Below are 57,671 nucleotides of genomic sequence, written 5' to 3'. Positions count from 1 at the left end.
ATAAATAACGATCTGGCCATCATTTTCCAGAACATCATCGTAACTAACTCTTACGCGGTGCTGTAATTTGAGAACGACAGGGCATGATGCATCAATTAATTCGATATTATTTTCAAGTGCAGTCTGATAAGTTTCCGGTGGTTCGCCATGTGCACGGATCAAAACTTTACAATCATGCAGAGTTTTAAGATCATCATGATTGATCACTTTAAGACCTTTTTTTCCAAGGCGCTCCACCTCCATATTGTTGTGAACAATATCGCCCAGGCAATACAAAGAACCTGATTTTGCTAACTCTTCTTCAGCTTTTTGGATAGCATAAACAACTCCAAAACAAAAACCTGAGAATGCATCGATGGTGACTTTCATTATTGCAGCAAAGGTATGAAATTAAGTGAAAAGTGAAAAACGAAAAGTGATGCCCCCATTATAGGTCGTCGCCACTTTTCACTTTTCACTTTTCACTTTTCACTTAATTTCACTTATTACATATTTCGTTAACAAGCTTCATCGCAAACTCAAACTGTTCCTGTTCTGAAAGATCGGAGTTGTCGAGGATGATTGCATCTTCTGCTCTTCTCAAAGGACTTTCGGCTCTGTGAGTATCGGTGTGATCACGGTCTTCGATGTTTTTCAGGACTTCATCCATAGTGACCATAAATCCTTTCTGATTTAGTTCATCGAAGCGGCGTTTTGCACGGACTTCTTTTTTTGCTGTCATAAAAATTTTCAACTCAGCATCGGGAAAAACTTTTGTCCCTATATCGCGGCCATCCATTACAATAGCCTTTTGTTTACCATATCCTTGTTGTAAAGCCACCATTCGATGCCGGATCGTTGGAATTGCACTCACCGGGCTCACCCAATCCGATACTTTCATATCACGGATCTTTTTCTCAACATTGATCTCATTCAAATACACTTCAGACAATCCGTTTTCAGGATTGATATGAAAAGTAACATGAATATGATCGAGCATTGCTTCCAACTGGGCTTCACTCATCCCCTGCAGATCTTCCAGACTTAATCCATGTTGTTGCACAAACAAAGTCACAGCCCGATACATAGCTCCGGAATCAATATATCGATAACCCATCTTCTTAGCAATAGCTTTTGCCATCGTACTTTTTCCACAAGAAGAATAACCATCAATTGCGATAATAATTTTTCCCGCAATCGGTCCCGGCGAAAGGTTCATAGTTTTAGAAGAATGGAGAATTGTTGCCACTTGGCAAAGAAAGAAAAAAAATGCGACTTTTTCCGTGATTCAAAGTGTTTTAATCAAAAAGTGAGGGCAATTATTGGCAACCTTAACAAATCAAGTAGAGATTTTAAAATAGGTTAAAGGTCAGAGGGACTGCTATCTGATATAAATATTTTCATTTGAAAGTAATTTCCAAAATTCAAACCGTTACTTTCAATTTTTCTTTTTTTGTTTGGCCAAAAAAAGAAACAAAAAAAGGCCACCACGCGCACCAAATCATTTGAAATCTTCGATTATTGGTTACATCCCTGATTCAACTTTTCAAATGATTTCGCGCAGCGCGTGGACTCCTCGCACAAGAACTGCTTTATCTTTGATTAAAGTAGATGTATGTCAACAGAAAGTGGGGGCTTGCTATAAATTTAATCTGCGAACAGTTGATTTAAGATATAATTTTCAACTTAAAAGAAAATTTTATCATTTCACAAATTCCGCAAGGTTTGTTGTGATCGAGAAATGATCGGCACCACCGGCAAGATGGTAACTTGCGCGGCCATAGCTGATGATGAATTTACTGATTTTCATACTCACTCCGAATGAAAATCCTGTAAGTCCGGGACGACTTGAAACTTGCAGTTCTTTTCTTCTCTGGAAATTATAGCCACCGTTTATATGGAAATTTTTTGTTATAAGAATTTCGGCACCAAAAATAAAGTGTCTGGAAAATTTATTCCAGAAGTCAATCGTTTTTATCTGTGCTTCACCTGTTACAGGATCAACATCACCAAGATCAAGAGGATCTTCGTATGACAGATCGAAAGTTTCAAGATGTCTGTATGTAAGACTGAAACGCAGAGGAGTATGAGAAAGTCTTTTGGAAATTCCAATCAATGCTTCTGCAGGCAAAGGTTCATTCGCGCCATCAACGTAATTTTTCAACTGGCTTCCGATATTTTTAAATTGAACGGTTGCAGTAATTTTCCTTGTTGTATCGCAAAAAGTTGCTGAAAGATCAGCAGCAATTCCAAAAGAATTAGCGATGTAGTAATCAGAGTATAGAAATTTTATCGCTCCACCATAACTGAAATATTTATTCAGCTCTTTACCATATCCAAAAGTCAATGCATAATCAGATGCTTTAAATGTTCCAATCACAGTTCCGAATTCATCGGTCTCGATAAACTGACCATATCCAGCATAATTCATAGAAGCAAGAAAGGTTCCGATTTTATCGTAATGCTTAGCAAAGGCTACATTTCCGAATTTAATTCCATCGGCATAAGAAACTCCACCAAACGTAAGCGCTTTGTTCATTTCTGAATTTAGCAAAGAAGCTGCCTGCATTCCGGTATTTATGTCATCATCCTTTACAGTAATGTATGTGCCTCCAAAAGAAGCAACACGTGCCGAAGCCGGAATATTCAGATATTGATAAACATAGTTACCGCCTATTACGCCACCGGATTGAGAAAAACATAAGTGATTGGCAGCCAAAACGAGAACTGCGGTTAGTAGTTTTGTAAATTTCATATACATGCAAAGAAAGGAATATTTGTGGTAACGGGAAAACGTATCTTTTATTTTAAATTGGGGGTAAATACAACACACTTTTTTTATTCTAGACCCTTTTTGTTTAATGTTTAAAGTCTAATCTCAGCGATTCCCCGGCATTAAACATTAAACAATCCTATGGGATCTTTTCTTAACAAATTCCTTACCTTCGCATGTTCAAATTTCAGATCAAAAAATATGCAGGAAGAAACAGAGGTGTTGGAGATTTATGGAGCGCGTGTACACAATTTAAAAAATATAGATCTTACTTTTCCAAGAAACCAACTTGTTGTAATTACAGGTTTGAGTGGAAGTGGAAAATCTTCGCTGGCTTTTGATACAATTTATGCAGAAGGTCAGCGGAGATACCTGGAAAGTTTTTCTGCTTATGCGCGACAATTTCTTGGAAACATGGAACGGCCTGAAGTAGATAAGATCAACGGCTTAAGTCCGGTCATTTCGATTGAACAAAAAACAACAAATTTAAATCCGCGGTCGACAGTAGGAACAATAACTGAGATCTACGATTTCATGCGACTACTTTTTGCGCGGGCATCGGATGCTTATTCTTATGTTACCGGTGAAAAGATGATCAAGTTGAGTGATGAACAGATCATTGAATTGATCATTCAGAAGTTCAACGGAAAAAAAATAATGTTACTTGCACCTTTAGTGAAAGCAAGAAAAGGTCATTACCGTGAATTGTTTGAGCAACTCTCGCAACAAGGATATTTACGTGTCCGCAACGATGGCAATCTGGTTGAGTTAAAAAAAGGATTACAACTTGACAGATATAAAACTCATGATATAGAATTACTGATCGACCGTTTGGAAGTTGGTCCCGGAATTCAGCAACGATTAAATGAATCACTGACACTTGCCATGAAACTAGGCAAAGGCTCGATCATGATCATTGAGAATGGAAAAGATAAAGAAAATTATTACAGTCGTCATCTGATGTGCCCTACTTCGGGAATTTCATATGATGAACCACAACCGAATACATTTTCTTTCAACTCGCCTTATGGTGCGTGCAAGCGTTGTAATGGTCTTGGCACAATTACAGAAGTTGATATTAAAAGTATCATTCCTGATTTTAAAAAAACTATTAAGGCAGGAGGAATAATTCCTTTAGGTCCTCAGAAAGATAACTGGATCTTCAAACAACTTATAGCATTAGGAAGAAAATATCAGTTCAATATGTCAACTCCTCTGGATGAAATTTCGGAGGAATCGCTGAACATAATTTTATATGGAAGTGATGATGTACTGAATGTTGCATCCGATCAATCCGGAAGTGCATATCATCAGCCATCGACTTACGAAGGCATCGTTAACTTCATTGTTAATCAGGAAAATGAATCTGCTTCACCTTCCATGAAAAGATGGATCCAGGGTTTCATGCAACATGTTAGTTGTCCTGAATGCAAAGGCGACCGTTTAAAAAAAGAAGCTCTTTATTTTAAGATCAACAATAAGAATATTTCAGAATTAGCGAATACTGATATTCAGATTCTGAGTGATTGGTTTTCGAAACTGGAAGACAAACTTTCTGTCAAGCAAAAAAAGATCGGTACAGAAGTGATCAAAGAAATCAAAAAGCGGATTAAGTTTTTGCTGGATGTCGGACTTGATTATCTCACGCTAAACAGAAGTTCAAAAACACTGAGTGGCGGCGAAACACAGCGGATCCGTTTAGCTACTCAGATCGGTTCACAACTGGTTGGAGTACTCTATATTCTTGATGAACCAAGCATTGGTTTACATCAGCGGGATAATGTAAGGCTTATAAAATCCTTACAGGAATTACGCGATGCAGGGAATACTGTTATAGTAGTAGAACATGATAAAGAAACAATTCTTGCTGCTGATTATGTGATCGATCTTGGTCCGGGAGCCGGTGTACATGGCGGTCAGATTGTTGCACAAGGCACACCGGAAGAGATCATGAAGCAACCGGGACTTACAACAGATTATCTTAGTGAGCGAAAATCAATTTTTGCACCTCTGAAATACAGAGAAGGAAATGGCAAGTACATTGAATTAAAAGATGCTACAGGACATAACCTTAAAAACGTAAGTATAAAAATTCCATTAAGAAAACTGATATGTGTAACGGGTGTTTCCGGAAGTGGAAAATCTTCTTTGATCAATGAAACCCTCTACCCTATTTTGAATCAGCATTTTTATAATTCTGTTCAGAAGCCATTACCGTATAAAACAATTAAAGGATTACAACACGTCGACAAAGTGATTGAGATAGATCAGTCACCAATTGGAAGAACGCCCCGTTCAAATCCTGCAACTTATACTGGAGTATTTACAGACATCAGAAATTTATTTGCTCAACTTCCCGAAGCAGCGATCAGAGGGTATCAGCCCGGTCGTTTTTCTTTCAATGTAAAAGGCGGTCGATGCGAAACTTGTCAGGGCGGCGGAATGCGTGTTATAGAAATGAATTTTCTTCCTGATGTGTATGTAGAATGTGAAACATGTCGTGGTAAAAGATACAACCGTGAGACGCTCGAAATAAGATACAGAGGAAAATCGATCAGCGACATTCTGGACATGAGTATTGAAGAAGCAGTAAATTTCTTTACGAACATGCCGCATATTTTACAGAAAATTAAAACGCTTGCAGAAGTTGGATTAGGCTACGTTACACTTGGACAGCAGAGCACAACCTTAAGTGGTGGTGAAGCACAACGTGTAAAACTGGCATCAGAATTATCGAAGCGGGATACCGGCAATACGTTTTATATTTTAGATGAACCTACAACAGGATTGCATTTTGAAGATGTAAGTATTTTACTTGATGTCCTTAATCGATTAGTAGACAAAGGAAATACTGTTATGGTCATAGAACATAACATGGATATGATAAAAGCATCAGATTACATTTTTGATCTTGGTCCGGAAGGTGGCGTTCGTGGTGGTACAATTATTTGTGAAGGAACTCCAAGAGAGATCATTAAAAATAAAGACAGCATTACAGCAGAATTTCTCAAAACAGAACTTTCTATTACACAAAAAACAGGCAACCTTAGGAAGAAGGCTGCGTTAAACTAGGGCTTATCCGATGTTGGGGTGTAGTCTGCAGACTACACCTCAACATCGTGACCCTTGACCTTTGACCCTTGACCTATTTACAGATTATAAATAGGTCAAGGGTCAAAGGTCAAAGGTGATTGCCGATTAAAAAACATAAAAACACCTCAATGAATTACGATGAATTAAAAATCCGACGTGCGTTTTCGGATAAAGACTGGCAGGAAATTAAAGCTCACGATACATGGCAGATCTTCAAGATCATGTCTGAATTTGTAGATGGTTTTGAAAAGCTTAGTAAGATCGGACCTTGTGTTTCTATATTCGGTTCAGCGAGAACAAGTCCGGATCATCACTTCTATCATCTCGCGGAAGAAATTGCTTTCAAGTTGACAAAAGAAGGCTACGGTATCATCACCGGAGGTGGACCCGGAATTATGGAAGCCGCAAATAAGGGAGCGAAAACGGCCGGTGGGAAATCGGTTGGATTAAACATAGAATTACCTTTTGAGCAAAGTTCAAATCCTTATATCGATCCTGATAAGTTGATCACTTTCGACTATTTTTTCGTGCGTAAATTGATGTTCATTAAGTATGCTCAAGGCTTTGTTGTTTTGCCCGGAGGATTTGGAACAATGGATGAATTGTTTGAGGCATTGACGTTGATTCAGACTAAAAAGATTGGAAAATTTCCGATCGTTCTGGCCGGAAAAGAATATTGGGCCGGACTTTTCGACTGGATCAAGACAGTTTTGGTTGCTGAAAAAATGATCAATCCTGCCGACCTCGACCTCGTCTTCCTTGCTGATGACGCGGACCACGCGGTAAAACACATCAATGATTTTTACAGCAGATACTTACTGAAACCGAACTTCTGATAAGCGAGTGGTTATCAACATTTGACATTGGATAACTGCATCATTTTCATTCGGAGAAGTTTCATTTGTTAAGCTAATTTGAGGCCTGAATAATATTCAAGCCCAATGATTAAAATCGTACTCCTGTTTGCCTCGGCATTATCGATCTTTATTGCATCGATCTTCGTTACTCCTGAATCAAGTATTTTTGTTGAACAGTCTTTTCCCACAGAAGTAAAACCGGGAACTGAATTTACCGTTACCCTCACAGTTCATAAGGGAAAACAAACCGGCTTCGCCCGTTTGCAACAATTTCTTCCGAAAGGATTTACTGCAGAGGCAATTGACACTAAGAAGGCACAATTCATCAATGACGAAGAGAGTGCAAAATTTATCTGGATCTCCCTCCCTGCTGATGAAGTATTTTCTGTTTCATACAAAGTAAAAGTTTCGGACAACATTGATGGCAAACAAGTTGTGAATGGACTTTTCTATTATATCCAGGATGAAAAAACTCAGAAGCTTGCATTAGACCCGATTGAAATTACTGTAAGCAATTCAGCAATTGAGGCTCAAAACAGACCAAACGTAGAAAGGAAATTAATCAGTGTTAATCCTGACAAAGGGGAATACAGAGTTGAGTTGACCATTCATCCTAATCAGGAAACAAGCGGTGCTCAGTTTATTGATGATATTCCGGTCAATTTTAATGCATCTGCTATTGAAACATTTGGTTCGACTTTCACTTTTGAAGGACAGAAAGCAGTGTTTTCCTGGACAACCTTTCCAACTGAATCGTCGTTTACCATTTCTTATCTGGTACATTCATCTTCATCCAAAACTGCTCCGGAGATAAATGGAATGCTTGTATATGGTACAGATGAAAACAAATCTGAATCAGAAAGAAGTGCAGAAGTAATTGCTGATGACGCAACTCCCGATTCAATTATTGATGCATTGATCAGCAGTGAAAATGAAAGACAACTTATGGCTGCTAAAGCATTAGAAAGTAATAATACAACGGCAAGTGCAACAACTGCAAATGTTGACCTGAATCTGCCGGCGCCACAAACAGGAATCTTTTACAAAGTCCAGATCTGTGCAACGAGAAAGAGTCCGGCGCGAAATGGTCAGTTCTTCGAAAAGAAATACAAGGTTACAGACAATGTCGAATTGACAAATCATGAAGGCTGGAAGAAATATATTATCGGAAGTTTTTCTTCTTATGAAGAGGCAAAAGCATTCGGCATAAAGACAAAGGAACTGGTAAAAGATGCATTCATCGTTGCATATGATAATGGTGAAAGAATACCGGTCAATCAGGCTCAGGCAAATAAAAAAATCAATCAATAGAATCAGAGATTACTAATAACCACACAATGCGAATACTCCTCACCTGCTCTTTAGCATTAACTTTTTTCATTACAAATAATTCTTCTGCACAAGAAGCACCAAAAAAAAGTTCCTTTAAATTACCTGTGCTCAGCATTTCTCAGGGCGTAATGAATTTCAATGGAGACATTGGTTATAACAGACTCAATCAACCATTGACAGCAAATTCAGGTCTGGAATTCAGCATCCAGAATCATACTGATGGTCCATTATCGTTTGGACTGTTTTTCCTCTCAGGAAGAATGACAGGAGAAGAAAACACTGTCGACAAACATTCTAATTTCAGAGCTTCAGTTTTTTCACAAAGTTTGCGTGTCCGATACGAACTGGTCAGCAAGAAAAGAAGTGATCAGGTCTTGTTTCCCTATGTAACTGCCGGAGTTGAATACATTTCATTCCGATCTAAAACAGATTTGTTTGATGCGAATGGTAATTTCTATTATTACTGGAATGATGGTTCAGTAAGAAACGCTCCTGAATCCGGAAATAATTCAGGTTCACCTGCTACACGCAGAGATTATTCATACGAAACAAGTCTTCGTGATGCAAATATCGATGGCTTTGGAAAGTATAAAGAATCAGCAATTGGTTTTCCGGTTGGTGCCGGGGTTCGGTTTAAGATAGGAAACAAATGTTCACTTGACTTCAGTTCAATTCTTCACACAACGAATACAGATTATATCGATGGGATTACTCCTGAAGGAATTGAAGGACGTCAGGGCAACGATAAAAAAGATAAATTCTTCTTTACATCTATTGCATTCAGATTTGATTTTGGTGCTGAAAGAGACAGAAAGAACAGCCGTTACAACTATGTTCCTGATGTACGTGGAGTCAACTTCGAAGAGCTGACAAGTGACGATGCCGATGGAGATGGAATTCCGGATGTGCGTGATGATTCCTCTGCAACTCCGGCTTCTAATCAAGTCGACGTGAATGGAAAACCATTGGATAAAGATGATGATGGAATTCCTGACTACCGCGATCTTGAATTGAACAGTGCTGCATACGCAGTTGTCAATGAAGAAGGCGTAACCATTACAGAAGAAATGATCGAAGAAGCTTTCAGAAAGGATTCCCTTGGCAGCATTACCTGCCGTGATCGAATACCTGAGAGCATTCGACAAACTTGCAGAACGTAAACCGGATGTTGAACAAAAATGGTCGTCTGACAGAGCTGCTGCAAATCCTGAAGAACACACAGTGATCCCTGGAATTTATCGCCGATTAGATGTTGATCTAAACGGATACATTACACCAAAAGAGATCTCCGCTGCTATTGATGAATATATGTCACAAAAATCGCCGTATAGTGTACAGCAGTTTTTTGATTTGATTGATTTCTTTTTTGTGCAGAAGTAGTTTGTAGTAATTGGTGAGTGGTAAGTAGCACCAGTTACTAGTATGTTAGAAATTTCTTTTTATGGTGAGTGTTCAATGATGAGTGGCAATTCGCACTAGTTTCAAATTGTGAATCCAATCAATACAGATGCTAAAAGAAAGTATTGACATTTAGGTACCTATTGCTCCTTACCACTCACCAATTGCTACTTACCAAAAAAACGCAAGAAACTATCTGATTTTCCCTAATTCCTGCTTAAAAACGTAAGGTTTCTAAACTTTTGTCCTCAACGTAAAACAGCCATCAGAGTAAAATATTATGCTTACAAAACATGGGCATAAACATATTTACAAATGGCAGATAGAAAATTTCAGATACTTGTTGTCGAGGACGACGAGTTGGATCGGTTGATCATTAAGAAGGCATTAAAAAGTGCAAGCATTAATCACGATTTATATTTTGCAGAAGACCATGAAAGTGGAAAAGCTGCGACACAAAATCAGGAGTACGATTGTATTTTCCTTGACTACAATTTACCGGGCGGAACAGGTATTGACCTTTTAAAAGAAATCCGTAAAGCAGGTAATCAATCCCCTATCATTATCGTTACCAGTCAGGGTGATGAGAAAATTGCCGTTGAAGCAATGAAGACCGGAGCGAACGATTACATTCCGAAAGATCTTCTGACAGGCGACGGAATTGCACAAAGTGTGCGATACATGGTTAACTTAAAAGAACAGGCATCTCGTCAGCGTGAACTTGAATTACAATTAAGCACAACTCAAAACCAGTTAAAGGCTGTTGTTGCCAATGCTCCTATTATATTATTTGCTTTAAATAAAAACAGTGAGTTCACACTTTTTGAAGGAAAAGGTCTGGAGGAATTAAAAATTGATAAAGAAAAATTTATCAATCAACCCTTAGCGAATTTTTCAAAAGATATTCCGATTCAGCTTGAGTATTTTCATAAGGCATTGGAAGGACAAGAAGTAAAGATCGTTGCGGAGTGGGAAAATAAATACTTCGAGATCTTTTATACTTCTATCAGAGATAATGAAAATACAATCATCGGAGTTATAGGTATTGCAGCGGATGTTACGGCTCACAAAAAGATTCTGGAGCAGCTGGAAAATGCCAAACAATTAGCAGAAGAAACAGCAAAGATCAAAGAAAATTTTCTTGCCAATATGAGTCATGAGATCCGTACACCTATGAACGATATCATTGAACTTACCCGCATTTTGCTGAATACAAATCTTAATGAAGAACAATCAGGTTACCTGAGTTCAATTAAAATGTGTTCAGACAATCTTATGGTGATCATCGACGACATTCTTGATTTTTCAAAGATAGAAACCGGTAAAATGACATTCGAAGAAGTACCGTTCAATATTAATCAATCAGTGAAGCATGCCATAGAATTATTTCAGGCCAAGGCCGATGAAAAAGGAATTCAACTAGTATCAGAAGTAGATCCTAAACTTCCGGCTACTATCAGTGGCGACCCTACCCGACTTTCACAGATCATAAATAATCTGATCAGCAATGCGATCAAGTTCACTGAAAAGGGTGAAGTGAGGATCATTGCCAGAGTCGGTCAGAAAGTGAATAACAAAGTCACTGTCCAATTTGAAATAAAAGATTCCGGAATTGGAATTCCTGAAAAAAGCATAGCCACTATTTTTGATAGTTTTACTCAGGCTAGTTCAGATACGACCAGAAAATTTGGTGGAACAGGTTTAGGGCTGACGATCGTAAAAAAACTCATTGAGCTTCAGGAAGGGGAGATTTCGGTCAAGAGTAAATCAGGAATAGGCACAACTTTTTCATTTCATATCGTCTATCCGATAATTGAATCCATTAAAAAAGTAGAAATTCAAAAAGACAGTGAGTATAGTATCTCTCACCTCAGAATTTTAATTGCAGAGGATAATAAGATTAATCAATTGATAGTGAGGAAGATATTCTCTGACTGGCAAACAACGATCGATTTTGCCGATAATGGGGAAGAAGCGATCAGGTTTGCGAAAAATGAGCGTTATGACTTGATTCTGATGGACATACAAATGCCCATTATGGATGGATTAACTGCTTCAAAAACCATCAGGACAACGTTACCGGAGCCATTTTGCTCGGTACCAATAATGGCAATGACAGCACATGCAACGGCATCAGAAAAGCAGAAATGCAAAGATCACGGAATGAATGATCATATCAACAAACCATTCGATCCACTTGATTTAAAGAAAAAGATAATTGCGCTAACCCAAAGTCACAATCCTTCGTTGAAACAAGTTCAAAATACTCATTTTGAGCAAAAAACAGCGGAAGTGAAATTAAATAATCAATCAAATCAGGGAGGCCAGACGGGTGCTACAATCGGGCAATCAAAACCGGCTGTACCTCATAAAGAAGCGATCAATCACTTCCTGAATGCACCAAAAATAAATCTTAATTATCTCAAGCAAATTGCAGAAGGTAATGAAGCATTTGTAATTGAGATGATAGAAATGTTTCTGAATAAAACTCCGGAAGCAATAACTGAAATGTATGAACATTTCAAAAATAAAAACTGGGATGAGTTCAGAAAAGTTGCACACAGAATCAAACCTTCATTTGGCTACATGGGCATGTCAGAAATACAGAATGCACTTTCGAAAGTTGAGTTGATGAATGAGAAAGAATTGAAGGAACCTGCGGTTGATGAATTACTCATTGAAATCGAATCAAGAACCAGTCAGGCGTACGCTCAATTAAGATCAGAGTTAACCACTCTAAAATAGAGTGAAATAAACTAATTCTCAAGAGTGTATTTTCACCCAAATAGTAGGATAAAATACTATCTTGCAGCCGCTTTAAAACAAACACAAAATAAATGAAGGTCTTAGTTTGCGAAGACGATGAAATGGTCCTTAAAATGGTAGAGTTCAAGCTTGAAAAAGAGGGCTATGAAGTTATACTTGCAAAAGACGGTAAGGAAGCGATTGATAAGATCGACAAATTAAGACCAGACATTATTATTACCGATATCATGATGCCCTATTTAACCGGGCTCGAGATCGTGCATCAAGTAAGAAAACAATTGAATATAAAAGTTCCTATCATTATTGTTTCATCAATTGGTTTGGAAAAAACCGTATTGGAAGCATTTCAATTAGGAGCAGACGATTTCATTACAAAGCCTTTTAGCCCTAACGAACTTTCTGTCAGGGTAAAACGGCTTTTGATGAAATCGTATTGATTTAACGAATAAGAAATTCAAAAGTGATGGCCGGTTTTTTTGTTTCAGTAAGATCAAAAACAATTTCCCCCATCAAAAAAGAAAATGCAACCGAGAGTCAACTATTTTTTGATTTTTTTAATTTTTACCCTGTCCGGATTAAGCCTTAGAAGCTCAGCCCAGACAAAGGCATCAGACACCTTGGTTATTGTTACTGATACAACAGATCTGGATGCACTCTTCAAGAAAGCCCGCGAATTAAGTTTCAATGATAATTATTCACAGGCACGAAGAATTTGTCAGAAGATTCTCGAAAAAAAACCAAATTATTATGATGTACGTACGTTTTTAGCCAGGACTTATACATGGCAGAAAAACTACGATATGGCGCGAACAGAATTAAGCCGTGTGTTGATCGAGAGAGAAAATGATCAGGAAGCACTGAGTGCACTTTTTGATGTTGAATTCTGGAGTGAAAACTACCAAGTAGCAAACGATTACCTGAAAATTGCTTTGAGTTACTATCCCAATTCAGAAGAATTACTTCTGAAAAAGGCTAAACTTCAGATGAAACTCGAGGATAAAGGAAATGCCGCTTTGACCTTACGAAGGATCCTCGATTTTAATCCCGGAAATAAAGAAGCATTGCAATTGATGAATAGTCTTGGAAGAAAACGATTGAATAGTAATTTTCAGACCAGCTATTCAGTCGACGAATTTTCATTTGGGAAAAAACCTCAGGAATTTCTTTCAGCGCAAGTTGGAAGGAACTTTACATTTGGATCTCTTACTATGAGGATCAATACAGCGAATAAATTCGGTAAGCGGGGATTTCAATATGAAGTCGAAAGTTATGCTCATTTTACAAAAAATATCTACGCAAATCTTTTTGTAGGGTATGCATATGATGCAATCTTTCCAAAAGAAAAGTATGGCGCTGAATTATACTTTAAACTTCCTGCAGGTTTTGAATATTCTGCCGGAATAAGATATCAGACATTCACAGAAAGCTCTTCTTTCTACACAACAAGTCTGGGAAATTATTACAAAGATTATTGGTTTAATTTCAGGGCATACATCAATCCTAAAACTGATTCAACTTTTCAGTCTACTTCACTAAAAAACACATCACTTACCATGATCGTTGCTGCAAGAAAATACTTCGGCGATGGCGACAATTATCTTGGTATAAAACTAAGCAGAGGTAAATCACCGGATGAATCGGCCAGACTTGAACAAGGTATTCAAACCCGCTCCTACTCTGCCGGAATTGAAGCACAGAAAAGTGCTTTTGGAAGATGGGTGATTAAAGTAGATGCCTCATATTCCAGAGAACCGCTTCGTACCAGTGGACTTAGTGGAGATGCTTCAGATGCATTTACAATTTACACAAGAAGAGTTTCAACAGGCATAACGCTTAAAACAGTATTCTGATCCACACAAAAAATGCTTAGAAAATATATACTATTCACACTTCTGGTAACTTTCATCACTCAGGCAGATCTTTTTGCTCAAACGAAGGATGCAGTTAAAAAAGTATCGAAGAAAGATTACGGAAAGAGTTTTTTCGAAAAAGATTCTATCCATGTGATTCGTATCAATTTCACTCAATGTAGTTTCTGGGATTCACTTACCTTGAATAAAAAATGATGGATTCGCTGGAGTTGAATAACTATTTACAGGCGAATGTGATCATCGACCCTAAAAAATTCTACTCTACCGGAGTCCGGTTCAAAGGAGAATCTTCTTATGAATTTTATCCGGGAAAGAAAAAACCATTCCGCATAAAATTCAACAAGTTCATCAAAGGACAGGATTTTCACGGCATCGAAGAGTTGAACCTCACAAACAACTTCAAGGATCCGTCGATGATGCGCGAAAAGATCTATCTCGACATGATGAACAGTGAAGGTTTACCGGCGCCACGTGCAACTTATGCTAAAGTTTACCTGAATGATAAGTACTGGGGATTGTATCTGGTGAACGAAAGTATCGATAAGGTATTTCTGGAAACACGTTTTAAAAGTTCAGCAGGAAATTTATTTCAGGGCGAACCTCAGGCTAATTTCGTTTACATTGGAAATGAACCAATGAAATACTGGAACCGGTATGTATTAAAAAACAACACAAAGAAAAACGACTGGACCGATCTTGTCAAATTTATCCGGGTAATCAACGATACAATTTCTACTCCTGAGGAGTATACAAAAAAACTAGAATCTGCTTTTAATCTCGACAAATGTCTGAGAGCCTGGGCAATCAATAATATTATCGGTAACATCGACGCCTATAATATGTTTTATCCTCACAACTTCTTTATCTATCATGATACAGTAACTACTAAATGGCAATGGATCTCATTGGACGGGAATTATAGTTTTGCTGCCTGGAATCCTGTGATGCCCTTGCATCAACTTGAAAACCTGGACATATTGGTACCTGATTCTGTACCTTACAAGCAAGCCCGGCCACTGTTGGAAAAAACATTGGGCGAAAATAAAATCATTCAGAGACGATACCTTTCAATTATGAATGAACTGCTTCGTAAACATTTCAGCGAAGAAATAATTAATCAAAAAATTGATAGTTTGAGTCTGCGGATCAGAGTCTCAGTATATGCTGATGTAAATAAAATGTACTCCAATACAGATTTCGATACCAACGTTAACACAACCGTCGGCGATCCTCTTGATCCGGGTAATTTTATTCCGGGACTGAAATCCTTTATCAATGCACGAAGAAACTCTGTAGAAAAGCAGATAGAAGAACTTAATAAACAATTATCAAACTAATAATTTGAATCTCATTTCGTCCATACTTCTACAAATTAATTTTTCTGATCTGCAGTACTCTGTAGATGAGGTAGGGCGATCTATTTATAGCTTTCCTGTACACATCAGAATTCTTATTGGAGTAACTATTCTTTTCATGATCATCATCCTTATACTACTTGGAGTGATAATGGGAAGCAGAATTTACAAGACCAAAAGGTTGAATAAAAAGACTGAACTTTTAAAAAAGTATCAGCCAGTGTTCCGTCAGTTATTATTTGATGAAGGGCTGGATGAGAAAAAAGTTTTATCAATGGTCGACAAGATCGATCTCCAAATTCATTTCAACCGCTCTACCCTGCTTGATGAAATAATCCATTTACATGAAAATTTCACAGGTGAGACAGCAGAACGACTAGAAGAAATTTACAAATATCTTGGCTTCGAAAGGGATTCAATAATAAAATTGAAGAGCAAACGCTGGTACATTATTGCAAAAGGAATGAAAGAACTGGCGATCATGAATGTGAAGTCAGGATACAATGAGATCAGCGGATTCTTAAACAGTAAGAATGAAATTCTGAGAATGGAAACGCGTATTGCGCTGATGAAACTCAGCGATACTGATCCACTTGCTTTCCTTGCAAAAGAAACAGAACATTTATCGGATTGGGATTCGGCAAACATTTATAATATGCTGACCAAAATGCCTGAACACATGATTCCGGATTTCAGTCATTGGTTGAATTCTAAAAACAAAGACGTTGTTGTTTTTTGCATACAGATGATCGGAAGATTCAGACAAAGAGAATCCATTAAAACATTATTAGTTCTATTAAAGAGTCCGGATGTTCGTTTAAAGCTTGCAGTTATCCGGGCATTAAGAGAATTAAGTGCAACAGACGGAGAAGAATCTCTTCTGGAAATTTATCCGCTGGAAAATCTTGTTCTGAAAACAGAGATCTTAAAAACACTTGAAATAATCGGAAGTTCAAAATCTGTTCCTGTTCTGGAAAAGATCATTCGTCAGCCGATCGAAGATTATCCCGTATCGATTCAGGCGGTTCGCTCCCTGTTATCAATACATACTAACGGTGAACAGTTGATTGAATCAATTTTCAATCAATCAGGACCACAACTACAATTAATGATTCGTCACGCACGTGACAGGAGGCTATAAACTATGGGTTTGTTTTTCTATTATTTTACAAAGTTCGCAGATCATTTTATTTTGGTCTACAGCTGTATTTTATTTGGCACCTACTTCCTTTTGTCGACTGTATCTGCATTTGACATCATCAATTACATGCGTCGGAACAGTTTCATAGATTATCGGGACATTCTTGCTGCTCCTTCTGCCCCATCCATTTCTATAATTGCTCCGGCTTATAATGAGTCCAAGACCATTGTAGAAAATGTGCGGTCGCTTCTGAATATTCACTACGTAAATTTCGAAGTGATCATTGTCAATGACGGATCCAAGGACAATACCCTTGAATTAATGATTGAAGCATATAATCTGGAAGCGGTACCATATGCATTTGAAGAAAAGATCGGATCAAAGCCTATCCGGGCAGTATATAAATCCACTATTCCATCATTAAGTAAATTGACAGTTGTCGATAAGGTCAATGGTGGTAAAGCCGATGCATTGAACTCAGGGATCAATATTTCACGGTACGGTATCTTTGCAGCAATTGATGTGGATTGTATCCTTGAATATGAATCGTTGCTAAAAATGGTTAAGCCATTTATGGAGCAAACAGAAACTGACAGAGTCATAGCAGTTGGTGGCGTTGTTCGAATTGCCAATTCATGTGAAGTAAACGAAGGTAAGATCACGAAAGTAAATTTACCGACTGAAATAATTCCCCGTATACAAGTTTTAGAATATATCCGTGCATTCTTATTAGGGCGTATGGCCTGGAGCAGATTAAATGGACTGATCCTTATCTCAGGTGCCTTTGGAATGTTTGATAAAAAGATTGCAATTGATGCCGGTGGCTACAACCATAATACGGTTGGCGAAGACATGGAATTGGTTATCCGTATGCGAAGGTATATGGAAGAAAGGAAGAAAGAAAAATACCGGGTAGTCTATCTGCCTGATCCACTTTGCTGGACAGAAGCACCGAGTAGTTTTAAGATCTTAAGTAAACAAAGAAATCGTTGGACAAGAGGTACGGCAGAGACGCTTTGGATACACAAAAAACTGATCTTTAATCCGAAGTATAAATTTCTGGGAATGGTAAGTATGCCATTCTGGTTATTATTCGAGTACATGGCACCTATCGTAGAAACGACAGCATTTCTCTATCTTATTATGATGGCCTTTTTAGGAATTTTAAACGTTGAATTGTTTGTTGTACTATTCGTACTTATCTATGCTTTTGCGATCATGTACTCCACTGCTGCTATCTTATTTGAAGAATTAAGTTTCCATCAGTACAAAAAGAAGCGCGACATTTTGCGTTTACTTGGTACAGCTCTGATCGAGCCATTATTTATTCACCCACTGACCGTTTACTACGCCATCAGAGGGAATCTCGATCTAATGACAGGAGTTAAAAACTGGGGTGAGATGAAACGCCGTGGCTTTACCAGAGCTAAGAAATAATTAATTATTAATTTTTATCGAATCATATAGAGGTGTAGCTTTTCTTCAGGATCTTCTTCATCATCGGTAAATAAAATTCCCAGAAGAATCTGTTTCTGTCTGTAACATCTACTGCATTGTACATCAAAAATTTCAGAGTAGTAATGCCGGTCAATTTTGCGAATCGGAATTTAGTGGGATTGTCAGCAAAGTCACCACAGAAGTAATAAAACTGAAAATCTTTATTTCTGTGAATGATAGCAGGGAAAATTTTCGGGATACCATTTGCGGAAAGCAATGCTTCTCCGGCAGGATTTGTTCCTAAAACGTATTTGGAAATAATATTATTGGTGTCATTTTTATTTACCATGATATCTATCCAATAAGGATAGATCATGACTGCAGGAACATCAAAAGCTTCCTGATTTACTTTATCGGTGTAGATTTTAGGAATTGCATCATTAAGTTCTTTTCCCGTTTCAAGAACAAGAACTCTTCCTGTTTCATGTATGAATAGCATTCCATCTTTTTTAAAATTCCAGATGCCGTTGTGTTCCTTTTTATAGGCCCTGACGATCCATTTAGGAAGGTCCGGATTGTTCACTGTGTCAAGAGATGCGATGTGACGCGCCATCCAGCCTGTCCACTCGATTCCCCATAATTTTTCAAACTGATGTCGCATATCAACCGGGGTCGGATATCCGATAGTATTGAATTCTGCGATCACCGGTTTATTCTTGCTCTTCATTTTTTTCATGAGGAGCAGATCTTTCTCGGTTAATCCGCCATAGATACTTTCAGAATTGTCATTAATATCTCTGTGAGAATACCACTCATTTCCCAGGACGCCATAGGTGTCGGCGAAATAAGCAAGATTGTAAACCTTAGATAAGCTATCTACTTCCGGCTCATCGAGTTTTTCAAAGTCATTGATCTGATACTTTTCGTCTTCTTTTGGGAAGAATCCGAAGTAATCATTATTGATATCGTAGAAAGAACCGTCAGGTTTGATGTATTTTTCATAGTCCAGAATCCAGTTTATTGACCGATGCTTAAAACTATTGGAGTTTAAAACCGTTTTATCGACAATAAGCAAATTAAGCTTGCGCTTTGGCGAAAATTCCCACCCTATCCTCATCCAGAGAGGAGTCGCAAGAAAAATCACGATAATGGTCAATATCAGCCTGCTTTTCATAGGGAAATAAAAGTGTAAGATTAAGGCAGTAAATGTACCGTTTTAATAAGGCTTTAACGCAACAAAATGACCTTAGAAAGCATAAAAAGATTCACATAAAAGTGTTTAAAACAATGGGACTGATAAAAGTATTTATAGTAGAGGATGATCACTTCTTAGGGAGTCTGATCAAAAAAACTTTGGAAAAACTCGACAACTGTGAAGTTACACATTTCATGTCGCCGCAGGATTGTTTAAGCAACTTACACTTGAATCCCGATATCGTTTCAATTGACTACATGCTTCCGGGTATGAATGGAATTGAACTGATGGAAAAAATAAAAAATTACAACGACAATATTCAATGTGTCATGGTATCAGGTCAGGAGAAGATCGATGTCGTAATTGATACGTATAGAAAAGGTGCATCTGATTACATCATAAAAAATGATAACGCTTTAGTGAATCTGGAAAATTCTGTAAAGACACTTTGTAAGAATGTGTATTTGAAACAGGAGAATGATGCTTTGAAAGAAATCGTAATCGACCGGAATAAATACAATAATATTTTAGGAAATAGCAGCCCTGTATTGAAAGTTTTGCGTTTAATTCAAAAGGTTGAAAAGAGCAATATCATGGTTTTAGTAACCGGTCAAAGTGGAACGGGAAAAGAACTGGTGTCGCGTGCAATTCATTATAATTCACAACGGGCAAGAAAACCTTTCGTAACAGTAAATATGGGTGCAATCCCGGAAGACCTTATCGAAAGTGAATTGTTTGGTCATGAGAAAGGTGCATTTACAGATGCCCGCGATCGCAGAATAGGAAAATTTGAAGAAGCGAATGAAGGAACTATCTTCCTTGATGAGATCGGCGAAATGGATATGATGATGCAGACAAAACTATTGCGTGTACTGCAGGAAAAAGAAGTAACGCGTATAGGAAGTAATAAATCAATTAAACTTGACGTCCGCGTGATTGCGGCAACCAATAAAAATCTTGTTCAGGAAGTTAAAGAAGGCCGGTTCAGAGAAGATCTTTTTTACAGGCTTCAAGGATTTCTGATTCACCTGCCTACTCTATTGGAAAGAGGTGATGATGTTGTTTTACTATCAAAAAACTTCCTTGCCGATTTCTGCAAAGAGAATAGAATGCCAAACATTCAATTAAGCAAAGAAGCAACAAAATTTCTACTTGAATACAAATGGCCCGGTAACATCCGCGAATTGAAAGCAGTTATCGAAAGAGCAGCCATCATGTCTGAAAACAATACAATTCTTCCCGAAGATCTTGTCTTCGTGAATTCATAAAAATAAACGATTAAGGAAACTACCCACGGAACTGAGCCTACTCAGTTCCGTTTTTTTTTGCCCTAAATCTTCCAAGCTCTCCCACTCCACTTTTCACTTTTCACTTTTCACTTTTCACTTTTCACTTTTCCCCCCTTCACTTTTCAATTATTCAAACAATTTCTTACAGTTGTAATAACCCCTTCCCTTACCAACTGACTTTTGTCGCATGAAATCGTAAATCGATACAACCAAAAAACACATCAAAAGTGAAACCAGCAAAGAACAAGCAAAAACCGGAATTGAAGCCGCGATTAGCGCTACGGATATCGATGAAAACAGTACTGATGATCAGTACAGGAATTCTAACAATGACGGCGCTGGGGCTTGTTATAGTAAATCTATCGAACCCTTCCAGTTCTCAGGCAAAAGCGAATGAGACCATCGAAGTAGTAAAGGTCTCAGACCAGGATTTTACGAATGAAACAAGTCTGGAAAATCCGGTAATAATTCAGGAAAAGATCAACGGCGAACACACAATTCTCATTCGTGAGAAGAAAGTTGTTAATGCACAATAAACAGAAACCATGGAGAAAGCATTAAAACTAACGCACAAAGGACTAAAACAAATCAATTTGTCTAAAACCTTACAGTCTATAATTGCCGGGATATTTATTCTTGCTTTTATTCTTCCTGCATCTGTGTTTGCAGGATCAAAAATATCAATCGGTTCAGGAAACTGGAACAATCCGGCGATATGGAACCCTTCAGGGATTCCGGGTGCAGGCGATAATGTCACAATTGCCAATGCTTCCATAATTACAATTCCGGCAGATGCAGCATGTCAGAACCTGACGGTATTTTCTACCGGGCAATTGACACTAGGACAAAACATCAGAATAGCAATTGGCGGAAACATAGTTATTGACGGAAGGATGAACATGAATAAAGGAATGATAACAGTTGGTTCTATCGGCCGGTCATTCAAGATAAGCTCAGGCGGAACATTCATCTGGGATCCCGCTATCAATACATCTGCTGAAGCAACTCTGTTTACAAGTTGCGTTGAGAATTTTGCAACAGGTAGTAATCTGATAATAAAGAACTGGTTCAACTATACAACTCCTCTTGGTGATAAGATCACAGGAAATTTTGGAAATCTTGAAATAAATTCTCCGGGCGGAAATAATTCTATAGTTGAATGGAATCAGAATAATCAATTTGAAAATCACAGAGTGACCGGCACATTAACAATTGACCAAGGCTGGGTCACACTTGACAAATCGGGTTCAATCACAAATACTTCAATTGGAAATATAGTATTGAAAAATGCAAATTCAATTTTCTATGGACACAATGGAACGCATGCATCTTCATTCAATCTGACAACAGGCAACATCACAAACAATGGCGGTGTATTTTATGGTCTCAATGACGGAAATGGAAATATAACTGTTCAGGTAACAGGAAATTTTTTCAATACAGGAAATGTAAAGATCATTAACAACTCCGGAATTCCTAATGTCAGTAATGGAAATGCGACTTTAAACATTACAGGAAGTTTTACACAAAATACAGGCGATACACGAATAGTATACAATATTGCTACACTCAACTCAGGAACATTCACATCAACAATTGGTGACCTGAATCTGAATGGAGGAATATTCATGGGACAGACTGCTTGTCACACAGCTGGTGCTACAGGAAACTTTAGCGTGACCCGTAATTTCAAGATCAATTTTCAAAATGCAAATGATAAATTCAGAGGAACTTCTCTTTCGAGTATTTCCGGAATACAGAATAATCTAAGGTTAAAATTAAATGTTGGCGGCGATTTTGTCGTAACTGGAATTCAAAGTGCTGAAGTGACCAGTTCTGCATCATCAGGAAATGAAGAATTATCTATCAATGGAAACTTTGAAATAAACGGATGCACAAATAGTTTTAATTATGGTGCATTGGTTGCATCACATAACACTCAACTAAATGTGCAGGGCATTTTAAAAATGAATGGTGGATCATTATCACTTTCAAAAAATAACGGCTCTGTTTCAGCATCGATTGACAGCGTAAGAATCAACGGCGGAATTTTATCCGTTAAAAACAATCAGGGAACCGGTATAATAGAAGTTATAAGAGAATTTAACCAAAGCGGTGGTGAGTTTTTATTTCATAATAATCAGACATCTGTCAATACAGAAAATATTTCAGTAGCTGTACGAGGTGCTTTCATTCAATCAGGCGGAATAATTAACCTGGAAAATAACAGTCAGAATACTTCATCGGTCAATAGTTTAAAATTTGCAGGATCATTGGTTAGTTTTTCCGGTTCAGGAAAAATTACCCGAAGCGGAAACGGTAATACAAATTCATTTGGTGAGATCAGTTATGAATCTCCGAGATTTCAGGCATATTCAAGAACAGGAACAACAAGTTCAATTGAAAACATAATTCAAAAAATTCAGCCGGGAAGTAAGGTCATGGTAAATAACTGCAATTTCCTGTTGGCTTCAAATAATCAATCAGGTATAAACATGTTGCAGGTCAAAAGTAATGCAACATTAGCTCTGAATAAAGGACAAATAATCTCGAATCAACAATATGGATTTTCCAAACTGAATGTCGATTCCGGTGGAACAATATCAACAACTAATCCTACTGGTTTCTGTGATCAATCAAACAGAGCTGCTATTGATGTTACAGGAAATTTAAGTTACGAATTACATCCATATAGCATTATTGAATACACAGGATCTGAAAATATTTCTGTTACAGGATTAGCAATTGTAAGCAGCAATGAAAGTTCGAAATATGGAATTTTGAAAATCAATTTGCAAGGAACAAATACAAAAGCAAGTCTTTCAGGAGATAATGTAATAGTCAGAACTAAACTGGATCTTCAGTCAGGAGCATTAAAATTAAATGCAAAAACGATTACGATTGAAAATGGTCTGCCTACGGCAATCAGGAGAACAAAAGGTTATATCATCAGTGAAGGCACGACTCCAATTAATAACAGCCAGGTTTGCTGGCAAAATCTGACATCGGGAAGTCATGAAATTCCATTTGGGGTTTCAGAAAATAAATATATTCCGGTGCAATTCACTGTCACTACCGGATTAGGAAAAACGATCACGGTTAGTACCCGGTCGACAAATTCGCCCAACACTCCCTACCCTGCTCTGGATATGACATTTCCGGGAGGACCTCCGTTCGCTTCTGAACATGTTGTTGATCGCTGGTGGTCATTTACCGGTACCGGAATCAAGGCTAACATCACACTTACATATCTGGGTACAGAAAATACTCTGGAATCAGGAATGGCAGTGGGCCCATTGAATATTATACAATGGACAGGTAGTGGCTGGAATATTACAACTGCCACTGCAACGGGTTCAAAACAATCCACAGGAACAATTGCTATAGAAAATTCCGTACTCTATCAAGACTGGACGATTGCATCAGTAGAAGTAGCGTCAATTCAATTAAATGCAAAATTAGTTGACGATATGGTTTCGGTTGACTGGCATATTCAATCAGAACAAGGAATTGATAAATTCATTGTAGAAAGAAGTGCTGATGGAATAAACTTTAATCAGATTGATGAAATCAGGGCTTCATTTGATAATAAAATCAGAGATTATACTTACGATGACATTTCCTACACAGGAACAGAATCATATTATCGTTTAAAACAAATTGCTCCTGACGGGTCTTTTATCTATTCAAAGGTTGCTAAAGTAACTCCGAAAAGTAATTCAAAGAATCTTTCTATCAACTCCGTTTCTCCAAATCCATTTAGCAATGAAATGAGAATTAATTTAAGTTCAGGAGTGAGCCAGAAAACAACAATTCAACTGATCAGCAGCGATGGAAAAACAAAATTCCAGAAAGACTATCAATCTGATTCCGGTGAAAATAAAATTGAGATAACAAATCTTGATGCACTTGAGCCGGGAACATACATCTTAATAATTGAGAGTGCCAATGACCGTATCACGAAAAAGGTGATTAAAAATTAACATCCAAGATCCGATAAAATGAAAAACAGACAGCGCCAAAAACAAAAGAACAAGCTCAGAGCAAGATTACTTCTTGTAGCAGGGAGTGTTTCATTTGTTCTTACAATTACAGCAGGAATAATGGTATACTTGAATGTTAACAATGTCAGTAAAACACGCGCTACTGCAACCGGAGGTGAAGGAAGCGGAGCAAGTCTTGGCAATGGAGATATACTGACGGAGTTTACCTGGGAGAAAGATCCGGTTACAGCAGCAACATTAGGACCTGATGCGATCAATGTAAGTAAAGATGCGCATTCAATGTCAGGCGGTCGTTCATCAACAGGTGGTTTATCTGCCGGAGCAAATGGAAAGGACATTGATCTCGAAATTGAAGGAACAGAATTATGGAATCAGGAAGGAATTGACATAAGTATTGACTACAGCAGAAATGAAAAAAGTGGTTCATTTTTTTCAAGAGAAAATGGGTTTAACTTTGGAATGGAAAATGGTTTTATAAGTATTGCATACAGACTGGAAAATAAGCGAGGCGGAATTGAATCCTTCAAGGCGAAAACAGAATACGAAATTCCTGTCGACATGAACTTCCGTACTTACAGGTTCATTTATAATCCCGCTAAAGGAAAAGCCGAGATCTTTGTTAACAGTGTGATCGTATGGTCAAATCAGCATGCACCAAACACACCACTTTCATGGAAGAATGCAGGAAAGGTAACAATTGCAAAAGGCATGAATGGTGATGGAAAAGATATTGCTATCATCGACAATCTCATTGTGAGAACTGCAGGAAATACAGCACCATTAGCTGAATCACTTTTAAATTTTATGCTTGAAGAAAAAGATGGCGGGATAAAGATCCATTGGTCAACTTCTGTCAATGATAAAATAAAGTCATTCACGATCGAACGTTCGATTAATGGAGTTGATTTTATGAATGTTGCAAGCGTCCCTGTTAATCCGGATATGAAAGAAACTGAAGAATATACTTATACAGATAAAACGAAAGCGACAACAGGAATTGTCTACTACAGACTTCGCCAGACGTTTATAAATGGAAAATTTATTTCGCATTCATTAGCTGCTATAAAAATGCAGAACGAAGTGAATCTTGCAATTGAAAAGATCAATCCTTTGCCATTTGACAAATCATTTGATGTTTCCTATTTTCTTCCAAAGTCAGGAAAGGTATGGATACAGATCTGTGACGAATCCGGAAAAATTCTTGATACCCAATCATTCGATGCTCCAAAGGGAAAAAATGTACATGTTTACAAAAATGAAAAGATCAGAGAAAGCGGATCGTATACTATCAACCTGATATTCGACAATAAAAAAGTAACAAGATCAATTATCAAGATCTGATAAAACATTAAAATACAAAAAAGCCCGGTTCAAATGAACCGGGCTTTTTTTTGTCTCCTACTCTATTGTCTTCTCAGATCAATATAAGATGTCATCTGAATAGTTGTATTCCTTATCACCAGAACTATGAAATAAGTTCCTTCCGGAAGGAATTCATTTGAATTATTTTGTCCAACCCATTCGTTAGCATAATTTTCTTTTTGATAAACAAGATTTCCCCAACGGTTATAGATCGTCAGGACATTATCCGGATATCTTTCAATACCATGAATTACCAGCTGATCATTTTTTCCATCATCATTTGGAGTAATTCCTGTTGGGATATCAAGTTCGCATTCTGCATCTGTATTTCTTCTTACTATTAAAGAATCAGTACCGAAACATGAACCATCAGTTATCGTCCATAAAAGAACATTGTTACCTAATGTTAGACCCGAAACTGTTGTTGTTGGTGACGTTACATCAGAGAAATTCGCACTTCCAGTTACAACTGACCATTGACCATTATAAGGTGAATTCAAAGATGCATTTAATATGAATGATTCTTCGCAATCACTTATATTCAATCCCGCATCTGAAACGATCTCATTCGGTTCAACGATTGTAGCTGTTGAATTTGTTGTACACAGATTCTGATCAGTGATAACAACCGAGTATGTACCCGGACTAAGGTTTACAAGAATTGAATCTGATGAAATATTTGGTGTCCACGCATATGAGTAAGTACCAGTACCACCGGCTACCTGAGCATCAGCAATTCCATTATTGTCACCGAAGCAGGTTACATTTGTTGCAGCAAGATTCAGAGTCAATTGTGGTGGTTCATTAATTGTAACAGTCAATGCAAGTGAACAATTTACAGCATCAACTATGTTCATCGTATAAACACCTGCGATAAGATTGTTCGTTGATAAACCGATATCTCCATTTGACCAGGTATAGGTAAGAGGACCAATCCCTCCTGTTGCACTATTCACGGAGGCTGAACCATTATTTCCTCCGAAACAAGTTACATCACTTGAAGCAGCGATTGTAGAATTGATTGAGGTTCCCTGAACAATATTAACAGAATCGATCAGAGTACAACCGACACTATCCGTTACCTGCACACTTACGTAACCACCCGATAAACTATCAGCAAAAATTCCGGTATCACCATTAGACCAGTTGAATTGATAAGAACCTGTTCCGCCGGTTACAGTAACAGTTGCAGAACCATTATTTGCACCATTACAAAATGCATTGTTAACAGCGTATGTAAAGTTGAATGCATTTGGTTCAGAGATCGTAATGTTACCTGTAGAAATACAATTATTGGAATCAGTTACCTGGATAGTATAACTTCCGGCTGCCAGACTATCGGCAGTGAAAGTAGTATCACCATTAGACCACAGATAAACGAATGGCGCAACACCTCCTGTTAAAGTTGCTGTTGCAGTTCCTTCACTGGTACCAAAGCAAGTGTTATTTACGAATGAATTTATAGAGACAACAGCTTGTGAACTTGCAGTTACACTGATAACATCATTGAATGTACATCCTAAACTATCAGTCACAGTTATAAAGTATAATTGTGCCGGCAAATTAGTCGCAGTTGAAGTAGTTTGTGAACCTGTCCATAAATAAGTATAAGGCAACACTCCACCCGTCGGAAGTGCTGTTGCTGTTCCATTATCCAGACCGCAGGTTGTAGGCGTACTTGAAACTGTAGCATCCAATTCTAATGGCTCTGTCAGTGTGAATGCAGCTGAATCAACACAACCATTAGCGTCCATTACATTGACCTGATAATTTCCGGCGCCTATATTATTAAGATCTTCTGTTGTATCGCTGGAAGTCCAGATATAATCATACGGACCTACTCCACCTGTCATCGTAACATCTATAGATCCAGTATTTGTGCCGAAACAATTTATATTATAACTGCCAAATCCTGAAAGGACAGAATTGAAACCAATCGGAGGCGGACCAGAAATTATAAAGAACGTATCCAGTGAACATCCGTTACCGTCGAGTATCATAATGTTCAAAGTATCGGCACCAAGATCGCAACGGGTAGGTACAGTTAAAGTGTCGACACCATCCCAGACAAAAGTGAATGGAGAATTTCCTCCTATCATGTTCAAAGTGATACAAGCGGATGTATCACCGAAACAAGGAATAGCAAATCCATTGAAGTCAGGTAGTACAGCTGCGAGTGCAATCGAATCCGGTTCAAGGATATCTACTGAATCCTGAACGATACAGCCATTGCTATCGGTAACAGTCAGCAAATATGTTCCTGTCGATAATCCGACTGCAGAATCTGCTACATCACCATTAGACCATAAATATTGATAAGGTGAAACACCACCAATTACTGTGGAGTGAACTCCACCATCGTTATAACCAAAACACCGCACATTTGTACCACCAACGAATGTGTCAGGAAGTAAAGTTAAATTGAGCAGAAGCGGTTCAGACAAAACGATAGAAGTATCTTTTCTACAACCACGACCATCAAGAATTGTGAGATCATAATTTCCTGCAGTAAGTCCGGTGATACTGTCTGTAGTTTGTGAACTCGACCAGGTGTAAGTAAAGTTATTATCACCTCCGAATGGAAATACTTCAATACTTCCATTTGAACCACCATTACAACTGATATTATACCCTTGATAATCTGAAACAATTGCAGGAACAATTATAGAATCAGGATTGGCCATTGTAAAATTAAGACTGTCCTGACAATTATTAACATCTTCTACTATCACATAAAAAGAACCTGAAGTAAGACCGCCGATGGAATCAGTTGTTTGCCCTGTATTCCATGCATAAGTATAAGGTGGTGTACTTCCTGAAAGATTAATTTTTATGTAGCCGGAAGAATCGCCAAAACAAAGTGGGTCTTCTATGTCAGATAAATGCAGGAATGGCGGTGGTTGAGTAAGAGTTGTATCTTTTTCAATTGAACAACCATTTGAATCCACAACCCGTACGGTGACTTTATCTGCAACAAGATCAGTAATGCTTAAAGTAGTATCTCCAGTCGACCATACATAAGTGAAAGGTGGTGTCCCACCAAAAACTGTGACAGTTGCTGAACCGCTTGAATCGCCGAAGCAACGAAGGTTAACGGCTCCAATGAAGGTAGATGGCAGGATCAAAGGTACAAGCGTATCAGGTTCAGTAATAGTTACCGTATCGATTCGAGTGCAACCATTAAGATCTGTTATAGTCAATGAATAAAATCCTGCCGGAATTAAGTAAGCACTATCATTCGTACTAATGTTTGGAGTCCATGCATAAGAATAAGCCGGTGATCCACCTGCTACGTTTGCAATTATAAATCCGCTGGACTCGCCCTTACATGCGACATTACGGATGTTTGGTGTGTTTGCCAAAACAGCAGGTTGAGTAATGGTATCCGTCAGGATCTGAACACAGCCATTATCATCGGTTACAGTAACTGTATAAGTTCCGGCTCCGACATTTATGATTGAATCAACTGTTGCTCCATTCGACCATGAATAAGTATAAGGGAAAGTACCACCGGTAACAGTTACTTTGGCTTGTCCGGTAGTTTGTCCGAAGCAAGCTATATCTGTACCGCCCGGTGTTGTTGCATAATTCACGAATGAAGAAGCTAATGCACTTGGAGCAGTAATAATAATTGTCGAATCAAAAGAACAGTTATTTCCATCTACGATTGTCACCTGATAAGTTCCTGCGATCAATGAATCGGCAACAGTTCCGGTATCACCGTTAGACCATGTAATAGCATACGGCAAAGTTCCACCTGTAGGACTAACAGAAGCTGTTCCATCGGCACCACCAAAACAATTTACATTAGAAGTCACAACTGATGATGCAGGAATTCCTAATACGACAGGTGGTTGTGTAATAATCTGGCTAATCAGAAAAACACAATTATTTGCATCACGGATTGTGTCAGTATAATTTCCTGGTCCCAGGTTTGTGATAGCTGCAGTAGTTGCACCGTTTGACCAATGATGTGTATAAGGTCCGGTACCGCCTGAAGGAACGATAGTCATACTCCCGTTTGCGTTGTTACGGCAAGTAACATTATCGAATTGCGAAACTGTTGCACCAACTGCAGTTGGCTGTGAGATCAGAACAGATTGCTGACTTGTACATCCATTCAGATCAGTAGCTGTTACGGTATAATTTACAGGTCCAAGCCCAGTTGCTGTTGCAGTGGTTTGTCCGCTTGGTGACCATGAATAGGTATACGGAGAAACACCACCTGTAGTAGTGGCAGTAGCTGTTCCATTCGATGCACCAAAGCAAGTAACATTTGTTGATCCTGAAATTGAAGCCGAAACAGTTGTAGCTGGTTGAGTAAGTGTAGTCGATGCCGAATTCGTACATCCGCTTACATCAGTTACAGTCACAGAATATGTATTTGCTGCAAGTCCTGTTGCTGTTTGTGTTGTTTGTCCGGAAGGATTCCATAAGTAAGTATATGGTGCAGTGCCTCCGCCACCTGTGGCTGTAATTGCACCGGTTGCAGCACCGTTACAAGCTACATTAAAACCGGAAAAAGTCGGACTGGAGACTGATGCAGTTATCACAGGAACATTTATTACAAATGAATAAGTCTGCGATCCGGCGTAAGGACAAGCATTATCACGAACAATTACGATGAAGGTATAAGGTTGTGCGCGCGCATCCGCTAAGGTTGGAGTCCAGTTGAAAGTACCTACCGGTAATTTTGCTCCGACAGTATTAAAAGTAGCGGTTGTAATAGAATTATTCCATTCCATTACAACTGTATCCGCCGGATTTGGATCTCCTGAATTTACAGTGAAATTAATAGTTGAACCCGGACATACAGTAGCAGTAAAGTTTCCTGTACCATTTATACCGGTAGAAGTTGGAAGAAAATTCGGATTACAGATTCTTGTCAGGAATTGCATATCACGAATTGCACTACCGATTAATACACCATTTCGATATTCTCTGACTATGATTGCGCACACACCGATTTCACCATTAACAGTTGGGAACATAGTAATATCACCATTCGACGAATTCAGGGCGACAGCCGGACTTGAAGTGAGCGGACTGGTGCTGGAGAATCCGGGATTAAAAGTAACAGATCCAATAGTATTTGTTGAAGTATTAAATGTTTTAGGAGTGATGAAAGAATAAACCAAAGAGTCCCCATCCGGATCAAAAACTCCATGGTTATAAGTGAAACTTTGATTGACACAGATCAGTGCAACAGGAATATTAGTAAACTGAGCAGAGTTATTGTGTGGTGCCAATACGTTATTTAAAGTTGCGTCAATGTACATGTTGTCTGCACACGGATTATTCAAAGTTGTGATCGCGCAATTTCTGCAACATACAAAGAAGCTTATTACCCAGTCAGTACATTGCTGAGGGAGTGTTACGTTATTAGAGTAAACGTAGCGTTGATAGCCTGCATTTACTGAGCCTGAACTTGTACATTTTGTAACGACAGTTCGACAAGGGAAAGTAATTTCCTGCCCGGTTCCGGCTTCCAGATTCAAAGTGTAATTTTGATTTCTTGAACACGAAGTTGATTTAGCATTCAATGTAATTGTTGCAGGAGCAGCAACACCTTCACAATCTCTGTAAAAAGAGACTGTAACTTTAAAAGTGTTGCCACTTACCCATGTGTATTGAAGATCGGCTCCGGATGAGTGTGTAGCAGAAGCCTGAAAAGAAGAAAGTGTTGTAAATAAGACGACAACGACAACGACCAACCGGGAAATAAAGCGTCTGTAAAATGTAGTTTTTTGAATCATGAATGTGTGAGTTAAAAGACGGAACTGTCCATTTATAATAAGTCGGAAAGTTCATAAAACTTAAGCCTTATCTGCCTCACATTAGATTAATCATTTAAACACACTTTTCAACATTTTTCTCTCTGATAAAGACCACTTTTTGGGCAAAAAAAAAGACCGGACAGGCCGGTCTTTTTCACATTGAATGCTTTTTTATTTAGCAATTGATACAACTTTAAATTCAGTTCTCCGGTTGGCCTGATGTTCTTCTTCTGAACAAGCAACATTATTTGCGCAACGGTTCACCAATTGAGTTTCTCCATAGCCTTTAGCTGTTATTCTGGACTGTTTGACACCTTTGGAAACAATATAGCTTACAGCTGCCTCTGCACGTTTTTGTGAAAGGGTTGCATTGTATTTATCATCGGCACGTGAATCTGTATGTGAGCCTAGTTCAATACTGATTGCAGGATTTTCTTCCATAATCTGAACAAGGTTATTCAATTCGATTGCAGCATCAGGACGTATATCCCATTTATCAAGGTCATAATAGATGTTTTTCAAAACAATTGGTTTGTCAACTATGATCCGCTCCAATTCGAGTTTCAGTTTAACAAACATGTTTTCACTTCTGATCTTGCCTATCGTAGTTACAGGCTCTGTGTTTGTGAAATAACCGTCTTTTGTTCCCACAACATTATAAGATGTTTCAGGATTTAATTTGAAATAGAATTTACCGTCAGGGCCGGTTATAACACTTTCTTTTTTATTTGTAATGGTATTTGTTAATTCAACCGTTACACCTGCTACAGGCTCCTGTGTAGTTTTGTCTACAGCAATTCCTTCTAATGAGAAACGAAGATCGTTGATCGTAAATGTATACAGGTTATCCTGCATTGTATTTTTAGCATTCCTGTTACTCGAAAGAATTCCGGCAGTACCGCTGTCATTCAATGCAACTCCAAAATCATCGAAACTTGTGTTAAGAGGGTAACCCATATTGCGGGCTTCTTTCCAAGAATTCTGATCTTTTCCACTATAGAAAATATCCAGTCCGCCCATATTGTAATGGCCTTCAGAACTGAAATAGAGAATGGAATCTTTCCAGATCATTGGAAACATTTCGTTATAAGGAGTATTAATATTTGGTCCAAGATTTACAGGTTTGCTCCATGTGTTATTCATTCTTTCAACCATGTAAATATCCGTTCCGCCTAATCCGCCCGGCATGTCACTTACAAAGTACATCTTTGTTCCATCACCATTCAACGTCGGGTGACCGGTACTGTATTCTTTACTGTTATATTCAAATTCAGTGATGCCTGTCCATGAAGTGTCTTTTTTAATTACCCTGTAAATTTTAAGGTCGACAACATCTTCTGATGATTTCTGCACTTTCTTTTTCACATAGTTATTTCTTGTAAAATACATAGTGTCGCCTTTCGAGCTGAAAGTTGCGGGGCCATCATGATAGATCCCATTAATTTCTCCAATAGGAGTTGGATTTGCAAAACCGCTTTCCAGATTTCCTTTTGAGTAATACATTTCAAGAAACGGACGACCTGTCCATGCATAATTTTTAGCTTTTGCATTTCTGTCGCTGGTAAAAGCAATTCCTTCTTTGTACCAAACCGGGCTGAAATTACTTTGTCCGGAATTTAATGATGATGACTGTATTGAATATTTTGCAGAATCTTTTTGCCAGATCTCAATACTGTCACAGCTGGATTTTAATTTTGCAACTGCCTGATCATTTGGATTTGCCTGCAGGTACAATTCAAAATAAGAACGGGCAACAACATATTTTCCGCTTCTCATCAGTAGCTGACCATAACGTAATTTATGGATTGGTTCAGCTTCAGGAAGCAATACAACTTTTGCATACTCCTCCTCTGCTTTCTGCAGATTATTCATCTTCCTGTAGCTTTCAGCAAGTTTGATTCGCGCAGCTGCATTCTCTTTTTTGCTAAGGCCCTTCTGATACTCTTCTATGGCCATGCTATAAGCAAGATCTTTATAAAATCGGTTTCCCTGTCTGAGATGATAACTTGCACAACCGCTTAGTAGAAAAGCAGCAGCAATAATGGCAACAGAAAATATTTTTTTGGTCATTCGTAGTGGTTTTTACAAGCTTTGTTAATGCAATTTGTGGTATACAAATAATTAGAAATAACGAGGAGTTTTAACTTTCATGATATCGTATCCGAAGTCATATCCGATCATTATCTCGTGTGATCCTGCTGAATAATTTTTCACATCAGTAGTTGTAAAGTCATAGCTGTATCCAAGTCTGAACTTTTTTGTCAATTGCAATTCAAGTAAAGCAACAAAGCTGTCACCTGTACGATAGCTACCTCCTACCCAAAGAACCTGAGCGAACAAAACATTTACGTTGAAGTCAGCTTCAACCGGAGCATTCTGAACATACTTTACAAGCACACTTGGCTTTATAACTACATCAGGATTTACTTCCAGTGCCACACCTGCAGTTGCAAAATAATGTCGAACCTGATTCGGAACAACATTTCCATTCATATTTAAGCTAAGCACTTTTGTTGTATCATAAGAGATGACATTTGGAACCGAAACTCCTGCATAAAATTTGTCAGTATATAAATATGCACCTGCACCAATGTTCGGAATAAATTTACTCGTCTTATCACCGGCGAAAAGTGGATCATTAGAATCCCAGTAAATCAGATCACTGTTTTTGTAACTGTAATATCCACCACCTGCTCTCAATCCAAGACTTAATTTCATCTTTGGTCCAACCGGTAAATGATATGCAGCATTCAGATAGGCATCTGTACGATCAGTAACTCCAATCTTATCGTGGCTGATCGAAGCACCCCAACCGAAATTGGTCAAACCTACCGGTCCATGCAGCGTAGCCACTTGTGTTGTTGGTGCACCTTTGAAATCGACCCATTGCTTTCGGTAAAGCAATGTTGCCATCATATAATCCTTACTTCCTGCGTAAGCAGGGTTCAAAAGTAAATGATTAAACATGTACTGGCTAACTAAAATGTCTTGCTGACAATAGCCGGCTACACTAAAAAACATCAGCAACGCTGAAATGTAAATCCTCTTCATATTATAGGTTTTTTGTGGCTTCAATTTTATAAATTAATTTTTACGCAAGTCAACGTATGTACTTATTTTGATCTCAGTATTTTTAATTTCCAGGATCACGAAATACGTAGCCTCAGGCAATTCATTACCGCTGTTATTCTGACCTTTCCAGTCTGTATTCTTGTAATCTTCTTTTGTATAAACTTCATTTCCCCAACGGTTGAAAACTCTGAATACATTTAAAGGATATCCTTCAATTCCTTTGATCTCATATCCGTCATTATATGTATCACCGTTTGGAGTAAATCCTGTAGGCAATTCAAGTTCGCAGGCAATGTCATAAAATAGTGAAGTTGTATCTGAAGCAGAACAAACTCCATTAACAACAGTCCACACAAATACGTTAGCCCCAAGCGACAGGCCATTTACTTGTGCATTCTCTATCGTTGGATCAACAAAGGTTGCACTTGATGGAGCTAAAACTCCCCATTGTCCTGATCCTGTTATAGGAGAAACTGCAATAAGTTCACCGCTATTTGTACAAGCAATATCAAATGGTCCGGCATCGGATGACACAGGTTCATCTACTACAAATAATAATGTATCGGAGTCGACACATTGACTATTTACAATTGTCCAGACTAGTTCATTGTTTCCATATACAGTTGAATTTGCCGTTGCATCATACAATGTTGAATCATTAAAAGTGACAGGAAATCCTGACCAGTAACCTGTGAAGGTTGAAGGTAAATTTCCATTCAACTGAACAGAACCAAAATCACATATCGCCACATCATTTCCTGCTATAGAGAAGATGGAATTATTATAAGAAATAGTAATAGACTGTGAAGCCTGACATGTACCATCAGAAACAGTCCATGTTAAAAATGTTTGGCCCGGATTTAAATTCATTACCATAGCATCTGGATCAGTAGTACTGCTGAACGTTACGCCAACCGTTGTTGTTGACCACACTCCTGTTGTTCCGGGAGCCAAATTAGCATTCAACTGATACGAATCTACATCATTACAAATCGATGTACTAACACCTGCATCAACAGGTATTGCCGGTGGCTGAGAAATACTAACAGTCAACGATGAAGTACAACCGGCCCCATCCGTCACAACAACTGTATATGGACCGGCATCAATGTTTGTAAGATCTTCAGTAAATGCTTCTCCCTGATTCCAGTTAAATGATAACGGACTCGTTCCTATAGTTGTCAGATCGATCGATGCATCATTACTGCCATTACATGTAGCATTTACAGTGGAGGCTATTAAAATATTTATCTGAGTATTCTCTGTTATAATCGTTGATGCTGTTGCAGTACATCCGTTAGCATCTGTAACTGTTACTACAAACGTATCAGGAGGCAGATTAAATGCACTTGAATCTGTTCCTCCGCTTGGCGACCATGAATAAGTATAAGGTCCTGTTCCGCCTGCAGGAGAAACAATTGCACGGCCATTATTTTCACCGAAACAACTTGCTACACTTGAAACAATATTTACTCCCAATATTGATGGTTGCGTAATAACTATTGTTGCAAAAGCAGAACATCCTGCTGCATCTGTGACACCACCTGTGTAAGTACCCGGTCCCAGATTTGTAATAGTATCATTTGAAGCAGAACCATCCCATGTAAAAGTATACGGTGGTGTCCCACCTGCCGGAATAATTACTGCTTCAGCATTTGAAGATCCATTACATGAAATTGCACTGGAAAGAGTAACAGTTGGAGGCGGAATATTCGTATTTGAAACTGAAACATCAAGAGTTGAAATACAATTATTCTGATCTTCTACAGTGACATTATAAATACCGGCCGGAACATTATTTAATGTTGCAGTTGTTACAGATAAAGTATCCCATAAATAAGTATATCTCGGTACACCACCACTCACACTTACAGTTGCACTTCCATCAGCAAGGTTACATCCTGCCTGCGTACTGGATCCGATAAGAATAATTTCAGCAGGAGAAACGACGTTAGCATTTTGAGTAGATGAACACCCAACAGAATCTGTAACAGTAACTGTATATATTCCGGGTGATAAATTCGTTGCTAGTGGACCTGTTTGAACAGGAATGGTATTCCAGACATAAGTATAGCCGGGAGTTCCGCCTGTTGCAGAAACGCTTGCATACCCTGTTGTATCAGTAAAACAATTCAGCGTCGCAACTGAATCAACAGTTACCACAACTGAGCTTGGTCCGGTAGCTACATCTACTGAATCAGTATGTGTACAACCGTTAGCATCAGTAATAGTAACAAAATAGGTTCCTGCCGATAATCCACTTACAGTATCATTTAATGTTGGTGGTACTGTATTCCAGATATAAGAATACGCACCTGTTCCACCGGATGCAAATACAACTGCAAAACCATTTCCTGTACAAGGTGTTCCTGTAGAATAAATACTATCAGTAATTACAGGCGGATCTGTAATTGTAGTTGTTGCAGATGCAGAACATCCGCTTACACTGTCAATAACAGATACCGAATAATTTCCGGCTGCCAGACCTGTAATGGTCTGAGTAGTTTGTCCACCAGGTGACCACAAATATGAATAGTTACCTGTCGGACTGGTTGTTAATGCAGTAGCAGTTCCATCTGCTGCTCCGTTACAAGAAATATCAGTAGTGTTGATACTTTGAATCGGAGTGTTAACATAAATATTGAATGAATAAGTTTGATAGCCGTTACTAGGACAAGCATTGTCAGTAACAGTTACGGTGAAAGTATATGGTAGAGTACTAACATTGACAGTTGGTGCAGTCCAGCAGAACTCTCCTGTAGGAAATGGAAAACCGGTAACAGTAAATGTTGCACCTGGAATTCCCTGATTCCAGATCATCGTAACAACCTGATTGGCATCAACATCATCAGAGAAAACATCGAAACAGAATGAAGTGCCCGGGCATACAGTTGTATCTCTGGAATTACTTCCATCGATACCTGTTGCAGTTGGAATATTATTAGTACACGGACGAATATAAATTTCCATGTCGCGGATCACACTACCGATCAGTACACCATTTCTATATTCCTGTACAAGAACAGAAAGAACACCAACCTCTGTTTGAGTTGGTGTAAAAGTGATATCTCCTGTAACAGGATCGATTGTTACACCTGTTGATGAAGTAATTGGATTAGTTGCAGAAAATCCGGGTAAGTAAGGAATTGGACTATGAGTTGTGTCACTTGTCAAAGGATCCACTAATGAATAAACAAGTGAATCACCGTTAGGATCAATCACACCATGATTATATGTGAAAGGTTGTCCAACACAAACAAAAGCAATTGGAATATTTGAAAATACCGGTGATGAGTTACAGGTTACTGTGAGATTATTTAAAGTTGTTTCAATATATAATCCCGGATTTGATCCCGGAACACAAGGAGTAGGTTGAAACATTGTAGTGATATCACAATTCCGGCAGCAGTACTCCCACCCTATTATCCAGTCATTACACTGAGCAGGGAGATTTACGATCTGCGAATAGATATATTGTTTGATACCGGGATTTGGCGAATTCGGATCAGTACATTTTGTTGTTTGAGAAGGACAAGGATATGCGATCTCCGAACTATCTTCTACCACAAGAGTTTGCTGGAACGATTGTCCGCAACTTGCAGAAGTGAAATCAAGATAGACTTCAGATAATGCATCTGATCCGGCACAATCGCGATAAAATGTCAGATCTATTCTATAAGAATTTCCACCCAGACATGTATAAGAAATGTCTGCTCCGGCCATATGTGTTGCGAAAGCCTTTCGAGGTAATATTCCAAGAGTCGCTGCTATAGAAATGATCAAAATTAGTCTGCGGAGAAAAGGGCGCATACTATTGTGGGTTTCACTTGGTTGAGTAAAAGTCAGCATAGGGTTAAGAGTATTAACTGTAAGAATTATCGATTTTTTACTTGATTCAGGTGAAAAATGTTCCATGAATGGAAAAAAAAGGGCGATAATTAACATAAAAGATAAAAAAACGCATGTAAGAACAAATTAAAGAATAAATAATTTAATGTATGGCTTGAAAAAATCGGATGATTATCAACTCATATAAGCTTACTGAATGATGTATTCAGCATTTTCAATCTTTCAAGATACTGTTTTCTGTACAATTCTTTAACAGGATCAGACAAAAATGATCGGTTTATCAATGCAAGTACTTTTTGATTTTCTAATCTATATTTATCCAGAATGCCGACAAGTCGGTTTTTCCGGACTCCTATTTTTATTCCAAACTCGTAAAAATCATCATAAGCAAAATAGCCTAGTACCTTGAAACTTTCAGTTTCAAAATTATTCGAGAACAAGCCATCCTCAAGTGCAAAAAAAGAATCATCAGGTATATGAATGATTGTATTTGTCAAATCGTAAGCAGGGCTTAAAACATAATCCCCTTCGCTTGTTTGTCTCAATGAAAAATTTTTCAAGTGTGCATCTTCATTACTAAAAAGATAATTAAATATAATTAATTGAAAATATTTTTCTACTTCCGGAATGAATGCGGAAACATATTTTTTCATGACCTGCGCCATATCCTCATAACTCCCTTTCGTCTTGTAAAACTTTCCATCAATTTCTTTTGATCTTCCTGAAAGCGTAGCAAAATCTTCCTGAGCTATTTTACTTCCATCTTCACCGATATCAAATCTCTTTGTAATATAGGCAGGTTCTCCGTTCTTAAAGAACAACAATGCACTTTCAGCAGTCTTAATATTGTAAGCTTGTTTTGCAATTTGCATAGTTAAATGTTCGTTTGCAGGCAACTCTTCAACTTTAGAAAAAGGCTGTCTTGAGGGAATTGGTTTTAAAATGTATTGACCTTTTTCGTTTTCCTTTGAAAGACGAAGTTTATTCTTTTCAAGAATGAATGACTGCTTAAATTGTGCTCCACTTATGGAAGTAATTTTACTATTCATTCGAAATTGCTCAGCAACTTCATCATCCATTTCAGGAGGATTAAATTCAAGAATATGGTTTACTTTTTTTCCATAAAACATATTACGAATTGCCGCCGGGCTATAAGTTGTAAAACCTTCTGCCATTGTGCTGGGACAATATTTCAATTCCGTAAAATTCATTTTTGATCTCTCAGTTTTACGCTTATTGCACCAATACTATCACTCTTGGCAGTTGCTCCAAGTAAACTTAAAATATCTGCCTCATCAATTTTTAAATAACGACTTTGTATGGCAAGGTTCGCTCCTTCTGCAGCCATGTTACTAAAAAAAGGAAATAAGAATTCACTTCGATATTCCTGTTGAATTTTAGAAAGAGTTAAACTTACAGCAGGCTTACTGATATCATTGAAATAAGAATCTTCATATCTGAATATAAAACTTCTTCGATTTTCTTCTGTTAACAATCCAGCCAAAATACCATTGCAATATATTTCTGCTACTTTCATCTATTCCTATTTTTTAATTACTTCAAGCTTCAATTCCATACCAAGTACATCAGCTAATTTTTGAAGAGTATTAATAGTTGGATTTCCTCTGCCACTTTCAATTTGTTTAAGTGTTCGCAAACCAATATTCGCAAGTTCAGCCAATGCCTCTTGGTTAATATTCAAGGTTTCTCGCCTTTTTTTAATCGTTGAAATTAGATGGTCGTGGTGCATTATAATGCTCTTAATTTGTCAAGCTAGTTATTTTAATCAAAAATACGTCAAATAGTGCAATATGTTGCTCTTTTATTGAAAATCATGTTGAAAAAGAGGTAAACATTGAATAAAGTGCGCTTTAATGCACTTTATGTTAATAAACTAGATTAAATCACTTTATTTTCGAATAAATCTGATGAATTGGAAAATATTAATCAATGAAAAAACAAAGCAATCAGTTTCCTGATCGCTTTGCCATTAAAAATTAAATTGTAGAAGGAGATGGAATATCTTCTTTATGAATCGAAAAATTATCTTCCGCTTCTTTGTATTTTAAAATCTGATCCAATGCATCAGGAACAACATCACTACAGATCACAATGAATGCACCTTTTTTCGCATTCTTGATTGCATGATCGATAGCTTCAGATTCTTTCGGAATGATCATCACTTTCTTTTTCGGATCATCGGATTGAATTCCTTTCATCATCAGATCAATGATCTCTGATTCACTTCTTCCACGGAGATTTTTATCCTGACGAATAATGATCTCATCAAACATTTGAGAAGCTACAGTTCCAAGTTGAATAATGTCTTCATCTCTTCTGTCACCTACACCGGCAATGATACCAACTTTTGGCTTCGCCTCTATTCTATCTAAGAAACGAGCGATCGCCTGGAATCCTGCAGGGTTATGTGCATAGTCGACCATCACATTGAAATTACGGAACTGGAACATATTCATCCGTCCAGGTGTTTGTGTTGGTGAAGGAATAAATGTTTCAAGCGCTAACCGAATATCGTCCACTTTGAATCCTCGGATAAATCCTGCTAAGACAGCAGGAAGAATATTCTGAATCATGAACACTGCTTTACCGGAGAACGTCAATGGAATGTTGATCACCTTATCAATTCTGATCTTCCATGTACCTTTACAAATAGTAACATATCCGTTTTCAACTATTGCTGCAAGTCCACCGCCTTCTGTATGTTTTATGATACGAGGATTATTTTCATCAAGACTGAACAGTGCGACATTACCTTTAATATTTCTTCGCATATCATAAACCAGATCGTCATCTGCATTCAGGATACAAGTTCCTTCAGGCAATATACTTTCAGCAACAACACTTTTTACACGTGCCATTTCTTCGAGTGTATTGATATCTTTTAATCCAAGGTGATCTGCTGCAACATTTGTAACAATACTGATATCGCAATTATGAAAACCTAAACCGGCTTTCAGAATTCCGCCACGTGCACATTCAAGTACTGCGAAATCGACAGTTGGATCACGTAATACAAATTCAGCGCTGAGTGGTCCGGTACAATCACCTTTCTCCACCATCTGATTCTGAATGTAAATTCCATCAGTAGTAGTAAATCCAACTCTATGTCCCATTGTCTTTACAATGTGAGCGATCAATCTTGTAGTTGTAGTTTTTCCATTTGTACCGGAAACTGCTATGATAGGAATCCGTGCAGTACTTCCCGGAGGATATAACATATCGATCACCGGCTCAGCAACGTTACGTGGCAAACCTTCAGCCGGAGCGATGTGCATCCGGAAACCCGGACCTGCATTTACTTCAAGTACCGCTGCACCGTTTTCGTGAAGTGGTTCACGGATATCCGGACTCATAATATCGATACCGCAAATATCAAGTCCGATGATACGGGCAATTCGTTCAGCTAGGAATACATTGAACGGATGTACAATTTCAGTTACGTCAGTTGACGTACCACCTGTAGAAAGATTGGCAGTACGTTTAAGATGAAGTTCTTCACCTTTAGGAATTACAGATTCAAGAGTGAAATTTTTCTCCTGCAACATTGCAAGTGTAGTATCATCAATTTTTATTGCAGTAAGAACTTTCTCATGACCATATCCGCGACGAGGATCACTGTTTACAATTTCTATGAGCTGTTGAACTGTGTGAACACCATCACCTGTTACCATTGCAGGAGTACGTTTCGCACCGGCGATGAATTTATAGTTTACGACCAGTAAACGATAATCATAACCCGTAATAAATTTCTCAACGATCACACCACGCGAAACACGTTTAGCAAGAGCAAGAGCTTCCTTTGCTTCTTCCCAGTTTTGCACATTGATAGTTGCGCCGCGACCGTGATTTCCACCTACAGGTTTTAATACGATCGGATATCCGATTCTTTTTACAGCAGTATCAAGATCTTCTTCATCGTACACTACTCTTCCACGCGGAACGGGAATTGATGCTGCTTCGAGGAGATTTTTAGTTTCTTCTTTGTCGCATGCAACTTCAACAGCAATAGAAGAAGTTGTACTTGCAACTGTGGCTTGTATGCGATGCTGATTTTTTCCGTAACCAAGCTGGACAAGTGAATGTTTATTCAATCTTATCCATGGAATTTTTCTTTTGATCGCTTCGTCAACAATAGAACCTGTTGAAGGACCAAGACGATCATCTTCACGGATCTCACGCATTCGTTGAATATCTTCTGAAAGATCGTAATGAATATTTTTTACCAGAGCATCTGCAATTCTCACAGCAGCACGTGCAGCATAGAAGCCGACTTTTTCTTCCATGTAATTAAAAACAACATTGTAAACACCATGTTGTCCTGTACTACGGGTACGACCAAATCCACAATCCATTCCGGCAAGTGTCTGGATTTCCAGAGCAAGATGTTCCACTACGTGACCCATCCATGTACCTTCTTTCACTCTTTTAAAAAATCCGCCTGCATGTCCTTCGGAACATTCATGCGAATACATTGAAGGAAAAACTTTTTCCAGTCTTTCCGAGAAACCTGCAATCTTATTTGTAGGTAGATCTTCAAGCTCTTCAATATCTAATTTCATCACAACTAATTTGTGACGACGTATAGACCAATAATTCGGGCCTTTCATGACCCTTATGTCAAGTATATTCATAAAATGGATTTTTGTGGTGGGATTTCCGTATCAAAGTAGCGAGATTTTATGAATTCCCAAAAAAAAGTTAAAAAAAATCAAAAAATGGGGTTTAAGTGTTGGAAAAAGAGTGAATAACTGTCTTTGAAAGCATCCTGAAGACCTTATGTATTCCTATATTTGCCCACTGTTAAATAAACATTATAATTTATATGATTCCTAAGGGAAAGCTTATCTCCATTGGTGGAGCAGAAGATAAAGGGACTGAACCGGAACCGAATTTCACTCAAAAGAATAACCTCAATTTTTTTGAATTACAGATTCTAAGCAGAATAGTCACTGAGGCCGGCGGTCAGGATGCATACATAGAAGTGATCACGAGTGCTTCTTCAATTCCTGAAGAAATTGGTCAGAATTATCTTGATGCGTTTAAGAAATTAGGTTGTACGAATATTCGTGTTATGGATATCCGTAAGCGTGAAGATGCAATGCAACCTGACATGATTGACAGAATAAAAAAATGTCATAGTGTAATGTTTAGTGGCGGAAATCAACTTCGCCTCTCTTCTATTTTTGGCGGAACAGAATTTCTGGAAATTCTGACACATCGTTTTATGCATGAAGAAACATTTATCATAGCAGGAACGAGTGCCGGAGCAATGGCTATGTCGAATACGATGATCTATCAAGGCAGTAGTTCAGAAGCATTATTTAAAGGCGAAGTAAAGATCACTACCGGACTTGCGTTTATAAAAGATGTGATCATTGATTCGCATTTTGTAACAAGAAACCGATTTGGTCGACTTACACAAGCAGTTGCTGCAAATCCATCCTGCATAGGAATCGGTCTTGGTGAAGATACTGGTGTATTGATAACAGAAGGACGTTACATGGAAGCCATTGGTAGCGGTCTCATTATAGTTATAGATGGTCACAACATTCGTCACAATAACATAGCCGATCTGAAAGAAGGTTCACCTCTATCAATTGAAAACCTGACCGTCCATGTAATGGCAAAAGGCAATCATTATGATTTGAAATCGAGGAAGTTTTATTCGGAGGTTTTTGTTAAGTCGTAATTCGTAATTCGTAATTAGAGATTAGAAATCTAAATTGGAAATTCAGTAAAAAGAAAATGGGTTTAAAGTGTAATGAACACTTTAAACCCATTTTCCTTTTTACTGAAACTAATTTTTCTTCTTTTATTGTTTAATGAATTGTTTTGAAGAAGTTTTATCATCGATCACTACTCGTACAATATATAAGCCGGTTGCAAGATCAGAAGTGTTAAGATCAATTTTGTTTTTTGAAAGAGCTTCTGATTTAGAATATACAATTTCGCCGAGAGAATTGACAATCTGAATTAATGCTTTCTTATTGATATAATTTTCACCTAATGTTACAGTTACTTTACCTATTGATGGGTTTGGATATAATCCAAATTTGAAATCACTGATTTGATTGATTCTTGTCGGCAACAGGATTTGTGTTACTGCAGTGTTAGTGATAACAGGCGGATTGAAATCGAAATAAATACCCGCTGTGTTTCCAATTTCATCTCCATCAACCAAATTAGTAATTGGTTTCACTTTGAAATGAATAAATCCATGACTCATAGGTTCATTAACATTGCTATCAGCCAAAAGAATATTAGAGAAAGTAAATGCGAGAACGCGTGACAAAGGCTGATAATCAATTTCAACAGTATGACTTGAATTAATTGTTGCAAATGTACTCATATCCAACAACTGTGACATTGTATCACGAACGACAACTGTGAATGCAGTATCATTTCCAGTATTCTGGAATCGAATGAGGTAATCCAGAAATGGAACATTTGGAAGTTGATTTGTATAGATCTTGGAAACTGAAACTGCTTTATCATTTGGATCATATGATCCTGTTACATCATCAGCCCAACTTGAATAGTTATTAAGGCTATCTTCATCTGTTATCCCTGCTGGAGTATTGATTGCCGCATCTGTTAAAATATTTGTCCCAATTAACGTTAAAGGATCAAGAATAGAATTTACTGTAATTTGCCCTGATTCCTGGATTGCCAATGTAAGGGAGCTCCATATCAATGTGTCGCCATTAACCGTATCAGGAGTTATACTTGCACTTGTATAAATTAAATTTGTATCAAGTATCATGACAATTCTTCCATTCACAGGTTCTGTTCCAATGTTTGAATATGTAATGAGATAACTGACATTAAATCCGGGACGATATCTATTCAATGGGATAATATTTACATTAAGATCGTAAATACCAGGAATTATCACTGCAGAAAAATCATTTAAAGAATCAATCTGACCAACAACTGGAAAGTTAATTGTATGACTTGCCGGTAAAGTTGAATAATAATTTAAACTTCTGGGTTCAATTACAAAAGTTCCTGTATCTACAGTAATCATTCTATAATCTCCATTGATGTTTGTAAATGAAATCAAATTTCCACCTGTATCACTTACCATTTGATTTGTTACCGGCAGATCACCTGAATCAAAAACAAGATTATTATTGTTATCGTAAAAATATTTTCCTTTGATCGTATTGAATGATGAAGTTAATTTCAGCAAACAAAGATCCCAACCTCCGGCATTTGAAGTCATATCAATATCAGAAGACTTTGAACTTCCTGCAAGAATATAATCCCCATTGCCATCAGCGATGATTGACATTCCCCAGTCAGTTAAGGTACCTCCATAAGTTTCCGACCATTCAAAATCTCCACTTGAATTAACCTTCATTACATTGAAGTCAAGTAAACCGTAATTCTGTACCAAGTCGCCATCGTCACTATTTGTGGTACCGGCAATTAGGTAACCATTATCCGGAGTCTCAAGTATATCATAACATTCATCTACCATTGCTCCACCAAGTGCTTTTTGCCACTGTAAATTACCTGCAGAATCAAGTTTTACGATCCAGTAATCATGTCCACCATGCCAACCTGTAACCATACTATCATTTGATTCTGTTAATGCAGCAAATGCATACCCCCCATCGCTGGATTGAGTTATTGCAAATCCCCAGTCATTTCCTGTCCCTCCATACGATTTTTCCCATTCAATATTACCCGAAGTATCAGTTTTAACAATCCATATATCAATGGCTCCAATGTTAACTGTAATGTCTCCGCCATTATTATAAACGAAACCACACATTATTACGCCGCCATCAGTTGTAACTTTGATTGAATTCAGCCAATCATAACTAGCTCCTCCATATGATTTTTCCCATAAAAGGACTCCGGCTGAATCTGTTCTTATCAACCAATAATCTTTATCTCCACGTGCCGGCGAAACGTGATCACTGTCGTCCGAAGCTGAAGTTGCACCCGATGTGAGAACCCTCCGTCATTTGCCAGACCAAGAGAATATGCTCTGTCAGAACTGCTTCCTCCAAAAGTAGTTTGCCATAACAAATTTCCGGTTGCGTCAATTTTGATCAACATTACTTCTTCAGAAGATGATGAAGTAAATCCGGCAATTGCATATCCACCATCACTTGTCTGAACAACTGATGTTGCCATATCATTATCTGATGTCCCATAAGTATTTGACCATTCAACATCACCTGCAGAATCTGTTTTAACAACAGCAAAGTCATAACCACCAAGATTAACAGGAAAAGCACCATCAGCCGATGCTGTAAAACCAATCATGAGGTATCCACCATCAGAAGTTTTGATCACTGCCTGATCAGGTGCATCATAATAATTTGAATCGTCACCAACCTGATCATTACCTGATCCGCCATATGTTTTTTGCCATTGGATTGCTAATTGCGATGAGGCGCTGATTGAAACAAAAACAGCGATAATAAACAAAGAGTAGATCTTTCTCATAAGGAATTTCTATTTAAGATTTATATATATTTTGTAATACTATAAAAATCAAACTTAACCGCCAAAAAATTTATACTAATTATTCAACCAATGATTTAGTGTGCAAATTCTCCACATAAGTGTAGCATTCTTATTATCTCCGTTTTCAAAGTTTTTAATCACTTTCCGGGCTTTATTTTCATCGATAAAATCAATTTTAGTTAAATCAATTTTGGTTAAATTTTTCAGCGGTCCCCGAAGCCATTTTATTTCTCCTGGCGTGACGAATCCTTTTTTGTCCATCCGTCCGGCAATTTTAGAAGGTAGAATACTTTTTAGAGCATTGCGCAATACTTTCTTTGTAATTCCTTGAGAAAATTTATCGTCATCATTTAAAGAAAAAACAAATTCTACTAATCTGTGATCAAGAAAAGGAACACGTGACTCAATTGAGAATGCCATTGAATTGCGATCCTCGTATTGTAATAATGATGGTAAAGAAGTATTGAATGTTAAGTGATACAGAAACTGATTCAAACGTGATGAGTTAAAATCTTTCAATACCAAATCTGAATTTGTTGATTTTAATAAAAATGGAAAGTACTTTCTATATTCAAAATTGTAAAGCGAATTTTCATTCTGAAAAACCGTAAGCAAACTTTTAGCTGCAGAATCTAACTTCTTTTTTCCGGAAAACTCCTGGATACTTGCATGTGCATAAAATTGCTTATGTGCTTCCAACAAATTTCCTTTAGAAATCAACCCTCCTACTAAACGATAAAATGAATGCATGTAACCTGCCAGATACTCATCTGAACCTTGTCCATCCAATAAAACTCTGATCTTATTTTTACCGGCCAATTGCATTACGAAGTATTGTGAAATTGGCGAAGAGCCTGCTAAAGGTACATCTGCATGATAAAAAGCTCTTTCATAATTATCAATCAAATCTTTATCAGTAGGAGAATAAGTAAATTCTTTCAATGAAGAGTTTTCTTTCAAAACTTCATTTACCCAAGGACGTTCGTCTACACTATCTTTTCCTTCGTAATAAATAGTGAATGTTTTGAAATTAATTTCCGGAAACAGTTTTGAAACTGATGCGGCTATTGCAGAACTATCAAGTCCACCACTTAAACATCCACCAATCTCAACATCAGCACGCATGTGCAGCCGGATACTATCTAAAAATAATTCTCTGAATTTATTATATTTTTCTTCTTCTGAAAGGGTACACTTCTTTGTTGCATCAATATCCCAATACCGATTGATCTCAACATCACCTTGTTTATATAATAAATTACATGCTGCAGGCAATGATTTCAATTTCGTATAATACGTCTCCTCCCCATAACAAACCCATCCCAGTTGCAATCCTCTGCTTACCTGGTCGAGGTTGAGGTTGTTGGTAAACAATGGCGATTTTTTCAGGGCTTTGTATTCGGATCCGAAATAGAATCTTCCATTCTCAAAAATGTAATAAAAAGGTTTTATGCCGAAGCGGTCTCTTGAACAGAAAAGTTCATTTTTCTTTTTATCCCATAGGGCAAATGCCCACATGCCCAGAAATTTATCTACACATGATGTGCCGTATTCACGATAAGCGGCAAGTATTACTTCAGTATCTGATTGTGTTGAAAATTTATATCCTTTACTAATGAGCTCTTCTCTTACTTCAATATAATTATAGATCTCGCCATTGAATACGATCACTGAATCAAAGTAATGCATGGGTTGAACTCCATCAGGACTAAGGTCTATTATACTTAACCGGTTAAGACCAAGAACAACAGGTAAATTTATCCATGTCGATCGGGCATCCGGTCCGCGATGGGCAATGCTTTCCAGCATCGAACCAATCGTTTTCTCTGCCTGTTCGTTTGATAAATTACTATCTATAAATCCCGAAATTCCGCACATACTCTGCCTGTTAAGATTTGATAATGTCTGCCAACTTTTTCGTCAAACTTTCTCTCGAATAATTAGCTACAGCTGATTCATTTAATCTGAATTCTTTATTCTCAATTTTCATAAGGTAAAGATCCTTCATGTAAAGATACAATTCTTCCAATTCATGTCTTTCAACCAGTTTACCTGCTTTGCATTCATCAATTATACTTGCCGCTTTTCCATTCACCGGTCCTAATCCTATAATTGGTTTTCCTGCACCAAGGTATTCAAACAATTTACCGGTTAAGATCCTTCGTTATTCTCAACGTCAGGAATAATAAGCATCAGTATATCTGCTTTCTGCATAAATTCAATTGCCGCTGCATGATCCACATGCGGAATAAATTCTGTTAAAGCAGTAAGTTCAGTCTCTTGTAAAATTGAATTCAGCGTTGTAGCGGATGAACCAACAAGAGTAATTGCAATCGTATCCTTGTTAAGTGAAAACTCATCTACTAGTTTTTTTATTGCTTTGAACAATGTTAACGGTCTGTAATTATCTGCCATTGTTCCAACATATGCCAAATGCAATTTCTTATTAACTGCTTTATTATTCAGATTAAAATCATCTCTATCAAACCCATTCGGTATAACATGAAATTTCTCCGCCCGGAGTTTCTCTGATTTCGCAAGGAATAATTTATTGATCGGATCACTCACACTTATTACTTCATCTGCATTTTCAAGAACTTGTCGCTCATATACTGCGTCACGTTTTGCTGCATACTTTGTATGAAGTAGATCATGATAGTAATAGATGTCTGTCCATGGATCCCGCATATCTGCTATCCAGCGGATCTTATACTTCTTCAATTCCAGTCCGATAAGCTGACTGCTATGCGGCGGCGAAGAAATAAATACAGTATCCACTTTTTCTTTTTCAATGATATCAGATGCAGCTTTAACAGCAAAGCGTACCCAACCTAATCTGGCATCCGGCAGAAAAAATTACCTCTTATGAACCGAAGCGTTTTCTGAGTGATCGTTTCTTATTATTATTTGCAAATCCCCGTGCGGAATTGTATCTTTCCTTTTAATGCAGAAAGTATTTTAATGTTTTCGAAGGAACGTGGATTACACGTACATTCTCTTTTACTTCTTTCAACAAACTTTCATCTAAAATGGGATAAGTGGCCTGGTTCCGGTCAACAGTAATAACTATCGGTTCAATTCCAAATTCAGGCAGATACTTCACGAACTTCAAAGAACGTTGAACCTCCTGCACCTCCACTTGGTGGCCAATAATAAGTAATGATCAGAACCTTCTTCAAATTCTACTCCGCTTTAGCCGATTGAATCTCTTTGTATACATAACACCAAGAAAAAACAGAATCAATAAAATTGAACCTGCCAGACTGACCATTCCCTGTTGCAACTACTTCCGGCTCAAATTTCCATTCAACCTGATGCTTACCTGCAGGAATTTTCATTGCACGTAAAACATAATCCGCACGCACATAGTCAACTTTTTTACCATCAACATAAGCATTCCAGCCTTCATCATAATAGATCTCTGAAAAAACAGCCAGATGGTCACCCGACGAATTTGTTTCGTAGGTCAGATGATTGGTTTATATGAAGTCAGCTTTATCGCAGATGAAGAATCATTTACCACATTAATACCGGTAACTTTATCTGAGAAACGCTGATCAACGATAGCAGTTGTTTTGGATTAAAATTATTCAGAGCTGCAATTTCAGCATCAGCATTTGGAACGATCTTAACTTCGCTTATAAAACCACGCATTACCCAGAGCTCTGGATTAACCAATGGTTGTGTTTCAGGATTATAAATAATGTATTTTGTATTCAACATATTCAGAGCCGATTGTCCGCCATAATGATCTGTTGAAATGATGAGTCCGGTTTTGTAAGGCACTTCTCAAAGAAGACATCTCCGGAGTGAGTCTGTAATCTATCAGCTCTTGTATCTTTTTAACTTGGCTCCATGATACCCACCCTATCGACTGGTGATAATAAGAAGTACTCGCATCGTTGAAAGTATTCGCAGTAAAGATTTAATACACGGTAACTCAGCGTCGGATCCTGTTTGATACTTTGATCGGCCAGAGTTTGGAATGGTGCTGTTCACTGATTTTTTACAAACGAATCCGAATCGACATACCGGCGATCTACACCAATTAAATCGATTGCAATAAGAACGATCAATCCATAGATCAGAATTCTTTTTATGAAGCGATATCTTGCAAATCCATAGATCAATGCACCTGAAAGTATCAGTAATATCGACTTCTTCCGGCATCTGCTTAACGATCTCTTCACGGGCGTTGAAACTGCAGCAAAAGAATTCATCGACGATCTGAGAGGCGTTTTGCTGACCTTTTACCGATGCAGATACTTGCTCATGTTCTCCTGTCCGTATAAAGTCGCGTAAAGTTCCCGGGAGAAAGTTTTACAAGTAAAACAAATCCAATCACCACACCCATTCCATCAAAAGTTTTTGCGGTAGGTCGCAAAAAAAGTTCCTCATCTCACAAGCTTGTCTATTACTAGTAAAGCCATCAATGGAATTGTAAATTCTGCAATAACCAAAGTAGTTGTTCTTCACGAAACTTATCGCAACCCGGTACATTATCGAGGAAAAAATTTGTGAATGACATGAAATATTTTCCCCATCCTAAGAAAATTGACAAGGTTGTTGAAATCAAGATCCACCACTTCAATGGGCCTTGAATAGATTGGGAAGACCGCCTACAAAAAGCATAACTAAAATTGCTCCAATATATAATGGCCACCTGTAAAGGTTGATCTCCGAAGTAAGAACCAAACCATCACATAATGACGATAGTTTAAATCTACGCTTTTAAAACATCTTTATTATTTGTCTGAATAGCTTCACTTGCTCCACCCTTGAAATCCGGGATCAAAAACGTAAACGTCTCGCCTATCCCTTAACTCCAGTCAGTGTTCTAATCACGGTCAAGTCCTGATGTTAAGTTTGCTTTATCTGCAGTCAGTTCTGCAGGTCCGCGTGTTGAATGTTCACCGTATTCCTGAGTAATAAGAGATTTGTAATATTTCGATGCGACTGCTAATCCTGCAACGACAATCAATAATGCAGATGCTTTTACTTAAATATCTGCCAGCTTTTTTCCAATTATTGCTTCATACAAAAATACACCACCTAAAAGGACAGTGATCATCATCAGATAATATGATCTGCAAGTGATTTGCATAAAGTTCTGAAATGCCAACACTAAACCGGTAAGGAAGCGCCGAGTAAGATCCGCCCTCGATGCTCATAATGATTCCGGCAATGACAGGAGCCATGCATCCTCTTGCATCCGCTTGGAATTATATCCTGTACCTATGAAATTAAAAAGTAGGGCGAGAGAGCAAACCAATCGCTCCATTATTGCAACCCCTTCTATCAACTCCAAGTGTCAAACAGAAAGTAAAATCCTGCCATTAACAGAGAAACAGATAATTTGCCGGAGTCGGCAATCCCAATGTTATCTTATCGATGTACTTCACGATCATATAAGGATAGACAGCGGACATCTGATATCCCGGCATTCCGCCAAACATTGAATTGGTCCAGTAAGTAAATTCTCCGGTTTTTTCCTGAAAGTCAGTGATCTCTTTCGACATCCCCTGCCAGTTGGCTATATCCGACTTTTTGAGTTCTTTACCTCCCAAAAGCGGAGCGAAGTATAGAAAAGTGATGACAATAAGCCAATATTGTAACAACGTGTGGCAGGTATTTTTTCATGGATTTTCCTTAAAATTTGAAGCATATAGGAAATTATCAGGTATTAGAAAGGGGCAACAACTTCAAGAAAAGGGTTAAAGTTAGCTGGGTTTCAGGTTCCAAGTTTCTAGTGCTGGGTGTAGTCCGGAGACTACACCCCAGCACTACTGTAAACCTGAAACCTGAAACTTGAAAACCTGAAACCTCTATTTCACTTCCTCCATAATCATCAAACTTATCATTCGGATTAATGCGAGCTTGTGAAGACATCCACACGACCTTCTTCTTTACGTTGGCGGTCCTGGGCTTCCTGACGTTCTTAAAAATCCTGTGCTGCCTGATTGAAAGCGACTATAAACTTGAAGAAAATAAATTTTCTGAGTGCTCTGAAAAGCAACATTAAAACAATGACTATTAAAATAAACTTTAGCATGACTCTTTATAATTATCTTGAGAGATATAAATTTCTTTCTGAATAGATCTTCTGGAAAAATTCATCATTCAAATCATCAATGAAATAGATGGCTTCACCGGTCGATTTCATTTCCGGACCGAGTTCTTTATTTACATCGAGGAATTTGTCGAATGAGAATACCGGGACTTTTATTGCATAACCAACTTTCGTAGGATTGAATTTAAAGTCTGTTACTTTGTTTTCACCGAGCATAACTTTTGTCGCATAGTTAACATATGGTTCATCGTATGCCTTTGCAATGAAAGGAACTGTCCGTGATGCGCGCGGATTGGCTTCGATCACATATACGATTTTTCTCCCTTGATGGCAAACTGAATATTGATCAAGAACCGATCACTTTCATTGCCTTTGCAATTTTATGTGTGATGTCTTCAATTTGTTTTATAACTCCATCGCTCAGATCGAATGGTGGTAAAACTGCATTACTATCACCACTGTGAATTCCTGCAGGTTCGATATGCTCCATCATTCCGATGATGTAAGAATTTTCTCCATCGCAGATGGCATCAGCCTCCGCTTCTATTGCACTTTCCAAGAAAATGATCGAGAAGAATTTTGTTGCCGGGAATGTCATGGAAATTTGAACCACATGCTTTCAGTTCTTCTTCATTGATCACGATCTTCATGCTTTGTCCGCCTAACACATATGATGGACGAACGAGCAATGGAAATCCTAAATCCTTTGACAGCTCTACACTCTGATCTGCATTTTCAACAACAGCAAACTTTGGATAAGGAATTTCAAGTTCTTTCAGCAAATTTGAGAATCTTCCTCGGTCTTCTGCAAGGTCAAGTGATTCGTAACTTGTACCTATAATTTTAATTCCATACTTATTTAACTTCTCTGCAAGTTTCAAAGCAGTTTGTCCGCCCAACTGAACAATAACACCGTACGGTTTTTCATGTTCAATGATCTCATAGATGTGTTCCCAGAAAACGGGTTCGAAATATAGTTTGTCGGCAATATCAAAATCTGTCGAAACAGTTTCCGGATTACAATTGATCATGATCGTTTCATAGCCGCATTCTTTTGCAGCTAAAACACCATGCACACAACTATAATCAAATTCAATTCCTTGTCCGATACGATTCGGACCGGAACCAAGAATGATCACTTTCTTTTTATCAGAGCTGACACTTTCATTCTCTTCATCAAATGTAGAATAGTAGTAAGGAGTCTTTGCTTCAAATTCAGCAGCGCATGTATCAACCAGTTTCCAGAACACGTTGAATGCCTAGCTCATGCCGCCTTTTAAAAACCTCACTTTCCTTAGCATCTCAAAAAGGTGAACTTGACTGTCAGCATAACCTCTTTTTCTTCGCTTCCATCAACAGCTCACGCGGAATTTTTGCTACAGTATATTTTTCAATTTCTTTCCAGCTGAATCAGCTCTTCGATTTTGCCTTAGGAACCATGGATCGATTTTTGTCAGCTTTTGAATGGTGGAAAAACCAATTCCAAGTTTGAAAGCATCGTATATGAAACAACCGATTCCATCTTGGTCGTTCCAAGCTATCGAGGATTTCATCCTGCTCACGGATCTCTCTGCCGTCAGCGCCCAGTCCCATTTCTTCTTATCTCCAGACTCTGACAAGCTTTCTGCAATGCTTCCTGGAAACTTCTTCCGATACCCATCGCTTCACCGACTGATTTCATTTTTCGGCCGAGGTGGCGATCAGTGCCTTTGAACTTATCGAAATTCCAGCGCGGCACTTTTACGATCACATAATCAAGGGTCGGTTCAAAGAATGCTGAAGTATTTTTGTAATCTGATTTTTAATTCATCAAGGTTATATCCGATAGCAAGTTTGGCAGCGATCTTCGCGATTGGATATCCGGTTGCTTTTCGATGCGAGCAGCAGATGAGATACACGAGGATTGATCTCGATTACGATATGTCTTTTCATTCTTCGGATTCACTGCAAACTGAATGTTACAACCACCTGCGAAATGCCCGATTCCATTCATGCATTTGATGGCAAGGTCGCGCATTTTCTGATAAGTAACATCAGTGAGGGTCATTGCAGGTGCAACCGTAATAGAATCACCTGTATGAATTCCCATCGGGTCGAAATTTTCGATGGAACAAAATGATGATGACATTCTCGCGGTATCGCGCAGCAATTCCAGTTCAAATTCTTTCCATCCGAAAATCAATTGCTCGACCAGCACTTCATGCATGGCGAAGCATGTAGTCCCCGATTCAGATGCTGATCAAAATCTTCTTTCTTGTAAACAAATCCTCCACCTGAACCACCGCAGTAAATGAAGGACGAATCACCAATGGAAACCCAATTTCCTGTGCAATTTCTTTCCCTTCGAGGAATGAACTTGCTGTTCTGCCTTTACAAACTCCTGCACCCGTTGCAGCATTCTTAGGCGGAACTTCTCACGGTCTTCCGTCGTATTGATTGCATCGATGTCGACACCAATCATCTTCACCATACTTTTTCCCAGATGCCTGACTTCTCAATCGATAGCTAGATTCAAGAGCAGTTTGTCCACCCCATTGTCGGCAACACGGCATCAATCTTTCCATGTTCTTCCAGGATTGCTTCAATGATTTCAGCATTTGATGTTGTCAGCGGCTTCAGGTAAACATTGTCAGCTGTGACCTTATCCGTCATGATCGTAGCCGGATTGGAATTGATGAGAGTCACTTCAATGCCTTCTTCACGCAGCGAGCGCGAAGCCTGAGACCCCGCATAATCGAATTCGCAGGCTTGTCCGATGATGATAGGACCACTTCCAATAATGAGTATAGATTTGATGGAATTATCTCTTGGCATAACTGAATGTTAGAAGGTTAGAGACTTCCCTGCTTTTGGGCGAAAAAAGTCAGGCAAAAGTACGGGTTTTGTTTGTTTTTTGTCGAGAGAATGTTACATATTGACAATTAGTTGAAATAATAATGAACGGCTTATCGGATTTCGGATTTCGGGTTGATGGCTCACCATCTGCGATGTAAAATTTTCTGCGGTTTTTCTGCGTATTCTGCCCCAATTCTGGGAAACAAATTTGAGTGCAAAAAAGGACTAGTGCATTTCCCGTGCGTACAGAAATCCAACTTGAAGTTAAGATATTGGGAGATTTTCACACCTATGGAAATGGTCAGAAGAAAATGATCATATTCCATGGATTTGACCAATAGGAAAGCCACTGAATTCGAGCCACTAAGTAATGAACTTCCGGACTGCACACGCTAGTTTCTGTGAATTTGTTTTTCATGGGTCAGCAAAGCTTCCGTGAAATCGGTTGAGACCGGAATAGACGTTGAGCAATTCAAAGACATTCACAAAATGTTAATGGACAAATTCCCCGCAGAGAAATATGATGTTATGGGATTCAGTCTGGGTGGAAGAGTGGCGCTTACCTTTATCAGTTCGTGTCAAAGAACGTTGATCGTTTGATCTTACTTTGCACCCGACAGGTTGAAACCGACAACGATGTATCGTTTGACAAGAAATTATTTCGGCAAAAGCTTTTTGAAAGAGTGATCAAAAGATCCGCATCGTTTGATCGCATTTGGAAATGGATTAAAGAAAATAAAATTACTTGATGAAAAGAAGATCCGGTTTTTGAAATATTCATTAGAGAATCAATTGCGTCGGGATAAAGTTTACAATGGCTGGATGATCTATCGTTATATAATTCCTGATCTTTCAGAAGTGAAGAAGATCATTATTGCAAACAACACAAAGGTCGATCTCTTCTTCGGAAAGCATGATGTTTTAATGCGCCCTCGCCAGGACAAAAATTCAAATCGGGTTTAGGAAAAATTGTACTGTGCATGTTTTGCCGACGGGGCATCAGTTGATCTCTGAAAAATCTGGCTGCGATTGCGGAGTTGATCAAATATTGAAGTATAAATACGGATTTAAAATCTGCGGTTTTTCTGCGTATTCTGCGCAATTCTGCGGGAAAGAAATCACGCTTATTATTTCCCGCAGAATTGCGCAGAATACGCAGAAAAACCGCAGAAAAAAAAACGATGCTGACCACAAGAGCCGGCATCGTTCAAGCCATGCGGACACGGAAACCATGTTTATTTTTTTTTCTTCTTCGGATCAAGAGGTTGGAATGTCCTTTTCATATTATTCAGTATTTACTCCTAAAAACAGGGCGGCTTAAGGTAGGATTTATTTTATATGCACCAAACAATTGGATTATTTTTCAATCAAAATATCAATAAAATTTTCAACACTAAGATCACTAAAAAATGCTTCAAGAACACGGACTAGATGACATTTCACCTTAATGCTCTTGTGCTAAGAAGACTCCCCGATCTTGATGTTTTATTTTGGCCATTAAATTGGCAATCAGGAAGTTATATATACAATCTTCTTCGTTTCAAAAAACTCATCCTTAAACCAATTGCTAATTTCGAACTCATCCGCCGAACACTTGGAATCCTTGATCTACAGCTAAATCCCCGCATTTTAACAAAGATGTTCATTCTGAAGGTCATTATTACCGCCTTTTTTGATTAGTTTGGAAGTCCAATGTACAATATCTTTTATC

Annotated in this window: 41 protein-coding genes and 1 pseudogene (1 of these 42 running past the window's edge); 19 read left to right on the top strand and 23 right to left on the bottom strand. The window is 38.1% G+C overall.

Annotated elements, in window-relative coordinates; all coding sequences use genetic code 11:
* From IPL24_08330 to porQ, 3 genes are all read right to left on the bottom strand, one after another.
* A protein-coding gene (locus IPL24_08330) for a 4-hydroxy-3-methylbut-2-enyl diphosphate reductase (protein MBK8363685.1) crosses the window boundary here: on the bottom strand, positions 1-369 show its 5' end (the start). It extends 528 nt beyond the left edge of the window; the window shows 369 of its 897 coding nt (coding positions 1-369); the start codon lies at positions 367-369; its stop codon lies off the left edge, out of view.
* Between the two features lie 109 nt (positions 370-478).
* Entirely contained in the window at positions 479-1,198 is a 720-nt protein-coding gene (locus tag IPL24_08325; GenBank protein ID MBK8363684.1) for a (d)CMP kinase, read from the bottom strand.
* Between the two features lie 483 nt (positions 1,199-1,681).
* The gene (porQ, locus tag IPL24_08320) at positions 1,682-2,734 is read right to left on the bottom strand and encodes a type IX secretion system protein PorQ (GenBank protein ID MBK8363683.1); all 1,053 of its coding nucleotides are present in this window, start codon (positions 2,732-2,734) and stop codon (positions 1,682-1,684) included.
* 219 nt (positions 2,735-2,953) lie between these two features.
* Here porQ and uvrA point away from each other — a divergent pair, with 219 nt between their 5' ends.
* The 12 genes from uvrA (at position 2,954) to IPL24_08260 (ending at position 18,002) form a co-directional block, all read left to right on the top strand.
* The gene (gene uvrA, locus IPL24_08315; protein MBK8363682.1) at positions 2,954-5,824 is read left to right on the top strand and encodes an excinuclease ABC subunit UvrA; all 2,871 of its coding nucleotides are present in this window, start codon (positions 2,954-2,956) and stop codon (positions 5,822-5,824) included.
* Between the two features lie 149 nt (positions 5,825-5,973).
* Complete coding sequence (locus IPL24_08310) at positions 5,974-6,681, top strand: TIGR00730 family Rossman fold protein (protein ID MBK8363681.1); 708 nt, start codon at positions 5,974-5,976, stop codon at positions 6,679-6,681.
* 105 nt (positions 6,682-6,786) lie between these two features.
* Entirely contained in the window at positions 6,787-8,013 is a 1,227-nt protein-coding gene (locus IPL24_08305; protein MBK8363680.1) for a hypothetical protein, read from the top strand.
* 26 nt (positions 8,014-8,039) lie between these two features.
* Positions 8,040-9,194 (top strand): hypothetical protein, encoded by a 1,155-nt coding sequence (locus IPL24_08300; protein MBK8363679.1) that lies wholly within the window; start codon positions 8,040-8,042, stop codon positions 9,192-9,194.
* Positions 9,133-9,414: a hypothetical protein gene (locus tag IPL24_08295; protein MBK8363678.1), complete on the top strand. Its 282-nt coding sequence runs from the start codon at positions 9,133-9,135 to the stop codon at positions 9,412-9,414. The genes IPL24_08300 and IPL24_08295 overlap by 62 nt, the downstream gene beginning before the upstream one ends.
* A 333-nt stretch (positions 9,415-9,747) precedes the next feature.
* The gene (locus tag IPL24_08290; GenBank protein ID MBK8363677.1) at positions 9,748-12,177 is read left to right on the top strand and encodes a response regulator; all 2,430 of its coding nucleotides are present in this window, start codon (positions 9,748-9,750) and stop codon (positions 12,175-12,177) included.
* Positions 12,178-12,269: 92 nt separating this feature from the next.
* Positions 12,270-12,635: a response regulator transcription factor gene (locus IPL24_08285; GenBank protein MBK8363676.1), complete on the top strand. Its 366-nt coding sequence runs from the start codon at positions 12,270-12,272 to the stop codon at positions 12,633-12,635.
* Between the two features lie 180 nt (positions 12,636-12,815).
* Positions 12,816-14,048: a YaiO family outer membrane beta-barrel protein gene (yaiO, locus tag IPL24_08280; protein MBK8363675.1), complete on the top strand. Its 1,233-nt coding sequence runs from the start codon at positions 12,816-12,818 to the stop codon at positions 14,046-14,048.
* Between the two features lie 12 nt (positions 14,049-14,060).
* Positions 14,061-14,264 (top strand): hypothetical protein, encoded by a 204-nt coding sequence (locus IPL24_08275; GenBank protein MBK8363674.1) that lies wholly within the window; start codon positions 14,061-14,063, stop codon positions 14,262-14,264.
* Entirely contained in the window at positions 14,261-15,406 is a 1,146-nt protein-coding gene (locus IPL24_08270) for a CotH kinase family protein (protein MBK8363673.1), read from the top strand. Before IPL24_08275 ends, IPL24_08270 begins: the two co-directional genes overlap by 4 nt.
* Positions 15,407-15,410: 4 nt before the next feature.
* Positions 15,411-16,565 (top strand): hypothetical protein, encoded by a 1,155-nt coding sequence (locus tag IPL24_08265; protein MBK8363672.1) that lies wholly within the window; start codon positions 15,411-15,413, stop codon positions 16,563-16,565.
* A 3-nt stretch (positions 16,566-16,568) separates the two neighbouring features.
* Positions 16,569-18,002 (top strand): glycosyltransferase family 2 protein, encoded by a 1,434-nt coding sequence (locus tag IPL24_08260; GenBank protein ID MBK8363671.1) that lies wholly within the window; start codon positions 16,569-16,571, stop codon positions 18,000-18,002.
* A 22-nt stretch (positions 18,003-18,024) separates the two neighbouring features.
* Here IPL24_08260 and IPL24_08255 read toward each other — a convergent pair whose 3' ends face one another.
* Positions 18,025-19,176, bottom strand: coding sequence for a hypothetical protein (locus tag IPL24_08255; GenBank protein MBK8363670.1), 1,152 nt, complete (start codon positions 19,174-19,176; stop codon positions 18,025-18,027).
* Positions 19,177-19,295: 119 nt separating this feature from the next.
* Between IPL24_08255 and IPL24_08250 the strand changes: the two genes are divergently transcribed.
* The 4 genes from IPL24_08250 to IPL24_08235 all read left to right on the top strand — a co-directional run bounded on the left by IPL24_08250 (position 19,296) and on the right by IPL24_08235 (position 25,831).
* Positions 19,296-20,465, top strand: a complete 1,170-nt coding sequence (locus IPL24_08250) for a sigma-54-dependent Fis family transcriptional regulator (protein MBK8363669.1) — start codon at positions 19,296-19,298, stop codon at positions 20,463-20,465.
* A 248-nt stretch (positions 20,466-20,713) separates the two neighbouring features.
* On the top strand, positions 20,714-21,022 hold the full coding sequence (locus tag IPL24_08245) for a hypothetical protein (GenBank protein MBK8363668.1): 309 nt from the start codon (positions 20,714-20,716) through the stop codon (positions 21,020-21,022).
* Positions 21,023-21,031: 9 nt separating this feature from the next.
* Positions 21,032-24,469: a T9SS type A sorting domain-containing protein gene (locus IPL24_08240; GenBank protein MBK8363667.1), complete on the top strand. Its 3,438-nt coding sequence runs from the start codon at positions 21,032-21,034 to the stop codon at positions 24,467-24,469.
* A gap of 18 nt (positions 24,470-24,487) precedes the next feature.
* Positions 24,488-25,831: a hypothetical protein gene (locus IPL24_08235; protein ID MBK8363666.1), complete on the top strand. Its 1,344-nt coding sequence runs from the start codon at positions 24,488-24,490 to the stop codon at positions 25,829-25,831.
* A 62-nt stretch (positions 25,832-25,893) separates the two neighbouring features.
* Here the strand turns inward: IPL24_08235 and IPL24_08230 are convergent, their stop codons facing one another.
* The 8 genes from IPL24_08230 to cphA form a co-directional block, all read right to left on the bottom strand.
* On the bottom strand, positions 25,894-31,608 hold the full coding sequence (locus IPL24_08230; GenBank protein ID MBK8363665.1) for a gliding motility-associated C-terminal domain-containing protein: 5,715 nt from the start codon (positions 31,606-31,608) through the stop codon (positions 25,894-25,896).
* A 192-nt stretch (positions 31,609-31,800) separates the two neighbouring features.
* The gene (locus tag IPL24_08225; GenBank protein MBK8363664.1) at positions 31,801-33,699 is read right to left on the bottom strand and encodes an OmpA family protein; all 1,899 of its coding nucleotides are present in this window, start codon (positions 33,697-33,699) and stop codon (positions 31,801-31,803) included.
* A gap of 51 nt (positions 33,700-33,750) precedes the next feature.
* Positions 33,751-34,680 carry a type IX secretion system membrane protein PorP/SprF gene (locus IPL24_08220; protein MBK8363663.1) on the bottom strand — a complete coding sequence of 310 codons (930 nt, stop codon included), beginning with the start codon at positions 34,678-34,680 and terminating at the stop codon, positions 33,751-33,753.
* Between the two features lie 33 nt (positions 34,681-34,713).
* Positions 34,714-38,616 carry a gliding motility-associated C-terminal domain-containing protein gene (locus tag IPL24_08215; protein MBK8363662.1) on the bottom strand — a complete coding sequence of 1,301 codons (3,903 nt, stop codon included), beginning with the start codon at positions 38,614-38,616 and terminating at the stop codon, positions 34,714-34,716.
* A 113-nt stretch (positions 38,617-38,729) separates the two neighbouring features.
* The gene (locus tag IPL24_08210) at positions 38,730-39,761 is read right to left on the bottom strand and encodes a HipA domain-containing protein (protein MBK8363661.1); all 1,032 of its coding nucleotides are present in this window, start codon (positions 39,759-39,761) and stop codon (positions 38,730-38,732) included.
* Entirely contained in the window at positions 39,758-40,087 is a 330-nt protein-coding gene (locus IPL24_08205; protein MBK8363660.1) for a HipA N-terminal domain-containing protein, read from the bottom strand. Before IPL24_08205 ends, IPL24_08210 begins: the two co-directional genes overlap by 4 nt.
* 6 nt (positions 40,088-40,093) lie before the next feature.
* On the bottom strand, positions 40,094-40,300 hold the full coding sequence (locus IPL24_08200) for a helix-turn-helix transcriptional regulator (protein ID MBK8363659.1): 207 nt from the start codon (positions 40,298-40,300) through the stop codon (positions 40,094-40,096).
* A 247-nt stretch (positions 40,301-40,547) separates the two neighbouring features.
* Entirely contained in the window at positions 40,548-43,202 is a 2,655-nt protein-coding gene (gene cphA / locus IPL24_08195) for a cyanophycin synthetase (protein ID MBK8363658.1), read from the bottom strand.
* A gap of 191 nt (positions 43,203-43,393) precedes the next feature.
* Between cphA and IPL24_08190 the strand changes: the two genes are divergently transcribed.
* Complete coding sequence (locus IPL24_08190) at positions 43,394-44,260, top strand: cyanophycinase (GenBank protein MBK8363657.1); 867 nt, start codon at positions 43,394-43,396, stop codon at positions 44,258-44,260.
* Between the two features lie 123 nt (positions 44,261-44,383).
* Here IPL24_08190 and IPL24_08185 read toward each other — a convergent pair whose 3' ends face one another.
* The 11 genes and pseudogenes from IPL24_08185 to carB form a co-directional block, all read right to left on the bottom strand.
* The gene (locus IPL24_08185) at positions 44,384-46,459 is read right to left on the bottom strand and encodes a T9SS type A sorting domain-containing protein (GenBank protein ID MBK8363656.1); all 2,076 of its coding nucleotides are present in this window, start codon (positions 46,457-46,459) and stop codon (positions 44,384-44,386) included.
* Positions 46,456-47,034 (bottom strand): hypothetical protein, encoded by a 579-nt coding sequence (locus IPL24_08180; GenBank protein MBK8363655.1) that lies wholly within the window; start codon positions 47,032-47,034, stop codon positions 46,456-46,458. Before IPL24_08180 ends, IPL24_08185 begins: the two co-directional genes overlap by 4 nt.
* A 75-nt stretch (positions 47,035-47,109) precedes the next feature.
* Entirely contained in the window at positions 47,110-48,933 is a 1,824-nt protein-coding gene (gene asnB / locus IPL24_08175) for an asparagine synthase (glutamine-hydrolyzing) (GenBank protein MBK8363654.1), read from the bottom strand.
* Positions 48,934-48,943: 10 nt separating this feature from the next.
* Positions 48,944-49,198 (bottom strand): hypothetical protein, encoded by a 255-nt coding sequence (locus tag IPL24_08170; protein ID MBK8363653.1) that lies wholly within the window; start codon positions 49,196-49,198, stop codon positions 48,944-48,946.
* A gap of 8 nt (positions 49,199-49,206) precedes the next feature.
* Positions 49,207-49,905 (bottom strand): glycosyltransferase, encoded by a 699-nt coding sequence (locus tag IPL24_08165; GenBank protein ID MBK8363652.1) that lies wholly within the window; start codon positions 49,903-49,905, stop codon positions 49,207-49,209.
* Positions 49,906-50,237: 332 nt separating this feature from the next.
* The gene (locus IPL24_08160) at positions 50,238-50,525 is read right to left on the bottom strand and encodes a YfhO family protein (GenBank protein ID MBK8363651.1); all 288 of its coding nucleotides are present in this window, start codon (positions 50,523-50,525) and stop codon (positions 50,238-50,240) included.
* A 46-nt stretch (positions 50,526-50,571) separates the two neighbouring features.
* On the bottom strand, positions 50,572-50,841 hold the full coding sequence (locus tag IPL24_08155; protein ID MBK8363650.1) for a hypothetical protein: 270 nt from the start codon (positions 50,839-50,841) through the stop codon (positions 50,572-50,574).
* A gap of 209 nt (positions 50,842-51,050) precedes the next feature.
* The gene (locus tag IPL24_08150) at positions 51,051-51,275 is read right to left on the bottom strand and encodes a hypothetical protein (GenBank protein ID MBK8363649.1); all 225 of its coding nucleotides are present in this window, start codon (positions 51,273-51,275) and stop codon (positions 51,051-51,053) included.
* A gap of 617 nt (positions 51,276-51,892) precedes the next feature.
* A complete protein-coding gene (locus tag IPL24_08145; GenBank protein ID MBK8363648.1) occupies positions 51,893-52,036 on the bottom strand; it encodes a hypothetical protein in 144 nt (47 codons plus the stop codon).
* A 355-nt stretch (positions 52,037-52,391) separates the two neighbouring features.
* Entirely contained in the window at positions 52,392-52,673 is a 282-nt protein-coding gene (locus IPL24_08140; protein ID MBK8363647.1) for a hypothetical protein, read from the bottom strand.
* Positions 52,674-53,119: 446 nt separating this feature from the next.
* Positions 53,120-55,939, bottom strand: a pseudogene (gene carB / locus IPL24_08135) (carbamoyl-phosphate synthase large subunit).
* Positions 55,940-56,395: 456 nt separating this feature from the next.
* On the opposite strand from carB, the gene IPL24_08130 reads away from it, so the two are divergent.
* Positions 56,396-56,560, top strand: a complete 165-nt coding sequence (locus IPL24_08130; GenBank protein ID MBK8363646.1) for a hypothetical protein — start codon at positions 56,396-56,398, stop codon at positions 56,558-56,560.
* Between the two features lie 105 nt (positions 56,561-56,665).
* Positions 56,666-56,923, top strand: coding sequence for a hypothetical protein (locus tag IPL24_08125; protein MBK8363645.1), 258 nt, complete (start codon positions 56,666-56,668; stop codon positions 56,921-56,923).
* Positions 56,924-57,671 lie beyond the last annotated feature (748 nt).

The sequence above is a fragment of the Bacteroidota bacterium genome (genome assembly GCA_016711505.1).
In the GTDB taxonomy this organism is placed as follows: domain Bacteria; phylum Bacteroidota; class Bacteroidia; order AKYH767-A; family 2013-40CM-41-45; genus JADKIH01.
Note: the sequence above shows the minus strand (reverse complement) of the source record. Positions and strands in the feature narration are given on the sequence as shown.

Coding starts and splice junctions, on each gene's coding strand:
- IPL24_08260 (MBK8363671.1), top strand. CDS start 16,569: ATGGGTTTGTTTTTCTATTATTTTACAAAGTTCGCAGATCATTTTATT.
- asnB (MBK8363654.1), bottom strand. CDS start 48,933: ATGTGCGGAATTTCGGGATTTATAGATAGTAATTTATCAAACGAACAG.
- IPL24_08150 (MBK8363649.1), bottom strand. CDS start 51,275: ATGAATTCTTTTGCTGCAGTTTCAACGCCCGTGAAGAGATCGTTAAGC.
- uvrA (MBK8363682.1), top strand. CDS start 2,954: ATGCAGGAAGAAACAGAGGTGTTGGAGATTTATGGAGCGCGTGTACAC.
- IPL24_08240 (MBK8363667.1), top strand. CDS start 21,032: ATGGAGAAAGCATTAAAACTAACGCACAAAGGACTAAAACAAATCAAT.
- IPL24_08200 (MBK8363659.1), bottom strand. CDS start 40,300: ATGCACCACGACCATCTAATTTCAACGATTAAAAAAAGGCGAGAAACC.
- IPL24_08215 (MBK8363662.1), bottom strand. CDS start 38,616: ATGGAACATTTTTCACCTGAATCAAGTAAAAAATCGATAATTCTTACA.
- IPL24_08205 (MBK8363660.1), bottom strand. CDS start 40,087: ATGAAAGTAGCAGAAATATATTGCAATGGTATTTTGGCTGGATTGTTA.
- IPL24_08270 (MBK8363673.1), top strand. CDS start 14,261: ATGATGGATTCGCTGGAGTTGAATAACTATTTACAGGCGAATGTGATC.
- IPL24_08220 (MBK8363663.1), bottom strand. CDS start 34,680: ATGAAGAGGATTTACATTTCAGCGTTGCTGATGTTTTTTAGTGTAGCC.
- IPL24_08285 (MBK8363676.1), top strand. CDS start 12,270: ATGAAGGTCTTAGTTTGCGAAGACGATGAAATGGTCCTTAAAATGGTA.
- IPL24_08255 (MBK8363670.1), bottom strand. CDS start 19,176: ATGAAAAGCAGGCTGATATTGACCATTATCGTGATTTTTCTTGCGACT.
- cphA (MBK8363658.1), bottom strand. CDS start 43,202: ATGAATATACTTGACATAAGGGTCATGAAAGGCCCGAATTATTGGTCT.
- IPL24_08305 (MBK8363680.1), top strand. CDS start 6,787: ATGATTAAAATCGTACTCCTGTTTGCCTCGGCATTATCGATCTTTATT.
- IPL24_08180 (MBK8363655.1), bottom strand. CDS start 47,034: ATGAGAAAGATCTACTCTTTGTTTATTATCGCTGTTTTTGTTTCAATC.
- IPL24_08310 (MBK8363681.1), top strand. CDS start 5,974: ATGAATTACGATGAATTAAAAATCCGACGTGCGTTTTCGGATAAAGAC.
- IPL24_08225 (MBK8363664.1), bottom strand. CDS start 33,699: ATGACCAAAAAAATATTTTCTGTTGCCATTATTGCTGCTGCTTTTCTA.
- IPL24_08190 (MBK8363657.1), top strand. CDS start 43,394: ATGATTCCTAAGGGAAAGCTTATCTCCATTGGTGGAGCAGAAGATAAA.
- IPL24_08235 (MBK8363666.1), top strand. CDS start 24,488: ATGAAAAACAGACAGCGCCAAAAACAAAAGAACAAGCTCAGAGCAAGA.
- porQ (MBK8363683.1), bottom strand. CDS start 2,734: ATGAAATTTACAAAACTACTAACCGCAGTTCTCGTTTTGGCTGCCAAT.
- IPL24_08290 (MBK8363677.1), top strand. CDS start 9,748: ATGGCAGATAGAAAATTTCAGATACTTGTTGTCGAGGACGACGAGTTG.
- IPL24_08300 (MBK8363679.1), top strand. CDS start 8,040: ATGCGAATACTCCTCACCTGCTCTTTAGCATTAACTTTTTTCATTACA.
- IPL24_08210 (MBK8363661.1), bottom strand. CDS start 39,761: ATGAATTTTACGGAATTGAAATATTGTCCCAGCACAATGGCAGAAGGT.
- IPL24_08325 (MBK8363684.1), bottom strand. CDS start 1,198: ATGAACCTTTCGCCGGGACCGATTGCGGGAAAAATTATTATCGCAATT.
- IPL24_08230 (MBK8363665.1), bottom strand. CDS start 31,608: ATGATTCAAAAAACTACATTTTACAGACGCTTTATTTCCCGGTTGGTC.
- IPL24_08275 (MBK8363674.1), top strand. CDS start 14,061: ATGCTTAGAAAATATATACTATTCACACTTCTGGTAACTTTCATCACT.